Here is a 41,230-nt window from a genome sequence, read left to right on the forward strand (position 1 = left end):
AATCAACGACTTGGACAGTCTACCAACACCCAATCAAACGGGAATTCTAATTGTCGTTACCGGGAATTCTAATTGTCGCTGAACACCCATTTCAAGGCGAGGCGCCGGCGTGAGGCAGCACAGTCGCGCAGGTACAAGTTAATAAGGGTTTGATAAGGAACATTCATGTCACTGGCAAGTTTCTTGAAGTAGGCGATGGTCGTTTCATCCACGCGAATAGTGACCTGTTTCTTTATGCGTCTGGCGTATGGATTCTTGATCGCCTTGGAAAAATCGTATTCCTTTCTCATGATCTTATCCTCCGCACGTATTGAGATTCCTCTGATTTCGTTGCCTTCCATACGGAAATTATGCGTATCGTGTCCGATGCTTCTCGGTAGCAATGACACACGACAAGCATTCGAGCAATTGCACTCATGCCGAGTAACAGAAAGCGGTCTTCATCCTGTGAATGGTCTGGGTCGTGCATCAAGAGGGCGTTGTCGTCCGAGAATACCGTCTCGCCCTCCTCGAAGGAAACGCCATGTTTCCTCTTGTTTATCGTGTTTTTTCTTTCGTCCCATACGAAACGCAAGGTGTTCATACGTACAATGTAATGATATCGTAGTTACATGTCAAGTTTTTCTTTTTCAGGCCGTGTAGCGGATGCGCGTTAACTAAGCCAACCATACAGGAACTATGCAACTTGGAGCTTCAAGCTAATCCTGCGAATCTGTAACTTCTTATTTTTCAATGTGCGCCGTGGAGGAGTCGAACCTTCGACCTACTGATTAAGAGGTAGCTCCTTTCGGGCGCTCAAAGCTGCTACATCCTTCTAAATCCTACTATTTGGTGAGCGAAAACCGCGCCCGACCTACTATATCCTTCTATATCTTACTAAGTACGAAGTGCACAAAAAGAGCACAGTTGGCTTGACCGAGTTGAGCCAAACCAAGCACCGAGCGAGAATGCAGTGCTGTGACATTCCAGCCGTGTCATTTTAGGATGAGCATCTTCTTTACACTCACAAAGGGCTTATCTCCACTTGCGGCATCCGGCGCCACCGAGAACCGGTATGTATAGATTCCGCTCGGAAGATTGCCAGCGTCAAACTGCACAGATTTCACTCCAGCGCTTTCGATCCCATCGACAAGAGTTGCAACCTCATGGCCAAGAATGTCGAAAACTCTCAGCGTGACATGCTGTCTTGCGGGGAGCGCATAACTTATCACTGTGCTTCGCCCAAATGGATTGGGGCGGTTTTGGCAAATGATATTGTCTGAAGCTTCAATCTTTCGCACGGCGACGAAACCTGCCGTCGATTCCTGGCCGTTCAGGTCCACTGCGTCCAATCTGTAATCTACAAACGACTCGCTGCCGGGCCACCTATCATAGTACTGATATTCAGTGCCGTCCTTTTCAATCTTTGCCACAAACTTCCAACTGCTCTCGCCATACCTCCTTGAATACAATCTGAAAGCTGCCAACTTATCAACATAGTGAATACTCCAACTGATAACGGCGCGACCTTCGAGATATTCACCATGGAAGTCCACAACTGTCACCGGTGACGTACCGCCTACGATGGCGCACACATCCTGAGCATAGATGTCACAGTTTGCCCCGCTCCGGTAGTCCTCCCACGCTATGACGGCGCCCGTTGAACCATCGCTGACAATAGCCGGATTCGTCTGGGTGTTTGCTGCAGTGGAGATGGCGACGCCGTTTGCAGCCCACTGGACAACCCCGGATGCGTCGATGCGCTGAGCATAGATGTCGTAGTTTGTTCCGCTCCGGTAGTCTTCCCACGTGATAACAGCGCCTCCGGATCCATCGCAAATAATGGCCGGCACATCCTGTTCGTTTCCGGCTGTTGAAACAGGAGCACCGTCTGCCGTCCATTGCACAACGCCTGATGAATCAATGCGCTGGGCGTAGATGTCCGAGTAGACCGCCCCGGACCCGGCTCGAAGGTCTGCCCACGTGACGATTGCGCCTCCCGAACCATCACTGACGATAGCCTGGCCGGACTGGCTATTTTGTGCTGTTGAGACAGCGACGCCGTCGGTAGCCCACTTGGCACCGCCCGATCCACTGACGCGCTGCGCAAAGATATCCTCGTCTGTGTTCCGGGTGTCCCGCCATGTGATGATAGCGCCGTCCGAGCCATCCCTCACGATTACTGGGTCGTACTGGCCGCCCGCTGCTGTCGTGACGGCGACGCCGTTTGCAGTCCATTGGACTGCGCCCGATGCATCGATGCGCTGCGCATAGATATCCATGTTTCCGTTCCGGGAGTCCCGCCATGCGATGATTACTCCTCCTAAGCCGTCACTCACAGGTGCGGGATCGTACCGGTCGTTCGCCCCTGTCGTGATGGCAACTCCGTCGGCGGTCCACTGCACAGCGCCCAATGCGTCAATATGCTGAACATAGATTTGTGTGTTTGGCAGGCTGCGATAGTCATACCAAGTGATGATGGCGCCGCCCGCCCCATCGGCGGCAATGGCTGGCTTCCACTGGCTGTCTGCAGCAATGGAGATAGGGACGCCGTTTGCAGTCCATTGGACAACGCCTGACGAATTGATGCGCTGTGCATAAATATCCCAGCTTGCGTTCCGGAAATCCCGCCATGCGATGACGGCGCCTCCTGAGCCATCGTTCACGAGCACAGGATCGTACTGGTCGAATGCGGCTGTTGAGATGGCGACGCCGTTTGCAGTCCACAGGGCGACACCTGACTCATCAACACGCTGGGCATAAATATCGTAGTCCGCGCCGCTCCGGTAGTCACGCCACACAATGATGGCGCCCCCGGAACCATCGCTGACTATCGCTGGTTTGCGCTGCTCCTGGGTAGCCGTGCACACCGCAACATTCACGGCAGGGTCTCCAGGCCACTGAGCCAGAGATTCATGCGGCACAAGGAGAACGGAGAAAAGCAGAAATCCCGCTGAACGGCGATGGCCGAATGCGAGGCGAGGAACGATTCGTCTCATTGTTTGGCCTCCTTTGGATGAAGAGAAAAAACTACTTCGAGAACTCGTTACGATGAGAATGCGCAACCTCCACCATGCGAGAGGAGGAGCCAGCTAACAGCGTAGCACAGCAAAGTGTTATCTGAGAATCAATAGAATTGGCTGCTCAGTCTTCTTGACTTTCGGGCGGAAGGTTTGGCTCAGCGCGAGAAATCCAGAAAGGCTACCTTCAGCATACTCCTACCGATACAAGGTGCACAAAAAGTACACATTCTCGGGCAGCTTGGGGATTGGCGACTCCGTAACCACTTATTTTTCAAACTGCGCCGTGGAGGAGTCGAACCTCCGACCTACTGACTAGGAGGTAGCTCACACAAGTCCACAAAAAGAGCACAGTGGGAACGCTCCTCACCTGCAGTGCACAATTGACAATTGACTCTATTTGTGCTATGTTTTTCAAGCACTTAAGCCGCCATGGTTTCTAGCGCAGACCAGAGATGAGGGCAAGTCGCATTAGCCGCGGTTTCTTCTCGCCGTGCCTGCCTTAGGTCCACGACGATCTTTTCAGTCCAGAAAAGGCCATTCTTCACCAGTTGGAGAATTCTGTGAAAGGAGAAGGAGTCATGACACATTTCTCGTTTGCTTCCCAGATTCGCACCATCACCCTCTTCACATTTGCTGCAGCGTTCCTTGTGATTGGCACCGTGTCTCAATCCTATGGCGAATGGTCAGGTAGTCCAAACGTCAATACGCCGATCTGTACTGCTTCGGGCGGTCAGACCGACCCAAAAATCATTGGTGACGGCGCTGGCGGCGCCATCATCACGTGGTATGACAACCGCAGCGGAAGCTATGACATCTACGCCCAACGCATCAACGCTTCAGGCATTGTCCAGTGGACCGCAAACGGCGTCGTAATTTGTACAGCAGCGACCTACCAATTCAACCCGACCATCGCCAGCGACGGCTCAGGCGGAGCCATTATCACCTGATCGGACGGACGGAACGGAAACTACGACATCTACGCCCAACGCATCAACGCCTCTGGCACTGTCCAATGGACTGCCAACGGAGTCGCCATCTCAACCGCCGCAGGAGAACAATCGTACCCTATCGTCGTCAGCGACGGCTCTGGCGGCGCTATCATCACCTGGCAGGACTCCCGCAGCGGAACAAACTGGGACATCTACGCGCAGCGCATCAATGCATCAGGCACTGTCCAATGGACTGCCAACGGAGTGGCCATCTCAACCGCCGCAGGAAGCCAGTTGAACCCGATCATCGCCAGCGACGGCTCAGGGGGCGCCATCATCACCTGGTATGACGCGCGCAACGGAACAAACTGGGACATCTACGCGCAGCGCGTAAACTCATCCGGCACTGTCCAGTGGACTGCAAACGGAGTGGCCATCTCAACCGCCACAGGAAATCAACAGTACCCCACCATCGCGAGCGACGGTCAGGAAGGAGCAATCATTACCTGGTATGACTACCGCAACGGAAATGACGACATTTACGCACAGAGAGCGGACAAGTATGGGAACTTGAATCCCAACCCGCACATCTTATCCGTCAAAGATGTGACAAACGATCAGGGCGGGAAAGTAAGGCTGACATTTCAAAGAGGGGTTGACGACACATTGACATCCGCAAGACCGATCGTGTCGTATGGAGTGTGGAGAAAAATACCACCGGCGCTCGCGGCACAACGCGCAAAAACGGAATTCCGGGCGCCCGCGAATGACACGCTTGGAGTGTTATATGATTTCATCGTCAGTGTCCCGGCTGTGCAGTCTCCGAAATACAACGTGGTCGCTCCCACGTTTGAAGACTCAAGTTCATCCGGAATCCACAGACTCACATTCCTCGTTACGGCTCACACAGCCACTCCAAGCATATTCTACATATCCCCTGCCGAGAGCGGCTATTCGGTTGACAATTTGCCGCCGCTTCCACCTGCAAACCTTGCAGGAAGTCTCGCCTCTGGGAATTTCGTCCTCCATTGGAATCCCAACCCAGAAGATGACCTCGCAGGCTATGAAGTCTTTCGAAGCTTTGTGCCCGGGTTCAACCCTGACACTATGATTGCGCTTGGATCGACTCGGGACACTTCATTCACTGATGAGGACCTGGCAGAGGGTAAAATATACTACTACGCGCTCAGGGCCTCAGACATACACGGGAACATAAGTCTCAAGAGCAGCGAACTGCAGTTCATAGCGGGGTCCACGAGTGTTGACAAGATAAAGAAGTCTACACGGTTTGCCGTCTATCAGAACCATCCAAACCCGTCCAGCTCTGGGACAGTGATAAAGTACGAACTACCAGGGATCGAGCACGTGAGTGTCAGGGTGTACGATATGGCCGGGCGGCTCGTGGCGACTCTTGTGGATGAAGAGCAGGATGCCGGAGTCAAGCTGCTCGAGGTCAACACTGGCAATCTGCCGAGCGGCATCTACTCGTATCGCTTGATTGCGGGGCAAAACGTCAGCGTGAAGAAGATGGTGGTCCTACGATGAAGTATTAGCAGGTCAATCGCCATGGCTCGGTCCGGCCCGGCAAACAGTCACAAGCTGGCAACTGACACGTGAGGTCGTTCAAGGTGATATGGGCACCACCATGGTCCGGCATTATGTCCGTAGCAGGATCCGGAATACTTATGTTCACCCTCTCGCAGAAGGAGGCATGTGATGAAACTCAGTACCGCTCTTGTCGCCCTGGCCATTATTCTAGTGGCTTCGGTTTCGGCTGATGCCGGCACCTGGCGCATAAAGCCTGATGGAACCGGCGATGCTCCGACAATTCAGGCGGGGATTGACCTGGCGGCTCCGGGTGACATTGTCCTGCTCGCGGATGGAGTGTACGAGGGTGACGGCAACAGGAACATTGACTATCACGGCAAGCCGATCACTGTCCGCTCAGAGAGTGGAGATCCGTCGACCTGTGTTATTTCGGTGAATGGGGCCGGAACTGGATTCCTGTTCTATTCTGGAGAAGGTGCTGGATCGGTACTCAAGGAAGTAACGATCCAGGACGGACTCCTCACCTGGGGTGGAGGGATCCTCTGCCAGAACTCCTCGCCTTCCATAGTAGGCTGCGCGTTTTACCGGAACATGGCCAACGCGGGCGGAGCGATTTTCTGCATGGGATCGGCCCCAACTGTGACAGGTTGTACGTTTATCGGAAACTGGGCTCAGCTGGCTGGCGCGATATTTTTCGCGGGCCCGAGCCCTGCAGTCTCTACCGTGACGGGCTGTACGTTCTCAGAAAACCACAGTGACGCGGGGGGAGCAATACACTGCGAGGGTATCGCCCTGACACTTGAGAAGACGGTCATTGCGTTTGGCAGTGCGGAAGGCATCAGTTGCGGATCCGGCGGCAGCGCCGCGCTTACATGCTGCGACGTATTCGGAAATGCCGGAGGCGACTGGGTCGGCTGCATCGCGGATCAGAACAACATCAACGGCAACTTCTCGGCTGATCCCATGTTCTGCAGACGCACGTATGGCGACGTCTGCGTAAACTACGTTTCCCCCTGCGCACCCGGCTATCATCCCTACGGATATGACTGCGGCGTCATCGGCTCTCACGGAGTCGGCTGCGACCATCCCACAAATGCTTTCCCAAAAACCTGGGGAGCGATTAAAGCAATGTACAAGTAGTCGGCGATTCTACAAGGTAGAAGAGTCGAGCTTGGGCAGCAGTTCGAGGAGGCCTTTTCCCGAATCGCTGCCCTTTGTCTGATGTCAGGTTTGTTGTGATGCGCGGTATGTCTTTTGCGCCGTGGAGGAGTCGAACCCCCGACCTACTGATTGAGAGGTAGCTGCTTTGAAGTGCACAAAAGGAGCATAGCGGGGCTGACCGCGTACGGTCAGACCGGGCGGCGCATGCGATGTCCCTGGGCCGGCCGGGATTGCCTCTCCGGGACACCAGGCCCAGTTCAACCAGCCCGGTCAATTTCCACTACTTCGCGGCTACGCAGTAGCAGACCCGCCACGAAATAGTGGCCTCATGAACCCGGGTCGATGTGAGATCTGCTGTGGTTTCCCCCACAACTGTCGCTGTTCGATTCCCAAACATTCTAAGGAAACGTATCCTGAGAATTGATCTTGACAGTCCAACACGTGTCATGTAAACTGAATTTCTGAAATTCAATTATCCAGGAGGGTGAGTGATTAGAAGAACACTGGCAAGGAAACTTCGTGAAGCGTCTGCGCGATTTCCCGTGGTGTCGGTGACGGGACCGAGGCAATCAGGCAAAACAACGCTTGTAAGAGCCGAGTTCAAAAGTCATGCCTACGTTTCTCTTGAACTCCCAGACCAGAGAGCGTTCGCTCTCGAGGATCCAGAAGGTTTCCTGAAACGATTTGATGGCCCTGTTATTCTTGATGAAGTGCAAAGAGCTCCCGAATTGTTCTCCTACATCCAGGTAGTTGTGGATGAGCGAGATGCACCCGGCCAGTTTATTCTCACTGGCTCGCATAACTTCCTTCTGTTGCAGAGTATTTCTCAGTCGCTGGCGGGCAGGTGCGCGGTGCTCAACCTGCTGCCTTTCTCTCTTGCCGAACTTCAGGGGAGACCACCCATCGCGCTTACGAATTTCGGCCGGGGAGTACCAAAGAGGACGAAAATCCCCTCGCGCAGTCTTGTCGAGTACCTTTTCACCGGGTTCTATCCGAGAATACACGACAAGAATCTGCCGCCTCGTGACTGGCTGGGGAGCTATTATCAGACTTATCTTGAACGTGACGTTAGAAATGTGCTGAAAGTCGGAGACCTCGAGACGTTTGGGAGATTTATCCGGCTCTGTGCGGGCAGAAACGGACAGTTGGTCAATCTTACGGGTCTGGCTTCTGACTGCGGAATTACGCACACCACCGCAAGACGCTGGATTTCGGTCCTTGAGGCGAGTTTCATTATTCTTCTACTCAGACCGCATTTCAAGAACTTCGGCAAGAGGCTCATCAAGAGTCCAAAACTCTTCTTCTTGGACACAGGCCTGCTGTGTTTTCTGTTGCGGATTCAATCGGCAGAAGAACTGCACCACCATTCGGCCAGGGGAGCAGTATTTGAGAGCTTCGTGTTGTCTGAGCTCTATAAGAATTTTGTGCATCGCGGTGAGCAAGCCGCGCTCTATTTCTGGCGGGATGCAGGCGGTCACAAGGTTGACATGCTGATTGACGTTGGAAAGGACTTGATTCCGGTCGAAGTGAAGTCTGCCCAAACCGTTGCATCTGATTTCTTCCGAAGCCTCAAGTTCTGGCGTGAAATCAGCGGCTCGGTTGATAATCCCGCGGCACTTGTTTACGGGGGAGAACAGGCCTTCAAGCGCTCGGGCGTTGCAGTTTATCCATGGTCCATTCTGTAGCGGTGAGTAAAATTAATCAAGGCACTGAGTAATTTGTTGCCTCTGCAGATGAGCCTATCCGGCTGGTCTTGAATCGAGCGCTAACATTCATCTTCAAAGTGCGCCGTGGAGGAGTCGAACCTCCGACCTACTGATTAAGAGTCAGTTGCTCTACCAATTGAGCTAACGGCGCATATCGCTGCGGGGCAGCCGCGGGCTGACAGCAGAGCTGTTTGCCCGTCGATCTGCAGTCGCTAGTTATGCAAAAGCTACCGAGGTAACTTCTCTCGAAGCTTTTCTTGTAACCACAGATTTATCAACGTACCCGAAGAGACTCCACGCTTCCTCGCTAGGACCCTAAGTCGTTCCAGTAGAGAACTATCAATCGCGAAGTAGGTGGCCTCAGATTCAATCTCAACATCAAACCGCGCAGGGCTTGTCTTCGACCAAACCCGAGAGAGATCATGGTCATCCCAATACTCGGCAGTCTCACGATACGACGATGCCCTCGAGAGACTCACGCTATTTCTCTTCATATCGCTTCCTCTCACCACGCGTCATATCACGCGCGGACAGAATCAACGCCTGCCTGCCCCCTTTGTACACAAAGAAAACGATGAGATAGCGTCCAGGCCCAGTTCGTCCCAAAGCAGCGTACACATTCTCTCCCGGCCTGTGACCCTTCTCAACATACCTGAACCTCGGCGAACCATTCAGAACTTCCCTCACCTCTTCCTGTGTAACCTTGTGTCGCGCGAGCAGCTTCTCCGCTATGTCCCCAAGCCACACAACGGTTGAAATCTTCATTCCAGCCATTCCCCATCAGAATATATGTTACCACACACCTACGTGCGCTGCAGCTTCCATACCCAGCCCGAAAGACCCTCGGATGAGGTTTGGGTTGAATCGAAATCACCGACGGGAGTTATCTCAGCACGAGGGAGCGGCGCAATCAGAACGGAATGTCGTCGTCTCCCACTGCCTGCAGCTCTTCCACATTGTACTCCTCTGCAGGCGGACTCTCCTGCCGCGCTTCTCCCGCGCCGGCCATGTCCGGACGTCCGAGCATCTGCAGAGTAGTCGCAGTTATCTCAGTCGTATAGCGCTTGACGCCTTGACTATCCTGCCACGAACGCGTTTGAAGCCTTCCCTCGAGATAAACTTGCTTTCCCTTGCTCAGATACTGACTGCATATATCGGCGAGTTTTCCCCATGCGACTATTCTGTGCCATTCAGTCCGCTGCCCCTTCTCGCCGTTCTTCGAAGTCCAGGTCTCGTTAGTCGCAATCCTGAAACTTGCCACTGCAGTGCCTGCCGGAGTGCGTCTGAGCTCCGGGTCGCTTCCCAGATTCCCTACGAGAATCACTTTATTAACGCTCGCCACCGATCACCTCCGCGCAATAGATGTGAATCCCCACTTCTCGGCCTGTAATGTTCTCTTCCAGATTGGATTGTTGACTTCATTACAACGAGCTATTAACATAGACTAAAGTAGAGTCTTGTTTCAAGTCCAGAAATCTTTCTTTCGATGGACTTTTCCTCCGACGGGGCGTAGCGCAGCCCGGATAGCGCACCTGCCTTGGGCGCAGGGGGTCGGAGGTTCAAATCCTCTCGCCCCGACCAGTTAATTGAGAGTCATCACACGACAGTCGCTGGATGTGTGAAATTCCGGGTTGAATCGCGCGTCCTCATGAATGAGACTGTCAAACACGCGCCTGTAGCTCAGTCTGGATAGAGCAACGGATTTCTAATCCGTTGGTCCGGGGTTCGAATCCCTGCAGGCGCGCCAAGTACGAACATAGCGTAGGCGGTGGACGTAGCTCAATTGGTAGAGCACTGGACTGTGGCTCCAGGCGTCGCGGGTTCGACTCCCGTCGTCCACCCCAAATGTCTTTTCGCTGTCTGAGCATGCAGGGAGTTGAAGCCGACCCGAGCGCCTCCGGTGGAGGATGAAGCGAGGGCGGCCGGCTTCGGCGGAGAACTCGGCAGAGTTCGGGGGAGAAGAACTCCCGTCGTCCACCCCAGGTATTTTGTGAGAATGATGACCGTTATTTTGAGATCGGTGGAGGGTCACAATGAGGAAAGAGGCGAAGCGATGGCTGAGACAGGGCGAAGCAGACCTGAAAGCAGCCAGGGATAGCCTGAAGGACAAGAACTACGAATGGTGTTGTTTTCAGTCACAACAGAGCGCAGAGAAGTCTCTCAAGGCCTTCCTCTATGACCTGGGCTACACCTCTCTCACGACGCACTCCATAAAGATGCTTGTTAGAGAATGCGAAAAGAGACAAAAGGGATTCTCCGGACTGATGGAGGCTGCGAGAATTCTTGACACGTACTACATTCCTACGCGTTATCCCAATGGGCTTGATGAGGACATCGCGCCGGTAGATTACTATGATCACGAGGATGCCAGGAGATGCCTAGACTTCGCAACATTGATATTGAGAACGGTGAGAAAGTATTTGAAAAGCTAGATGTGTTCACCCGCAAGCTCAGGAAGAAATTCTCGATAAGGGCAGTCTATCTCTACGGCTCGCTTGCCAAGGGGGAAATGCACGAGGGGAGTGACATTGACCTCATGATTGTGGGAGATTTCAAAGGCAGGATTTTTCAGAGGATAACCGAAGTTCTGAAGCTCACGGATCTACCAATAGAACCTTTGGTTTACACAAACGAAGAGTTTCGACGGATGAAGAAGACAAATTCTTTCGTCAAAGAAGCACTAAGAACAGCTCAGGAACTTTGAGTCTGAGTGCCATGCCAGCCACGTCCTCGGCGCCTGAGCTACTTCTCCCCATGGCTTATTGAGTTCTCCTCACCGAAGCCAAGCTTCGCACCGCGGCGTCAAAAGAAGTATTGCAAACCGGTGGCATCGTTGTACAATTCACAACAATTGATGTAATTGAAACAACAATAGAGGCGAACGTTATGTCAGTTCTGCTCAATACGAAATTGAGAAGGAAGCTGCTTACCTATTCTTTCACCCACTGCGATGAGGAGTACTATGTGCGTGAACTCTCTAGTCTTATTGACGAAGATCCCGGGAACCTCTCGAGAGAACTCCGAAGACTTGAGACAGAGGGGCTCTATACATCGTTCACAAAGGGAAAATTGAGATTTTATTCTCTCAACAAGCGTTATCCTTTGTTCAAGGAACTCAAGGAGGTCATTTTCAAGACTGAAGGAGTAGAGGGAAGCCTCAGGGAATTGGTTCTGAAATACAAAGGCATTGCACTTGCTCTTATCTTCGGGTCATATGCAAAGAATCGGGAGAAAGCCACTTCTGATGTTGATTTGCTCATCGTGGGCGAATTGAACGAAAATCGTTTTACCAGAGACGTGCGCGATCTGGAATCGCGATTGAATCGGGAGATCAACTTCACCATCTACACCGAAGAAGAGTTCAACGAAAAGAAGAAGAAAGAGGGTTGTTTTCTCAATTTCGTCATCAAAGACAAAATCATAATACTGAAAGGGAAGCTCAGTGCTAGGCGTGTTACTCACAAAGTCTGAATCAGAAAAGGCTTTCATGAACGCTATCGGTCTAGTAAAAGGTGCATTGCTCGAGGCGAGATCACTGAATCCTCAGTTGGAAATCAAGTTCGATATCCGCGAAGGGTAGTCTTCCGGATAGTGGGGTTGTGACCATGAACTATGAACACATAGTCGAGCCGAAATCAGATAGATTTGGAACCTGGCTTGTAATGGGCCGCGAAAACCATTGGGACATCGCTTTCTCTCAACGGCGGCGAGGTTTAAACGATCTGTGAGTGTGATGCCGTTTCAGGTTCGTTCGCGAACCTTCATGCCAGGATTTAAGAAACTCTTCAGGAGGAAGCTCGGGGTGCTTTGATACGGGAAGTGTTAACCTGATGAGTTTTTCAATACCCTGAACATCGCGGTTCTGCTCGGGCGTGGCAAAAGAAATCGCATGTCCGCCAGACCCCGCCCGCGCAGTGCGGCCGATGCGGTGCACATAATTTCCTGCATCGTCCGGAAGATCATAGTTAAGCACCAGCTCGATTCCGATCACATCAATGCCCCTGGCAGCAATATCGGTAGCGACAAGCACCTTATACTTGCCGCACTTAAAACCCTCAAGCGCTTCGCGGCGCTGTCCCAGATTACGGTTAGAATGTATCTCTGCCGCGCTATATCCCATGCCCCGGATCGACGTCATAATCTTGTGCGCATTATGCTTTGTGCGGGAGAACAGAAGAACTGAGCCGTGATATTGCGCGAGTAGTTTACCGAGGAGCCGCGGCTTTGCTTCTTTCTTGACGATGAACAATTCCTGGGTTACGCGTTCCACCAAAGTCCCTGACGGGGCAATCTCAACTGAGACGGGGAGTTTCATGTACGCGGCGGCAATTTCCACAATTTCTTTGGGAATCGTCGCGGAAAAAAGCATGGTTTGCCTGTCTTTCGGTACGAAACGCAGGATCTTTTTGATCTGCGGGGCAAACCCCATATCCAGCATACGGTCGGCCTCATCAAGCACGAGCATCGTCGCGTTATTCAGCAGGAAATTCTTTTGGCCGAGATGGTCAAGGAGTCTGCCGGGAGTGGCGATGACAATGCGGGGATTCTTGCGCAGCGCCTGTATCTGAGCAGCTATTGGAGCGCCGCCGATAAGGCAGGCGGTCTTCATCCCAAATGGGCGGGCAATTATCTGCAATGCCTCGTCAATCTGGATGGCCAATTCGCGCACGGGCGCAAGGACCAAACCAATCCCATCTCTCTGCGCAAGGCGCTGCACCATGGGAATGGCAAAAGCCAGAGTCTTGCCGGTGCCGGTCTGCGCAACACCGATAACATCTTTACCTTCAATCGCAGGGGGAATCGCCTTGAACTGGATAGGAGTGGGAATCCTAAACTTTGTGTGCGCGAGGATATCGAGGATCTTCGGGGCTATGCCCAGCCCGAAGAAACCTCTTTCTGATTGACTATTCCCCTGCAAGGACCTGCTTACATTCGTCGTTTTGTGTATCATCGTGAGTCACGCCCCCTCTCGGCAAGCAACCACTTCTTGACCGCCTGGAACGCCTTTCCTCTGTGGCTTATTAAGTTTTTCTCATTGGGGTCTAGCTCGGCCATTGTCTTTCCCTTTTCTGGAATGAAGAAAACCGGATCATAACCGAAGCCGCCTATGCCTCTCGGGGCCTCCAGAATCTCCCCGTGGCAGGTCCCTTGAAACGTCAGTTCAACTCCGTTCGGAAGACAGAGCGCCAGAACGCACACGAATCTCGCTTTCCTATGATCGCGAGGAACATCTGACAGCATCGATAGGAGTTTCTTCGTGTTGTCTTCGTAGGAAACCCGTTCACCTGCAAATCTGGAAGACCTGACTCCCGGGCTGCCCTGAAGTGCATCGACCTCAAGTCCCGAATCATCGCCAAGCGCTGAAATTCCGGTCTGAGCCAGGACGCAGCGCGCTTTGATGAGAGCATTTTCCCGGAAACTCTCGCCAGTTTCTGGAGGAAGAACAATCTGCGGAAAAGCTTCGAGGGACCTGACATTCATGTCCATCCCCTCAAGCAGCAAAACTATTTCTTTCAGCTTGTCCTTGTTTCTTGAGGCAACGATAAGCTCGCCAATACTGGGATTCAACTTTTGTTTCCTATACGGAGAGGGCTTTCCCTTTACTCTGCCCGGGAAGTCCGAGACTCTTCTTCTGGGCCTTAATGAGTTTCTGAATTCCGGATGAACCAAGCTTCAACATTGCGTTCATTTCTTCCCACCGGAAAGGCAGTCCTTCAGCGGTGCCCTGCACTTCAACGAAGTGTCCGCTTCCAGTCATCACGACATTCATATCAACCTGGGCAGTACTGTCCTCGGCGTAGTTGAGGTCAAGCAGGAACTCCCCTTTGACTTTGCCGACACTGATGGCCGCAACAAAATCCCTCACCGGAATGTACTTGATCAGTTTCTTATTGACCATGAACTTGAAGGCCTCGTGGAGAGCCACAAAAGCACCTGTTATCGAAGCGGTCCTCGTTCCCCCATCCGCCTCCAGCACGTCACAGTCGAGCAGGATTGTCCTTTCACCGAGCGCATCGAGCTCGGTCACAGCCCTCAGGCTTCTTCCAATAAGGCGCTGGATTTCCTGTGTCCTACCGCTGACTTTTCCCTTCACAGATTCCCTTTGAATTCTCTCATGTGAACTCCTGGGCAGCATTCCATATTCTGCGGTGACCCATCCATGCCCTTTGGCCTTCAGAAAGTACGGGACCTTATTCTCCAGAGTGGCCGAGCACATCACACGCGTGTTTCCCATCTCGATAAGACAAGAGCCTTCGGCGTGCCGCAAAACCCCAACTTTAATCTTTATCTTTCTTAGATCGCCGGCTCTTCTTCCGTCTAACCTTCTTCCGGGAATTTTCAATTCTCCCTCCTTCTCGGAACCAAGTGCTTGAGGACTGGTCGACAAGATGAACTCTTCCAACCTCAGAACCAAGGAACCTTCTTGCGATGTCTCTGAATCTGGCCGGGATGTCGCTCACGCAGAAAAGATTCGCCGGGCGGGCGGTTCCTCTTCTTGAAAGACCCTCTTTACGAAGAATTTCTCTGACGACCTTCGCCGTCTCCTCACCGGAGTCAATCAGCACAATGTGATCACCCATGACTTCGGAAATAACTCCTGCGAGAAGAGGATAATGAGTGCAGCCGAGTATCAGCGTATCAATGCCTCTCGCGCGGAGCGGGGCCAGATACTCCTCTGCAACGGCTTTCGTCACTTCGTGGTCAGTCCACCCTTCTTCAGCAAGAGGCACAAAGAGCGGGCACGCCGCGGAGAAGATGCTCAATTCTCCGTTCTTCTTCCTGAGCATTTTCTCGTACGCTTTGCTCCCAATGGTGCCGAGTGTGCCAATCACACCTACTTTTCCGCTGATCGTAGCCTTCGAAGCGGCGAACACTCCCGGTTGAATAACGCCCACTACCGGAACCGGGACGGACTTGCGCAAGACCGGCAGTGCAAAGGCGGACGCGGTATTGCATGCCACCACGATCATCTTGACCCCGGCTCGAAGAAGAAATTTTGCATTCTCAACGGAGAACCTGGTGACTGCCTTCCTGGATTTCGAACCGTACGGGACTCTCGCGGTGTCACCGAAATAGACGATTCCCTCGCCCGGCAGAGAGCGCATGAGTTCTCTCACTACGGTGAGTCCGCCGACACCTGAATCAAAGACACCAATTCTGCTTTCGCTGGTTTTCATTTCATGCCACCCCGTCTTCCTGCTGAAAGGATATCATCCAGAGTGAGTCCCTCTGTCAAGTCAACATGGCCGGTAAGAGTGGCAGCAGGTTTCCCATCAACCAGGAATACTACTTTCTTCACGCGTTCCACATTCTCAAGGACGGTTCGCGCAATTGACGAGGCGAGAAGCCACTCGAACAGGATTCCTCCCTGGGATGTGACTCTGATCGAGCCGGAGAAGTCGATGAAAACCGTTCCCCTTTCGTCTATGAAGGTGTGGCGGAGCACCGCGTTGGCCGGCATGAGCCTCACCCCGGTCCTCCTGGGACCACCAGTAAGCTCTGAGATAAGAAGAGAAAGAGATCCCTCCCTGTTTTCAGTTACAAGCATCTCCCTCTCTTCAGTCAGAAGTTCCTTGCCGTCTTTCGATCCAAAATACAGCGAGACTGAGCGCGTGGCCTGTGCCAATTCTGCGCACCAGGACTGTGACGCCAGAAGGCCGGCGGCTATCGCCGCAAGGACAAGTGAGCGCAATTCATCCCCCTGCCTGCAGGTTTACAAATTCGATGACTCCTTTTCCTATCGCAATCCCGAGCTCTTTCCTTAAGTCCGGATCTTCCAGCAAGTCCTCGTCCACCGGGCTTGTGAGGAACCCGCAATCGATGACTACCCCCTTGGTGTCGGAGCTCTTTAGGAGTCTGATCGGGACGAACATCAGGCCGTTGTCTTGAGCGCCCACAACAGAAGAGAAAGAGTCGAGGATAATCCTTCCAAGAAGACGCAGTCTGAGATCGCCTCCGCCGTCAGGTACCACAACATAGATGCCTCTTGCCTCCTCAGAAGGATAACCCTCTGCATGCAGACTCAGCACCATGTCCGGCCGGACGTTCTTTAAGAACTCTATCCGTTCATCCTGTCTGACTGTCATGTCCTCGGTCCTTGTCAGAAGCACAGACAGGGAACTGTTACGTTCAAGAAACTCTTTCACACTCGCAGCAATGTCAAGCGTTATGTCCTTCTCTTTCGAGCCCCCTATTCCCTCAACTCCTGCGTCACTTCCGCCGTGCCCCGGATCAATCACTATTTTTCTGACTCGCTTCGCCTCACGCGCGAGAAGTTTCTCAAGAAAAGCGTTCCCGGCATTCGGATTTTTCGTAAATCTCAACTCGACTCCGTCCGGCTGCATGGAGACGAGATAGCTTTCTGCTTCACTCGTGAGTCTGATAGAAAGCGTCACGCCTCCACCTTCCCTGACAAAAGATAGTCTTTCGACCAGACCTAGTCCCTCATTCGGAAAAAGGTACCCCTTCCCGGGCTCGCACTTCGCGATTCTGAAGTCGAACTCTCTCCTTGATGGAAAAATCACCTCTCCGGAAATGGTTGAGTCGGCGAGAATTTTGAGCACGGTATCAGTGCTATCCTCGTAGAGATCCATTCCAAGCAGCTTCACAAGTGTCTCGACCGGCACGAGTCTCCGCTGCCTCCCGTCCCATGTGAATTTCTGTGCCAGAACTTTGTTGAGGACTTTCTCGACAAAGTCCAAAGGAATTGCGACCTGGCCATCCACGAAAACAGCCGGACCGCTCATCATGTACGAGTCTCCGCCAATCAAGACGAGCCTGCTTCCCACGACTGTCTTTATCGCCTTCCCGGGAATCTCCAGTGTCATCCTTCTTGTTTCGGGATACCAGAGCTTGGTGGCATGATGCATCCTCGCAATTTCACTCAGCGGAACGTAGGGAACCTCGAGACAAAATGCCTTCCCGCAGAATCCGCCGGGACTCAGGGCAGATTCGAAACCGGGAAGCATAATGACAAGATTCGTCTCGGGAAGGAAAAAAACTGCACTCAAGATTGCAAGGAGAGCGATTCCCTTTATCCTCACCTTTTTCCTCTATAGGTTCGTCTCATTTCTCGTTCCATATCCTTCTTTTTTATCTCTTCCCTCCTGTCGTAGAGTTTTTTCCCTCTTGCAAGGGCAAGCCCTATCTTTGCGTAGCCTTTCTTGAAATAGAGCGACATCGGAATCAGAGTAAGACCTTTTTCAGAAACCTTTCCGATGAGTCTTCTTATCTGCGACTTGTGAAGGAGCAGTTTTCTTCTCCGCGTAGGGTCAAGGTTGAACCGGTTTCCAAACTCGTAGGGATTGATGTGCAGATTGTAGAGGAAAACCTCTCCGTCCCGGATCGTTGCGTAGCTCTGCTTCAAATTCACCCTGCCCTGGCGGATTGACTTGACTTCAGTTCCGCTCAGGACAATTCCAGCTTCAAAGGTATCGATTACAAGAAAATCCTTCCTTGCGCGCCGGTTTGAAGAGATGATTTTGACTTCGCTCTCAGCCATCTTCATCGTCACTTTACTAAAGAAATTAGTGACAGTCACCTATTTTCCAGGAAATAGGTGACTGTCACTAATTAAACGGCCACCCCGGTAAGCCAGGGTGGCCGTTCTTTATGATGAGTTACTCGGTATTACCGATAGATTGCCTTAATCGTACCCCAAGTGCTGTTCTCGACAGCAGTAGGTCCACCGGCTATACAGCCATTGCCACTAACAAGAGTCTCGGCACCTTCTGCCCCAACTCTCTGGCGAGTGCCGGCACCGCTTGCGGGGACAACAAATCCCTGGGTGAGCGGGCCAACGTCATTGTTGTAGCATGACGCAACCACATCTGCATCCGGCCCATCCTGACAGGTCGCGGTTGTCTTCAGCACCGGCCAGTTGGAACCTGAACCGGAGCCCCAGTAAACCAGGTCAACATCACAGACGAGGTCCGAGATTTGATCCCAGTAGAACAGCCACACGAACTCTGCCGTATTGGTATATGAGCCATAAGTCGGATAAGGCGCAGGCTTGTTTCTGGCCACGTCCACCATCGGGATGGCGGTAGTAGGGCCACCAGCATTGAAGAACATGAAGTCAGCATCTACACCAGCGCAGCGCTTGAACCTGCCGCCGTCCACAGCTATTGTCTTGTAGGCGCCGGGCAGTATGATTGCGCCATTCGGGAACCGCATGGCAAAGTCTGACCCGGTCAGAAATATGTCTATGGTTCCCAGCACAGGCAGAGTGTAATACGTATTGACGTCTGACAAATAGTAATTGGACAGGTCAACGGGCTCCGAGGTCGGGTTGTAGATCTCAACGAACTCTGTCGAATCTGCGCACGTCGCGCTGTTGAGACCACGATAACCAATCTCGCTTAGAAGAAGATGGGCGCCAGCCAAAACAGGACCTGTGCTCGGTGTGGCGGGTGCTGCGGCCGCCCACTGAGCGCCCTTGTGATTCTCGGTCGTCTCATCGTGCCCGCCGATAATCTGCTGTGCCACTGCGGGTGCCGCGAGAGCAAACACCAGTCCTACAATCGCCAATGATGTCATAAGAAACTTATGCATTTTCAATTCCTCCCTCCGATGACAGAATCTAAGAAACTTCCAGCTACACTGCCTTAACGACAAACGCGCTGTTGTCATCACCTCCTGTCCACATTGAATAGAAATAGCGCCGCGCGTCCCTATGCCATACGCATGTTTCCCTAACTACCAGATACTACCATAGATAAGGGCCTTGTGTCAAGCGCTAGCTTGCTGGCGAGCTTGCAGTTTCCGGGGAGATACTGGCTTTGCTTGGGCAGAGTAAGTGTCCGCTCAGTCTGGCTGAATTGCCACAGGTACTCAACTTCTCTCAAGCCATTCCCCAGAAATGACGATTAAACTGTAAGAACCTCTTGCGAAGTCGGGTAGTCTGAGGCGTCAGGCTTCCCCTCACCTTGATCCTCTCCCCAGAGGGGAGAGGTTACATGAAGAATCATCAGTGACCCTCTCCCATGAAGGAGAGGTTACATGAAGAATCATCAGTGACCTTCTCCCATGAAGGAGAGGTTACGAGCAGCGCCGTCCGTGACCTCTTCCGTGGGGAGAGGATTGTGAGGGGCTCTTCGTCCCCATGAATGCGGCGGACACGAGCTATGCCCCAAACTCGGGTTGTAGCGCTTCTCGAATGATGCTACCCTAAGCCTCAGCAGGTTCGGACAGTAGATTCCGGACAGACTCTGGAGAGAATTCTCAAAAACAGGCATATGGCGCCAAATAACCAGAAAATCCTTGTCGCAGACGACGAAGCCTACATACGGGAGCTGGTCAGGGCAAAACTCGAAAATGTGGGCTACGATGTGGAAGAAGCTTCGACCGGAAGAGAAGCCATCGAGCTCGCAAAAAACTCTCCACCCGACCTAATCCTGCTCGACATAATGATGCCTGACTTTGATGGATTTGAAACCTGCCGGTACCTGAGGGAGGATGAGAGGACAAAAACAATACCTGTAATCTTTCTCTCCCAGAAAAGGCAGGAGCAGGACATCGTGCGGGGCCTTGAGCTTGGAGCGGTGGATTATCTCACGAAACCGTTCTCGCCACGGGAGCTCGCCGCCAGAGTCAGAATCTTCCTTTCGGGCAAGGGAGTTGGGGCACAGACTATTTCTCCGCAGGAGGTCAAGACCCCCGAAGGGGACCTCGCCTCTGTCCTCCAGATAAGCAAAGTTCTTCTGTCGCCGCTAAAGCTTCGCGACAAGCTTGCAGTGATCGTCAACATGGCTTCGCGGTTCCTGGGAGCAAACATACTTTCTTTGAGGACAACCGATCCCGAGACGGGCGAGTTCAAGCTTGGGGCATCACTGGGGTTAAGCGATGAGTATTTGAAAACCGAAGTGGAAGAAGTTGTGCGGGTCGTCGGGGGCAGAGCTCTCAACGAAAAAAAACCGGTAGCCATATCGAATGCGCAGGAGGATGCGGCCACAAGCAATTTCCAGAGTCTCAAGCTGGAGAGATTGAACTCCGTTCTGTGCCTTCCGGTTCTCGCCCCGGACAAGCTTCTCGGAATCTTCACTGTGTACGGGAAGACGGCTTACATATTCTCAGAGAGAGAAATCAAGCTCTTCTCTCTTCTTGCAGACCAGGCTGCCCTTGCCATCGAAACCGATTCCCTCCACGACTCTCTGATAAGTGCGAATAGAAAACTCTCAATGTTCCTCTCGAATGCACCATCGGCGATTCTGGTCGGTAACCTTCTTGGAATTGTCCAGTTTTCGAGCCTGATAGCGTCCAGGATTGTAGGCAAGGAGGAGAACGAACTAATAGGCATGAAGCTTGAGGATCTTGAGGTCATAAAAGAGATCTTCCCCGAAAAAGAGGTATTCTCGAAAGTCTTTGAAGAGGTGAAGGCGGGCGGCAGTTTCTCCCGAATCATGAGGATTGGAGGAAACGAATACGAACTTCTGTTGAAAGCTCTTCAGGAAAAAGGTGCATCGATCGGCTTCATTTGCATTCTTTTCAGCGTCTCGGACCAGAGAAGAAGAGAAAGAGCAGAAGAAGAGTTCATTTTCTCGATTGCCCACGAGATGCAGATTCCGATGACGGCGCTCAAGGGATTCAGCGAGATCCTGCTTGAAGAGAAGCTCGATGAGGCAAGCATCAAGAGATACCTTGACATCATAAATAAGGAAACGACCAGGCTGGCGAATCTGATAAACGACCTTTCACAGAGCACGAGGCTTTCGGCAGGAACCGAGCGCCTGCGCTTGAGCCCGACGGACCTCTCATCCGTCCTTCAGGACGTGATTGTCCTGCTCAAAGGGAGGCTCGGCACGATTAGGTTTGAAACCTCAATTCCTCCAAACCTTGCACGTCTGATAGCTGACAAGGAGAAGATGAAGGAGGTCTTCACGAACATTCTCGACAATGCGATCAAATACACTCTCCCGGGTGGAAGAATTCTTGTTTCGATGACGGAGCAGCCCGAGGAAATCCTCGTGACTTTTGAGGATTCCGGAGTCGGAATGACGGGAGAGGAACAGGCAAGAATCTTTGACAGATTCTACAGAGCTGAAAAGCCCGGTTTTCCCGAGACAAAAGGTACTGGGCTCGGCTTAACAATAGCGAAACAGCTCGTCGAACTGCACAAGGGAAGAATATGGGCTGAGAGTGAACCCGGAAAGGGTTCAAAGTTCTTCGTCGCGCTGCCGAAAGTCCACACCCACCAGGCCTGATATGTGGGTCGCCATAGTTGCAGCAAATCTCCTACTTTTCCTCATCGTCGTGTTCCTTGCCATTCTTCTCGGCGGCAGAACGTTTAGAGCCAAGCTGAGGCAGAGAGCCATAACACGCAGGGAAAAATTGTATTCAAAGCTGGTTGACGAGACCGTGGCCGGAACCCCTCTCAAGGAAATCAAGATTCCCAGGAAAAAGGCAATAGACAGGGAAGTTCTGGAGAAGATTCTCAAGGGGAAACTATTCTTCATAAAAGGAGAGGAAAGGGAAAGGGTAACAAGGATTCTTGATGAAAAGGGTTTCGTGGACGATTACATCCGGGAATTGAGCTCCCAAGACATGCGAGTCAGAGCGAGGGCGTGCGAAGTGCTGGGCGAGCTCAGACTCCTCAAGGCCGCCGACCCTCTGCGAGATCTCCTGAGCGACGAGAACGAGGAAGTCTCGGAGACCGCTTCGAGAGCGCTGGGAAAAATAATGGAAAGCTCAAGAGCCCTTGCAGAAACGCTCATTGAAAACCTCGTCAGGGAGCTCAAGTCACCAAACAGGTGGATGCTTCTTAACACTGCCCAGGTCATAAAAAGTCTCGGAGAAATGGCAGTCGATGAGCTCATTGTCCTTCTTCGCTCATCCGAGCCGCGGGAAAGATACCACACTGCGCTCATACTAGGAGAGCTGAAGAACTACCGGACGGTCGAGCCGCTGATGAGGGCGCTTGCGGACATCGAGCCAAAGGTAAGAAGCGCAGCAGCAGAAGCCCTGGGAAAGATAGGAGACCTGCGGGCAGTGGCCGAGATTGCGGGACTTCTTGAAGATGATCATCCGTCTGTCAGGGTCAGAGCAGCAGAAGCATTGGGGAGATTGGGCGACACAAGGGCGGTTGATGCGCTGAAAGAAGCTGCGAGGGGTGCGGAGACACAGGTCAAGTGGGAGGCGGTGAGGGCGCTCCATCTTCTGGATGGCACTGGGGGAATAAGAGCTCTCGAAGACCTTGCGCTTCTGGAAGAAGATTCCATACGGGAGCAGGTTGCTGAAGCATTTGAGATGAGCGGCCTGATGGACCAATACCTGAAACAGATAGGGTTATCTGAAACGGAAAAATCGGAGCGTGCCGAGAAGATCATTACGAAGCTTGCAGAGGCCGGAGTTCTGAGTCCGATCGAATCGGGTCTCGCCATCAGCGATCCAGGTACCAGGAAAAAGATAGCCGGGATTCTCGGGGACACCCTCGAGCTTCTTCTAAAGACATTTCAGAGTGGAAAGAGAGAGGAGGTCGTCAAGGCAGTTGAGATCCTCCTCAGAATGGCACACCTGGACCTTGTCACAAAACTCAACGAACTTCTCAGGGAATCAAAAGGTGAGTTCGCCCTTCTGGTTGCGGAAGCATGCCACACTCTCGTTCTCATCCTCGATTCACTCACGGAGCTCGCGGAAACTGAAACTGACGAAAACGTGGCAAGGAAGATGAATGAGACTGTCGCCGCCCTGAGGTCAAAACTTCTTGGAGGCCAGGGATGACCCGCGGTTCATGCGGATCCCGGTGATCCACTCTCATGTTTAGAGACTTCATAGTATTCACATCCGTACTCGTCCTTGTCTATTACCTGACACTGATGGCCATCTATCTCTACTGCCTGCTTATTTCGAGACGGGGACTCATCGCTTATTTCAAGAGCCGGTACTTCGGAGGGGAAAGGGAGATTTTCGAAAGCAACCTTACCCCTCTCATCTCAATCATTGTCCCCGCACACAATGAGGAGAAGTCAATAGTCGAATCGGTGAATTCGCTGAGAAAGCTCCAGTACGCCCACTCGGAAGTGATAGTCGTGAACGACGGCTCAGCGGACCGGACGCTTGAAGTTCTCATAAAGAGTTTTGGCCTGGTCAAGGTTGACAGAATGTTGAGAAGTCCAAGAGATGCCGAAGGAAAAGAGCTCATAACCACCATGCCGGTAAGGGGCATCTATGTATCAAGAGACAGTTCGGATGTGCACGATTTGATTGTTGTCGACAAGGTAAATGGCGGAAAGTCGGACGCTCTCAATGCCGGCATACTGGCGTCGCGGCATTCATTGATCTGCACTGTTGATGCTGATTCCATATTGGAGCGGAATGCCATCGTCAAGGCAGTCAAACCATTCTTAAAGGATCCGGAAGGCACCATAGGCGTGGGCGGCGTGATAAGACTCGCAAACGGATGTGTATTCTCCGGAGGAAAGGTCAGCGAGGTGAGACTCCCAGGCGACTTCCTCCCGGCTTTTCAAACCGTGGAATACTTGCGCTCTTTTCTCGGGTCCAGATTCGGCCTGAGCCAGCTCAACGGTCTTCTCATCGTGTCAGGCGTCTTCGCAATGCTGAGAAAGGATCTCGTCCTTGAAGTCGGCGGCTACAATGTGAATTCGCTCTCCGAGGACATGGAGATAATTGTCAGGGTTACTGAGCACGAGCTCAAGAAAGGGAAGAAACGAAGGGTCGTGTTTGTTCCGGATCCGATTGCGTGGACAGAAGCGCCAACTGATATGGCGACACTTTCCAGGCAGAGAAACAGATGGCAGAGAGGACTCATCCAGACTCTCTTCTCATTCAAACACATGCTCTTTAACCCGTCGTACGGATCCGTCGGCCTTCTTGCGATTCCTTTTCTGTACCTGGAAATGATAGGCCCGGTGGTTGAAATCTACGGTTTTGCGACGATCCCACTCTTCTACTTCACGGGGAGACTCGAAGAGAGCTTTTTTGTGCTTTTTCTCTTCTCTGCGGTGCTCTTCGGAATTCTTCTTTCAACGCTTGGAATTCTCTTGCAGGAGTTCAGCGAATATCCGTTCACGCGGTTCCGTGATGTCGCGGGACTTTTCTCGCTCGGCGTGCTTGAAAACTTCGGCTATCGTCACCTCACTCTTCTCTGGAGACTGCGGGCGTTCTACGATTACTTCAGAAGAAGAAAGGAGTGGGGAGTGATGGAGCGGACCGGTTTTGGTGAAACGCGGAAACCTGCCAAGAACATATGGAGGGGCTTTGTAACGCTGGCGATTCTTGCGCTTCTCGTTGCTTTCCTCCTTGCTGCCGCAACGAGGCTGATTCTTGCGCATGCTGCGGGGCTTATCGGGAGATGAAACTCCTGCCGCTTTTTGCATCGCTCTGTATCCTACTTTGGATGACTGTTTCTGCCGTCTCGCAGGAGAATGTTTCCACTTCCAGCGAGAGCTACGAAAGGGGCATCAAGCTTCTTGAAGAAAAGCGTTTTGCGGAAGCATCGGGTGTGCTCAAGGAAGCGCTAGCCAATGGCGCGGACTCAAGCAAAGTCGCGAGGCCGCTTGCAGAGGCGCTCAGGTATTCAGGAGACATCGACGGCGCTTTCCAGCTTTACGGCTTTCTCGCTGCACGGGACTCAACTGACATGGACTCCCGCTTTTGGGTTGCGACTTTCCTAAGATGGGAAAGCAAGTTTGACCTTTCGATTCCGGAATATGAGAAGCTCCTCAAAGCAATGCCCACCCACGGCGATGCTCTCTTTGGAGTGGCCCTTGCCCTTAACGCCACAGGGAGGAACGATGAGGCGATTCGAAGACTTGAAGAGCTGAAGCGTTCTGTTCCCAAGTACCTTGACGCAAGGATGGCCCTGGCGCGCTTCTACAGAGAAAAGGGCAGAGACGTCGATGCGATGAAGGAATACACGGAAATTCTGAGCATCTCCACAACCTATGCTCCCGCAAGAGACGAGCTTGGTCAGCTCAGGCGCGAATTATCCCCGGCATTTGAACAGAACCTACTTGTCTCGGAGTACCGCACAATCGAGGGCAGACAGGATCCCAGAAGCTACAAAATCAGGTACTTTCTTTCAGAAGCGCGAACAACAGGAACATATCCAATCAACAGCCGCACGAAGATCAGGGCGGAAACAAAAAGAGGAAGCCTGAGTCAGGAGAATCCTACATTTGGATTCACCTACTATGATTTGAGCAGCGCTGAAAACGTTCTTGGATTCGAGACAAAGGTTCGGAAACTTGGCTCGATCCAGGCAAAGGCATCTATCATCGAATACACGAACAGAGGAAGCGCTGCATCGCTCTCCGGAAAAAAGAGTTTTGGCACGTTCAACGTTGATTTGAGGTCGGACGGCGGCCGCTTTTCCGCCTCAGCAGAGGGAAAACCGATTCTGGTCCGGGGGGCCAGGAACGATGCCTACTGGGGAATCTACAGAATCAGAACTTTCAAAGCATCAACCATGACCCCGTATCCAAAAGGCAGGTTTGATCTCTCAGGCATGTTCTCGAAATACTCGGACAAGAACCAGATCGGAAGCGGATCAATCTCCGCCGAGCTCGGCCAGAAGAATTACTGGATCAGGGGTCTGATTTCCAGATGGCCTCTCGAACTCAGAGGGCTCCAGGACAAGAGAATGCGATTTGGATACGTGACAACAACTGAGGCGAGGTCAAGGTACGGATTCGCCAGGGGTGTGAATCTGTGGACGACTCTTTGGCTGAACAGTTATTGTGACGCAAACAGGGAGGCAGGCGCATTCATCGAATTGAACCGCGAGTTTTTCTCGAGTGCCCTGGTCGTGAAAGCAAGATTCAAGAAGACTTCCTACACGAAAATCGCTTCAGACTATATGGCAATTGGCGAAACGACCGGCTCTCTTTCCGTCGAATCGAGGGGAAAATTGCATTCGATTGTCGCTTACTATGTCGAGGTCGAAGAATTCCTGAGGAAGGACGTGATAACCTCCTCTTCAAGGGGAGAGAATGTGTACTTTGAGTTCAAACCTGTCGGCAAGTCGCGATTAGACTTTCGCCTTGGCGGTACGGGTTCTTCAAACACGATTGGAGAGAGAGGCGGCCGGGTCGAAGGGTTTGTGGGAATAGTTTTCTGATGCAGGTCCGTTATGGAAATGTGCAGTCTCTCCTCTCCCCTCTGGGGAGAGGGAGGGGTGAGGGGGAAAGGCACCGAATGAAACGTTTGAACTGGCAAGTTGTCCTGGGGATATGCCTGGTCGGGCTCTCGGCAATTTTCTACATTCTTCAGATCGCAATATTCGAGAGGCCGAGCGACACGCTCTTCTATTTCTTCCAGGATCTCGCCTTCTGATCCATGAATGGCTGGCCTACATGAAGCACCTGAAGAGCAGCTATCCATACCTCTTCTCCCTTGCCGTGAGAATCAATCCATTCGATCCCAATGCATCGGCGGAGATGAAATAGGAGGCTTGGGGCTGATGGCGGCTTTATCCTCCCCAATCTCTCCGTGCCACCAAATAGTCACTGTTTCTGGTTGTCCCTGTGTCAAGCGGCTGCAGGAGAAATCTCTACCGGCTCCAGGCACATGGATCTCTTATGTCCCTAACTGCAGTAATTTCAAGTTGTTGTAGGTTGAATATGTGCAATTTCTTTTTCGAGCTAACTTTCCAGAAAGAGAAACTCTGGTCAACAAGGAAACTTTTCTTCTTGACACTATTTTTCTCCTTTGAGAAAATAGTTCCAGTCGAAATCAAACAAGGCGAGACGCAATAGGAACATAGTCCATGACTGAACAAGAGATCGTCCGGAAACTCAGACAAGGGATACCCTTTCAGGGGTTGAGCGACATTCAACTGGTCGAAGCACGACCAGACAAGGCGCCGACCACTGTACAGGATAACCGGCGCCGACCTGACATCGTTCTGACACTCAATGTCGGAGAGACTCAGGTGACGGTCTACTGCGAAATCAGATCACAGGTAACCCCCAAACTTCTGGAACAAATCGCCCCGTGGTTGACAAGGATCAAGGCCGTTAGGCCTGAAGGCACGTGTGCACTGGTGTGTCCTTTCCTATCGCCAGCAAGCCAGAAGTACTGCCAACTGAACGGAATTGATTTCATAGACCTGTGTGGAAATGTGTTGCTTCGAATCCCGGGCAAGATATTCATTGAGCGGGTGGGGCGGCCAAACATCTATCGAGAAAGGCAGACGCTCCGCAATCCGTTTCGCGGTGCGTCATCGCGTGTTCTCAGAGTCCTGCTACAATCTCCCAAGCGAGTATGGACCGTCACGACCATTGCGAAGGAGCTAGAGCAGGAATCTGAGAGACAAAATCGAAAGAAGGCCTTCGTACTCAGTGTATCCTCTATCTCAAAGACCATCCAGACATTGGAGCAAGAACTTCTGGTTCGGCGCGACGAGCAGCGAATTGTCGTCCCTGAACCCCGGCAATTGCTCTTTCGTTGGGTGGACAAGTACAAGGAGCAGTACAAGAGGATACAGCAAAGTGGTCGTACATGCAGGAATCCGTTTGGGTTCAATATTGAATCTTCGGTGACTGGTTTACTGTCTCGTTTCAAAGATATGGATATTGTGGTCACAGGCTCCGCAGCCGCAGGCACGATCGCTCCCGTCGTCAATGTAGATAGAATAGACGTGTTCGTCTTGCGCGACATGCCAGACGATATTCTATCTGCTCTTGATCGCGGACAAAGTGTTGGACCAGATTTCTTGTTCATTTATCCATACGATGCTGGAGTTTTCATGTATTCCCGCAATGTGGACGGACTGCCGGTTGTTTCAGACATTCAAACTTGGTTGGACTGTTACGCACGTGGCGGGCGTGATGTAAACCAAGCGTCTTATCTTCTCTCAAGCGTAATCGAGAAACGATGGAACAAACCGTAATTCGGGAACCACAGCTACCCTATTTACTGGAGCTTCTTACGGAGCTCGGCGACGCTGCCAATGATTTCATCCTGGCGGGCGCTCAAGCGATGCGCCTCGCTATTGGTGAAACGCGGGATACGCGAGATTTTGACTTTGTCCTGGACGTGGTCTCACTCCGAGAAGCCACCCAGTCGATAGGAGATACTCTGACAAAACTGGGTTACGAGGTCGATCCAAAGGCTATGAGACTTCAATTCACCAAGGACATCCCCAACAGTCGGGAAACTATGCGCATTGAATTTCTTGCCCCCGAAAGGGAGAAACGACAAAATCCAAAAGAAATTCGAGTCGATGTTCAACCGGGCCTTCACGCGCGAGCGTGTAAGGGGCAGAAATCCTGTTGAAGGAATCCGACCGCGTGATGATCATAGGGAAGCTCCCCAGCGGAGACCTTGCCCGGGCTTCACTTCGCGTCGCACGTCCGCACGCGCTGGCAATGCCAAAACTGTTCGCGACCGACGACAGGTACAGAAACATTAGGGGGCCGGAAGAAGCAGAGCACGACAGGAACAAGGCCAGGATCCATGGAGCAGACTTTGTGTTCATCGTCCGCGCCAATATTGAGAGGCCAGACTTCCGAGTGTCATTTCGCTCTCAGTTTGGTGACGATCTTGATTTGAGAGATGAAGCTCTCGGTATTATTTCGACATATTTCGCGAATTCGGTTGCACCTGGCATCCTGCTTTATGCCGAGTTCTGCCAGATGCAAGGTCTGGGCAACGACAGGACCGCAGAAGAACGTGCCCTGCGGGAAATCAGGCTGTTACTATCTGAACCTGTGGATTCGCAGTCGGGTTCACGGGAACAGACGTGACCTAGTTCTGCAGTTTCTTCTGAACCGCCTCACTCGTCAACTCTCGAATTGCGTCTGAGGCAATCCATTTTGCGCTTCTTGAGTCGAGCTTCTGAATTTCTTTCGCAATCTTGATTGCAGCTTTGTTCAGCGCGCGATTCTCCTCAGGTCAGGGACTGATACGCCGTATGTCTTCTCTGAACTGATCCCGAACCTGGCCATCCCGGCAACCGCCTCTGGATCTGAAAGTGACTTCAGTCTTCTCATGACTTCGGCATATTCCACTCTGTGACCGCCGCTCCTCTTTTTCATTGATGGTCTCCTGTTTCTATTAGTTTGGTTGTTTCACGATTGGCACTTTGGTTGTGACACCGGACAGAGGTCTACTCGATGTCGTCTGACACTTAACGCGTGAAGCCGAACTTAATCGAGCCGTGGGTGCAGGCCTTAAGGCATTCACCGCAGGAAGTACAATCGGGGAGACGAAACGCACTTACACCATCGCGCAGCGGTTTGATAGTTGGGCAGGGGCTTTTCGAGATACAGTCGTCGCACTTCTCACATTTGGAACGGTTGACAGAAATTTTCCCGGGTGCAATCTTCTCCAGGAGCCAGCTCAGCGCCCCGACCGGGCAGATGGCATAGCAGAAGGGGCGGTACAGCATCAAGCTCAAAATCACCAGAGCCGCCATCATGATCCACCACAGCGTGTCGATGTTCCAGTGCAAGAGCTCAAAGAAGTTAACCGGCTCATAGACGCTGTACGCGGAATAAGCCCTCCAGATTCCCTGCGAGATGTCGCCTCCAACCTCATGACCGAGCCCCGCAATCTGACTCTTCACTCTGAAGAAAGTGAGCACAAACATGATCAAGAGTGCAAAACGGATTGCATTGAAAATGGCAAAATTGAACTGTTTCCAGCGCGGCTTGAAGGGAATCTTATTGACCAATTCCTGCAGCGCTCCAAGTGGACATACCCATCCGCAAAAGAGCTTCCGGCCCACAATGCTCGGGATGAAGATGGCAAGGAAAATCACAAGAAAACCTGCAAGAAACCTACCGGTAGTGAACTTGAACATGAAGAGTTTGGTGACCCCGCACACTGGGCTGGGATGGAGCGGGAAGACATAGTCGAGGCCGAACAAAACGAAGACCAGGGCGAGGACCCCGATGCGGATCCAGCGATTGATTGCTTTTAGGAAGAGAAGCACGATGCCCAGCGCTATGATGGCAAAGGATGTAAGATACTTGGGGATCAGCAGGGAATTGAGGAGGGTCGGCGGCTTCATCGGCTCTTCACCTTTCGCCTCGCCTTTTTCGCCGCCTGCAGCCGCGGCAGTTCCTGCTGACTTGAGGCTCTCCGCAGCCGCATCCCCGTGGAGGTGACGGCTGGAGTCGCCTTGAGCCATCCCCGTCCCAGCTCCTCGCGGCGATTCTGCACACGCAGGATTGTGGCCGACCCACGGCAGGAAAAGGAATGCGACAGCGCATGATACCGTTAGAGCAGTGAGAAAAGAGGCGTGTCTCGCAAGTGGTTGCACGATGGCAGTATGCACGTCTGTGGGCTCTCTGTCAATGTCTGCGAGGCTCGAACAGGTAGGCTTGGAGATGTCCCCTCACCTGAATCCTCTCCCCATGGGGGAGAGGTTGGTGAGGGGTCAGATTTCGCTTCTTGACTCAGACATAAAAGATTGGTAGAATCATGTCAGGATTATACAAAATAGGGAGCCATGGTAGCTCCCGGGAGAGACCAATGACAAAAGCCAACTTGCTTGACAACGGGAACTTACGAACTCTTCCGAGTTTCAGGCTCCCGCTTCTGGGCCTGATCGCAATTGCTGTTTCCCTGATTTTTCAGCTCACTCCAGCTGCACAGATTCCATGTCTTGCCGCGCAAGTGAACCCCTCTGCTCCAGTCGTTCAAGTCCAGACTGGAAATATTGGTCAGTCATTTGTCTGGTCAGCCCTTCCTTCCGTTTCACCAGACGCGAGAAATCTCCACACGCTCACTTTCGCAGACGGGATTTCAAAAGCGATAGTTTTTGGCGGCTGGGACGGGAACGCTCTTTTGGATGATGTCTGGAGCCTTGATCCTGTAACCGGCGCATGGAAAAGGTTGTATCCAGGAGGGGAAATAGTGCCCGGACGAAGAGGGCACGCAGCGGCATACGACCCTGACACCAACAGAGTCATTGTTTTTGGTGGATTCCGCGGGGCTTTCCTCAATGATGTGTGGGCGCTTAGTCTCAATCCCTTGTCGTGGCAGGAGCTTCGTCCCTCGGGAACCCCTCCTCCCGGACGGAACGGTCATGCTGTCGTCTATGATACGAAGAACAGAAGGCTCCTGGTATTGGGAGGAATTGGTGAAACTACTCTGGGAGATGTGTGGGCGCTTGACTTCGGTACACTTAAGTGGAGGGAGCTTAAGACCGCCGGGGATGTCCCTTTGCCGCTCATTGACTGCTCGGCAGTCTGGGATCCGCTCAAAGGGAGAGTCGTTGTCTTTGGCGGAAACGACGGAAGCTCGCCGAAAAATGATCTCTGGATCCTCGATGCAGGGACTCTCAGATGGCAGAAGGTTACCGCTCGCGGGGCTCTGCCTGAAGCAAGGTCTGCCCACTGTGCAATATTCGACGTACCTCACGGAAAGATGCTGGTGTTTGGCGGAATCGGAACCAAGTACTTGAATGATCTCTGGAGTTTCGATGTTGAGACGCTCACTTGGACCGAGATTTCCCTGTCCACTGTTCCTGCTTGTTCCAACGGAACACTGGTCTATGACTCCTTGCGGGAACAGGCGCTTCTTTTTGGCGGCTGGAATGGAGCGTTTCTGAATGATACCCGGAAGCTTGATCTCAATAGTTTCGCCTGGACTCAAGTCATTCCTTCTGCTTCGGCTCCGACGATGAGAAGAGGTGCGTCGTTTGTTCGCGATGAAAGGGGAAGCCAGATTTTCATGTTTGGCGGTTTCGATGGAGCAAAGTGCGTTGATGAAGTCTGGAGACTTGATCTGGCTAGCCTTTCCTGGGAACTACTCGCGACTTCCGGAACATCGCCCTCAGGAAGAGAGCGTCACGCTGCCCTACTGGATCCGAAGAGAAATCGCATGATCGTCTATGGAGGCACGAGCGGAGCAGCTTACTATGATGACATGTGGACACTCGACGTTTCAACCCTTGCATGGCAGAAACTCACGCAGACTGCCCGTCCCGCGGGGAGAGCGAGCCTTACTCTTGTATATGACAGCATGACGGGCAACCTTGTCCTATTTGGTGGAGAAGGCAGTTCGGGCGTCGTTGGAGACCTTTGGGTCGGTCGGCCTGTAGAAAACGCCATAACCTGGGAGAAGAAGCCCCAAACGCTTCCACGCCCGCAAGCGAGAACCGGGCAATGCGGGACCTATATCACTTCCGCAAATTCGCTCGTCGTCTTTGGCGGTTCGGATGGTGTCAACCTCCTCAATGACTTGTGGTCACTCAACATGACCAATTTCACCTGGCAGCGGATTGCGGCTTCAGGACCGGTGCCGCCAGAGAGGTCGGGGCACGTCGGAGCCCTTACAGAATCAGGGAGCGACTTTCTCGTCTTTGGGGGATGGACAGGCAGCTATGCAAATGACCTCTGGCTTTTCAATATGCGGAACAAGACATGGAAAAAACTCGAAGCCTCTGGAGATATCCCGGGCGGCGTCCAGTTCGCATCTTTTGCGTACGACACTTTGACAGAAAGAGGTTACCTTTTCGGCGGATTCAACGGCTCAGTTACTGGCAGCGTGTACACGATCTACTCATTCTCTCCTCCGCCAAAAGCTCTCCGTTCGACGAGCGGTTCGAGTGTTAAAGAACCCAGTCCCGCGAGCCGTCGCACCAGGGCAGTCGCAAGCTGGCCGGTTCCCCGTCGATAAGAGACGTGGGTGACGGTGGACCCGGAGCATCATAACGCCCGCTGGTTCTTGACCAGAACGTGAGGTATTGATAGAGTTAGAATGAAACTAGTGAATCCGAGGAGCTCACACCGGCTCTCAGAAGAGCCCCAAAGAATGTTTGGCAACTTGTCCATGCACGGGAAGCTGCAGGGTCTTCCGAGATTGAGACTCCCCTCCCTGAATCTCGTCGCAGTCTCCATTCTTCTTGCTTTCCAGCTCATCGCGCCTGGATTCGCCCTATCTTCCGAGAGTCAGGACGAACTTCCTGCCCTGACCCCTGAGGAGGTGAGCGGGAAGACTGTCGAATCTTTCGTCTGGTCGGCCCTTCCCTTCGCTTCGCCTGATGCCAGGAATCTCCACACTCTTACCTTCGCTCAAGGGATGTCGAAGGCAATACTTTTCGGCGGCTGGAATGGAAGCACTCTGCTGGACGATGTCTGGAGCCTCGATCCCGTCAGTGGAGCGTGGAAGAGGCTATTCTGCGGAGGAGCAATCCCCGGCAGGAGAAGCCATGGCACCATATACGACCCCGATAGTAATCGAGTGATTGTGTTCGGCGGGTTCCGGGGCACTTACCTGAACGATGTGTGGGCGCTCGATTTGAATTCACAATCGTGGCGCGAGCTCCTCCCTTCAGGCACCCTCCCTCCTGCCCGAAGTAATCATGCCGTTGTTTACGACACCGAAAGAAAGCGTCTCATAACGTTTGGAGGTTTCGGCGGGACGATTCTCGGGAATGTGTGGGCGCTCGATCTCGGCTCTCTCACGTGGAAAAAGCTTGTTGCGACCGGGGATGCTCCCCCGCCTCTCTTTGGCTGTTCGGCAGTCTGGGACCCATTGGAAGGAAGAGTCCTTGTCTTCGGCGGAGATGACGGAACTTCTCCCGGAAACGACATCTGGTCACTCGATACAGAGACACTGAGCTGGCACCGGATCATCGCTCGCGGGACTCTGCCCGAGGCCAGGTCCACCCACACTGCGATATTTGACCTGGTTCACGGTAAGATGCTGGTTGCCGGCGGATTCGGATCGTGGTACCTGAACGATGTCTGGAGCTTCGATGTAAAGAGACTTACCTGGCAAGAGATTTCTCCATCTCCTCTTCCCATGTGCGCAGATGCAGCGTTTGTCTATGATCCTCTGAGGGAACAGGCGCTTCTCTTCGGCGGCTGGAATGGAGCATTCCTGGACGATACGTGGAAGCTTGATCTCAACAATCTCACGTGGTCTCAGGTTTTTCCCTCTGCTTCGTTTCCGACAGCAAGGAGAGGTGCCTCATTTGTCCGCAATGAAGAAGGAAAAAGAATCTTCATGTTCGGTGGATTCGATGGAACGACCTATTTCGATGAACTCTGGAAGTTCAATCTCGAAGATCTCTCGTGGGAGCTTCTCATTCCGTCCGGGACACCGCCCTCCGGAAGGGAACGCCATGCTGTGCTCTTGGACCGGAACAGAAATCGCATGGTTGTTCAGGGTGGTTATGACGGCGCGACCTACCTTGACGATATTTGGATTCTGGATCTTTCGACTTATGCATGGAGGGAGCTTGCACAGACAGCCCGTCCATCGGGGAGAGCCGGTCATACCCTTGTGTATGACAATCTCACCGGAAGCTTTGTGCTCTTTGGAGGAGAAGACGGCGCGGGGTTCCTGGGAGACCTCTCGGTCGGGTGGCCTTCAGAATACGAGATAACGTGGGAATCCAAGACTCAGACGCTTCCCTATCCCGGTGCGAGAACCGGACAATTCGGAACTTATGTTCCGTCAACGAATTCTGTTCTTATCTTCGGCGGCAGGGACGGCATGCGGCTTTTCAATGATCTCTGGTCGCTCAATATGGCCAATTTCACCTGGCACCAAATCACGTCTTCAGGATCTGTGCCGCCGAAGAGGTCGGGGCATGCCGGCGCTCTCACCGAGTCGGAAAATGAGCTTCTTGTTTTTGGCGGATGGGCAGGCGCTCACGTGAATGACCTCTGGAGCTTCGACATCCAGAATGAGACATGGAGTGAAGTCGGGGCTTCAGGAGATATCCCGCCGGGTTCGGAGTTTGTGTCCTTCGTCTCCGACACCTCGGCAAGAAGATGCTACCTTTTTGGCGGATTCAACGGATGGTTTCTCGGAGACGGATACATGCTTTATCAGTTTTCTCCTTCTCCCACTCCGCTTTACCCTGCGGATGGCTCGAAGATAGGCAGCAGGGCTCCATCTCTCACGGTTCTCAACTCGCCTTCTGACGGAAAAACCCTGGCCTATTTCTTCGAACTGGATGCGGTTTCTGAGTTCGATTCGCCTCAGGTTCTCAAGTCACCCGGAATCTACCAGGGACTTTTCGGGAGAACCTCATGGACTGTTTCGTCGCCTCTGTCTTACAACGCCACGTACTACTTCAGAGTAAGAAGCTATGACGGTGCGAGTTTCTCGGGATGGACTGCGCCTATCCGGTTTTCTGTTGTTACATCCGATACCACTCTCTCCCCGACCACGCCCAGGCCGGCAGGTCCGACCGAGCTTTCAATCGTGTATCAGACTTTTCCTGATTTGAGGGTCCTTAACTCAAGAGACTCGGAAGACAGTATCATTTCCTACTTCTTTGAGCTGGATGCAACCGATGAGTTCTCGACTCCGCTTCTGCAGGTGTCGCCCGGCATGGCCCAGGGACTGCTGCAGACTTCCTGGAAAGTGGAAAAGAGACTCACAAGGAATGGCTGGTACTACTGGCGCGCGCGCGCATTCGACGGTGAGTACTTCAGCGATTGGATGGACCCAACGAGATTTCTCGTCTTCTGGGGAGCTACTCCCGCTCCCGACGTTTCCTTCTTCAGCAACAGAAATAGGAATGGCATCGAGCTTTCCTGGGATCCAAAATCATTCCCGCAAGGAACAAGCTTTGACGTTTACAGATCTGAGTCTGAAGCAGGAGAATTCACTAAGCTGAGCTCAGTTTCTGTGCGCGGGAGCTCAACCGGCGAACGCTTGAGTTTCCTTGACGGCGCCCCGCTGTCATCACAGAGCTTCTATCTTCTTCTCGTGAAGAATCCATCCGGCGAATTGTCGCTCTACGGCCCTGTCGCAGAGTCACCTGTCCGGTATGTTGACTCTCTTGAGCTTTCACCGAGCCCGTTCAGCGAGACTGTGACGATTACGTTTGCAGTTTCGAAGGAGACCCGCGCCTCGGTCCGTATCTACGACGTTCGGGGAAGGCTGGTAAAAACAGTTCTTGACGAGAAACTCTCTCCTTCGTCAAAGTCTGTCACCTGGGACGGAAGAGATGCTTCGGGAGTGAGAGTTGGTTCCGGCATCTACATTTGTTCTCTCAAGACGGACAACGTTTCGCTATCCCGCAAGCTCGTCTTCGTCAGATAGCAGGTTCCTGACAGACACTTTCCACCGGTAACACACTGGACCATTGGCGTCTGGACAAATCTATCCGAGTCTGCGAGTAAGAAGAAAAGAAGGAAGATGGTTCAGGCTCTTCCCGCTTTTTTTTGCAGCGTTTCTTCTTCTTTCCACCCTTGTCTTCTACCATGTTTTATGGGTCAAGCTGCCCTGGCTTCCCATGAACATTCTCATAGTCGATAAGACCGTCCCGCTGAAAAACTTCAACGAGCACAACGCCATCGTCTGGATTCTCAAGCACTACAAGGCAGGGCCAAGGGAAGGGAAATTTCTCTCGAACAATGACTTCCTTGGGTACCACCCAAATGAAAGAAGGTGTGAGACTCTGCTTTCCACTGATATCTCCCGCTATGATCTCATCTACCTTGCCGACACGTACGGAACATACGACTACAAAATGGGCTTCAAGGAATACGAAGCGAATCTCCCGCGAAAGAATCTGGACGTTTCTCTGGTCTGCGGCGGATTGGACAGAAAAGAAGCGCAGATGCTTCTCACAAGCACCAAGCAGGCCGCGACAATAATTGGCGAGTTCAACATCCTTGGCTTTCCCACATCTCTAGACCCCGAAGCTCTTCAGACTCTGGAGAAAGTCTTCAAGATCAAATGGACCGGATGGTACGGAAAGCACTACGACAATCTTTCCTCGACTCCCAAATGGGTCAAGGACCTGTATGAAGCCGTCTATGGCGAAGATTGGGGCTTCGCCGGGCCCGGGACTGTCATGGTCAAGAAAAGCGAGATGGTTGGAATTGAACCCGACGTGATGATTTTCAAAGATCCTCGCGGGTACATTCGCCCCTTCGCCATTTTTGTCAAAAAGACTCCGCTGACCGAGGGCATTGACTCACCGCTGACCTACGACGGATGGTTTGAGGTTGTGAAACCGGAGAAGGGAACTGAAACGATTGCCTATTATCACATGGCGGAAACTCCCGCTCATCTTGCAGAGCTCCGCGAGCGCGGCCTCAAGCCCATCTTCCCTGCAATCGTCGTCAACAGGACGAGAGCGAAAGCAATCTACTTTGCCGGAGATTTCGCCGATAACAAATTTCTCGCTTTGTCCCCCACCTTCTTCGGGACAGAGTATGCGATGAAGGCGCTTTCGCGCGCGAACCGGACGGACAATTTCTTCTGGAGGTTCTACGTCCCGCTCATGAGAAATGTGCTATATTGGTAGCGGCCTTGAGCGCGGCTCGGGTGCAGATTTGTGATGCCGACTGAGCCGCGAGCTGGCTTTCGCGGGAGGGATGGGAACCCATCTTGGCGAGCAAGGTGGGGATACCCAGCCCTTTAGAGGCTGGGAGGGGCAGGGATTCCCCGCCTAGCGAGCCGGTAGATGGGTCATCCCGAAGCGGAGCCACCAACGGCTCAGTCGCCATCACGCATCATCGGCGCACGAGTAGGGTCCGGCCCGGTTCGACTCCGAGAAGGCCGCGTCATCGTTCCTGGCCAGAAGCAGGCGAAGGACAAGTCGTGACCAACCAAGAGTACAGACTCCCATCGGGTGTGTCGGCAGTCGTCGTGCTCTTACTTCTCGCGGGCTTTGTCGCCTACCTGGCCTATCACTTTGAGCTTTTCGGTCTGATGCGGGATTTCGTAGGAGCGCTGAGAGGGCAATAGAAAACTCGCGGACTTTCTGGAGAGCAACGTGCATCTGATTTCTCTCCTGGTAACCTCAGCCGTAATCTTCCTGTCGTTCCTTCCTTATTGTGCCAGAATCTTTCCACTGTGGTCAGAGCGAATCATGTCCAGTGCAGCTCTTGCCACCATCGATGTCATCGTCGTCGAAACCATTCTCGGCATCTCTGGCAATCTGACGAGACCTCTCACAGTCGGCGGTTCGGTCCTTCTTTCTCTTGTTTTCCTTTCCTTTTCACTTCTCAGGATAAGAAAGCAGCCTCCGCCTCCCCCAAGAAGCGCAAAGAAGAATGGGGGCTTCGCCCCCGGGCTTGTCCTTTGCTTCGTGTCGCTTGGATTTGCGTACCTCCTCATTCTGCTGCTCGCTGCTATCACGCCGCCATACTCCTGGGATTCTCTCACCTATCACCTCACGGCAGTCTTTGCCTGGATTTCTGAAAGAAGGCTCATGGTTCCTCATTTTCCGGGCGCACCGATGTGGTATCCGATGAACGGTGAGCTCCTCACGCTCTGGACGTTTGTCGCAGGCGGTGCAAAGGCAGTAAACTTTTCTCAGCTTCCCTTCTCTTTCCTTGGCGGGCTTGCATGCTACAGTATCTCGAGGAAATTCAGCGCCGGCAGCTACTCCTTCTACTCATTCATTCTTTTCTCTGCAACGCCGGTCATCATGATTCAGTCACTCACCCAATACAACGATGTGGTCTATGCCTGCTTCTTTCTCCTTTCACTCGCCTTCCTTGTCGGATTTCTCAAGGCCGGTGCCAGGCAGTACTTGTTCTTCTCTGCGATCTCATTCGGGCTCTTCCTCGGAACGAAGGCAACGGCGCTTTACTCATGGATTCCACTTGCCCTGATTCTCATTGCCGGTGTTGCAGGAAGAAAGGAACTTGCGCGCGTCTTCATAAGAACACTGCCATTCCTTCTAATCATTGTGATCATATGCGGAGGGTTTTTCTATCTGAGGAACCTGGTCCTCACCGGGAATATTGTTTTTCCGGTAACGGTGAAGTTTCTGGGAAAGACTGTCATGCCGGGGCTCGTCGAGAACATATCAGGCGAGCTCCAGGAATCGTGGTTCGTCAAGAGGTCATTCGACTGGATTCTCTATCCGCTTTTTGAGACTTTTCACGGGAAGCGCGTTTACGGCGTAGAGAATGGATTCGGCATCCAGTTCCTGCTTGGTCTTATCTCTCTTCCGTTCGCTCTCTTTGTATCGCTCAAGAAAAAAGACATCGTTCTCTCCACACTCTTTGTCACCGCAATTCCAGTAGCAGTACTGGTGTGGCTTACCATCCATCCATACAGAGAGCCAAGATATTTAATCAGCCTTTGCGGGATTTCCGCAATCTCTATTGTCTATCTCGCTTCGGCAATGACCGGCTGGGCAGGAAAAGTTGTCACGGTGCTCATGGTGTTTGCCACTCTTGCCTCGACTCTTCTTACTCTTCCGCAGCTTGTCCCGCGGCAAACCGAAGTTCTTTCACAATTGACAAGGTCGGGGGTCCTTGCGGTCTATGACTACTATAAAGCCGAATATGGAGACCTTGGCGAAGGATGGAAGTGGATCGATGAGCACACAAAAGATGGAGACCTTATTGCCGTGACCTATAGCGAGCTGACGTCGCCGCTCTTCGGCGAATCCGGGATGAGGCGGGTGAAGTATTTCCCGACTGAAAGAACTGCTTTTCCGAACCTCGAGTCCAGTACTTCGCCTGACAGATGGCCGGCACTCCTGTTCGAAAAAGGAGTGAAGTATCTCTTTTTGTGGGAGCCATCCTTCTCTGGCGGTTCGCGAATGGAGAGAACGATTGCCGATAAGAATCCCAGCGTTCTCAGAAAAGAAATCTCGTGGGAGAAGACTGCCTTCGGCGATCTGACGATTTTCTCGGTCGGAAAGCCCGAACCTCCCGAATCAAGGACAGAGGAAATCCACACGGTGGGAACGGAGGGCATCTGGTATCCGGTTCCAACTGAGCATGGGACAATCTCAATAAATCGTGAGCCGCTCCCGGAGACCTGCGAAGTGCGCTACAGGTTCGCAAGACAGACTCCGGGAGACTATGTCGAGATGGAGAGAATGCTCACAGAGACCGATATGTCTCCATTCAAGACGCTCTCCTTCGAGATTGACAGAGGCGATTCGCGGGATCTCCTCCAGGTCTATCTGAAGGGCAGCGATCCAAGACAGCAACAGCGGCACAACATAAATCTTTTTCAACTCGGACCGGCATGGAACGAAGTGAGTCTGGATCTGAGGCAGCCGAGCTTCGAGACAAAGAAGTTTGCGCTTGAGAACGTAAGGTCGCTGAGCTTTGTCTTCGTCCAGTCCACAGTCACCGGGCCCCAGGAAAGGCGGATCCGCATCAAAAACCTGCACTTCAGGTGATAATTGGGACACCCATAACCATGGGTGTCAAGGGTCCTTGCAGCATGACGTCACATCACTTAACTATGTGAGCAGGCTGGGATAGGATCTCTGCCATTCACAAGGTGTTCTCGCACGGAATCCTGCACTTCAAAAACCAGGTGACGTGTTGGAGAATTCTGAACGGCGGAATTCGTTGACGGACGAGCCCTATTTCAGTATGTTTCGTGAGAACCACATCTATGACCAGGTTGGGTTTTATCTTTCACCATCAACTCCTAGCCAAGGAGGTCAGGCACATGAGATCGTCACGGTCCTTAAGTCTGAGAGCGATATCCGGCTTCGCGCTTCTCCTTTTCTTCGTCATTGTTGCAGCCTCAGCGTACTCCCAGGAGAAAAGCCTAGTGTAGTGCGTCATTAATATCTTGACATATAGACGTGCCTGCTGTATGCTGATGATCGTGAGCAGAACAGCAGCACCTATACTGTTGTCTCCTGAAGAGCGTGCCACCTTGGATGGTTGGGCACGTGGAAGAAGCCTTCCTCTGCGACTGGTTGAGCGGGCGAAGATTATAGGGATGGCGGCAGAGGGCATGCAGAGTCAGGACATTGCGCACGAGCTGGGGGTTTCCCGGCCTACGGTACAGCTGTGGCGGCAGCGCTTTCTTGCTCTTCGGCTGGAGGGTCTTAGGAAAGATGCACCGCGTCCCGGACGAATACCCCGGATTTCTCGAAAGAAAGTTCAGGCAGTTATTGAGGCCACACTGCACACGAAACCATCCAATGCCACGCACTGGAGTACGCGCACGATGGCGAGAGCCCAGGGGCTCAGCGAGGCCACCATACGGCGCATATGGAGGAGCCATAACC

At 52.6% G+C, this 41,230-nt stretch carries 37 protein-coding genes and 4 tRNA genes; 24 read left to right on the forward strand and 17 right to left on the reverse strand.

What is annotated here, in order from left to right:
- Nucleotides 1-68: 68 nt before the first annotated feature.
- From QME66_04370 to QME66_04380, 3 genes are all read right to left on the reverse strand, one after another.
- On the reverse strand, nucleotides 69-290 hold the full coding sequence (locus QME66_04370) for a BrnA antitoxin family protein (GenBank protein ID MDI6808205.1): 222 nt from the start codon (nucleotides 288-290) through the stop codon (nucleotides 69-71).
- Nucleotides 287-583, reverse strand: coding sequence for a BrnT family toxin (locus tag QME66_04375; protein ID MDI6808206.1), 297 nt, complete (start codon nucleotides 581-583; stop codon nucleotides 287-289). Before QME66_04375 ends, QME66_04370 begins: the two co-directional genes overlap by 4 nt.
- Before the next feature lie 391 nt (nucleotides 584-974).
- Nucleotides 975-2,978, reverse strand: coding sequence for a T9SS type A sorting domain-containing protein (locus tag QME66_04380; GenBank protein ID MDI6808207.1), 2,004 nt, complete (start codon nucleotides 2,976-2,978; stop codon nucleotides 975-977).
- Nucleotides 2,979-3,562: 584 nt separating this feature from the next.
- On the opposite strand from QME66_04380, the gene QME66_04385 reads away from it, so the two are divergent.
- From QME66_04385 to QME66_04400, 4 genes are all read left to right on the forward strand, one after another.
- Nucleotides 3,563-3,949 (forward strand): hypothetical protein, encoded by a 387-nt coding sequence (locus tag QME66_04385; protein MDI6808208.1) that lies wholly within the window; start codon nucleotides 3,563-3,565, stop codon nucleotides 3,947-3,949.
- Nucleotides 3,950-4,225: 276 nt separating this feature from the next.
- Nucleotides 4,226-5,476, forward strand: a complete 1,251-nt coding sequence (locus QME66_04390) for a T9SS type A sorting domain-containing protein (protein ID MDI6808209.1) — start codon at nucleotides 4,226-4,228, stop codon at nucleotides 5,474-5,476.
- A 171-nt stretch (nucleotides 5,477-5,647) separates the two neighbouring features.
- Nucleotides 5,648-6,619 (forward strand): right-handed parallel beta-helix repeat-containing protein, encoded by a 972-nt coding sequence (locus QME66_04395; GenBank protein MDI6808210.1) that lies wholly within the window; start codon nucleotides 5,648-5,650, stop codon nucleotides 6,617-6,619.
- Between the two features lie 509 nt (nucleotides 6,620-7,128).
- Nucleotides 7,129-8,325 carry an ATP-binding protein gene (locus QME66_04400; protein MDI6808211.1) on the forward strand — a complete coding sequence of 399 codons (1,197 nt, stop codon included), beginning with the start codon at nucleotides 7,129-7,131 and terminating at the stop codon, nucleotides 8,323-8,325.
- A gap of 99 nt (nucleotides 8,326-8,424) precedes the next feature.
- Here the strand turns inward: QME66_04400 and QME66_04405 are convergent.
- The 4 genes from QME66_04405 to QME66_04420 all read right to left on the reverse strand — a co-directional run bounded on the left by QME66_04405 (nucleotide 8,425) and on the right by QME66_04420 (nucleotide 9,688).
- Nucleotides 8,425-8,497 (reverse strand) — tRNA-Lys (locus tag QME66_04405).
- Between the two features lie 76 nt (nucleotides 8,498-8,573).
- On the reverse strand, nucleotides 8,574-8,840 hold the full coding sequence (locus QME66_04410; protein ID MDI6808212.1) for a CopG family antitoxin: 267 nt from the start codon (nucleotides 8,838-8,840) through the stop codon (nucleotides 8,574-8,576).
- Nucleotides 8,827-9,111 (reverse strand): BrnT family toxin, encoded by a 285-nt coding sequence (locus QME66_04415; GenBank protein ID MDI6808213.1) that lies wholly within the window; start codon nucleotides 9,109-9,111, stop codon nucleotides 8,827-8,829. The genes QME66_04410 and QME66_04415 overlap by 14 nt, the downstream gene beginning before the upstream one ends.
- 145 nt (nucleotides 9,112-9,256) lie before the next feature.
- Nucleotides 9,257-9,688 carry a single-stranded DNA-binding protein gene (locus tag QME66_04420; protein ID MDI6808214.1) on the reverse strand — a complete coding sequence of 144 codons (432 nt, stop codon included), beginning with the start codon at nucleotides 9,686-9,688 and terminating at the stop codon, nucleotides 9,257-9,259.
- Between the two features lie 161 nt (nucleotides 9,689-9,849).
- On the opposite strand from QME66_04420, the gene QME66_04425 reads away from it, so the two are divergent.
- From QME66_04425 to QME66_04450, 6 genes are all read left to right on the forward strand, one after another.
- Nucleotides 9,850-9,927, forward strand: a tRNA-Pro gene (locus QME66_04425).
- 88 nt (nucleotides 9,928-10,015) lie between these two features.
- Nucleotides 10,016-10,093: transfer RNA gene (locus QME66_04430), tRNA-Arg, on the forward strand.
- A gap of 21 nt (nucleotides 10,094-10,114) precedes the next feature.
- Nucleotides 10,115-10,190 (forward strand) — tRNA-His (locus QME66_04435).
- Nucleotides 10,191-10,379: 189 nt separating this feature from the next.
- On the forward strand, nucleotides 10,380-10,778 hold the full coding sequence (locus tag QME66_04440) for a HEPN domain-containing protein (protein MDI6808215.1): 399 nt from the start codon (nucleotides 10,380-10,382) through the stop codon (nucleotides 10,776-10,778).
- Nucleotides 10,721-11,050 carry a nucleotidyltransferase domain-containing protein gene (locus QME66_04445; GenBank protein ID MDI6808216.1) on the forward strand — a complete coding sequence of 110 codons (330 nt, stop codon included), beginning with the start codon at nucleotides 10,721-10,723 and terminating at the stop codon, nucleotides 11,048-11,050. The genes QME66_04440 and QME66_04445 overlap by 58 nt, the downstream gene beginning before the upstream one ends.
- Before the next feature lie 182 nt (nucleotides 11,051-11,232).
- The gene (locus tag QME66_04450; GenBank protein MDI6808217.1) at nucleotides 11,233-11,817 is read left to right on the forward strand and encodes a nucleotidyltransferase domain-containing protein; all 585 of its coding nucleotides are present in this window, start codon (nucleotides 11,233-11,235) and stop codon (nucleotides 11,815-11,817) included.
- A gap of 226 nt (nucleotides 11,818-12,043) precedes the next feature.
- On the opposite strand, the gene QME66_04455 is transcribed toward QME66_04450, so the two are convergent.
- From QME66_04455 to QME66_04490, 8 genes are all read right to left on the reverse strand, one after another.
- On the reverse strand, nucleotides 12,044-13,297 hold the full coding sequence (locus QME66_04455) for a DEAD/DEAH box helicase (GenBank protein MDI6808218.1): 1,254 nt from the start codon (nucleotides 13,295-13,297) through the stop codon (nucleotides 12,044-12,046).
- On the reverse strand, nucleotides 13,294-13,902 hold the full coding sequence (locus QME66_04460) for an XTP/dITP diphosphatase (GenBank protein MDI6808219.1): 609 nt from the start codon (nucleotides 13,900-13,902) through the stop codon (nucleotides 13,294-13,296). Before QME66_04460 ends, QME66_04455 begins: the two co-directional genes overlap by 4 nt.
- Before the next feature lie 22 nt (nucleotides 13,903-13,924).
- Nucleotides 13,925-14,689: a ribonuclease PH gene (rph, locus tag QME66_04465; protein MDI6808220.1), complete on the reverse strand. Its 765-nt coding sequence runs from the start codon at nucleotides 14,687-14,689 to the stop codon at nucleotides 13,925-13,927.
- Nucleotides 14,625-15,524 (reverse strand): glutamate racemase, encoded by a 900-nt coding sequence (gene murI / locus QME66_04470; protein ID MDI6808221.1) that lies wholly within the window; start codon nucleotides 15,522-15,524, stop codon nucleotides 14,625-14,627. The genes rph and murI overlap by 65 nt, the downstream gene beginning before the upstream one ends.
- Entirely contained in the window at nucleotides 15,521-16,039 is a 519-nt protein-coding gene (locus tag QME66_04475; GenBank protein MDI6808222.1) for a GerMN domain-containing protein, read from the reverse strand. Before QME66_04475 ends, murI begins: the two co-directional genes overlap by 4 nt.
- A gap of 1 nt (nucleotide 16,040) precedes the next feature.
- On the reverse strand, nucleotides 16,041-17,390 hold the full coding sequence (locus QME66_04480) for an N-acetylmuramoyl-L-alanine amidase (GenBank protein MDI6808223.1): 1,350 nt from the start codon (nucleotides 17,388-17,390) through the stop codon (nucleotides 16,041-16,043).
- Nucleotides 17,387-17,848 carry an SsrA-binding protein SmpB gene (gene smpB, locus QME66_04485; GenBank protein MDI6808224.1) on the reverse strand — a complete coding sequence of 154 codons (462 nt, stop codon included), beginning with the start codon at nucleotides 17,846-17,848 and terminating at the stop codon, nucleotides 17,387-17,389. Before smpB ends, QME66_04480 begins: the two co-directional genes overlap by 4 nt.
- A 128-nt stretch (nucleotides 17,849-17,976) precedes the next feature.
- Entirely contained in the window at nucleotides 17,977-18,900 is a 924-nt protein-coding gene (locus QME66_04490; GenBank protein MDI6808225.1) for a lamin tail domain-containing protein, read from the reverse strand.
- Nucleotides 18,901-19,583: 683 nt separating this feature from the next.
- On the opposite strand from QME66_04490, the gene QME66_04495 reads away from it, so the two are divergent.
- The 8 genes from QME66_04495 (at nucleotide 19,584) to QME66_04530 (ending at nucleotide 29,051) form a co-directional block, all read left to right on the forward strand.
- The gene (locus QME66_04495; GenBank protein MDI6808226.1) at nucleotides 19,584-21,548 is read left to right on the forward strand and encodes a response regulator; all 1,965 of its coding nucleotides are present in this window, start codon (nucleotides 19,584-19,586) and stop codon (nucleotides 21,546-21,548) included.
- A gap of 1 nt (nucleotide 21,549) precedes the next feature.
- A complete protein-coding gene (locus QME66_04500; protein MDI6808227.1) occupies nucleotides 21,550-23,064 on the forward strand; it encodes a HEAT repeat domain-containing protein in 1,515 nt (504 codons plus the stop codon).
- Between the two features lie 35 nt (nucleotides 23,065-23,099).
- Nucleotides 23,100-24,659, forward strand: coding sequence for a glycosyltransferase (locus QME66_04505; GenBank protein MDI6808228.1), 1,560 nt, complete (start codon nucleotides 23,100-23,102; stop codon nucleotides 24,657-24,659).
- Complete coding sequence (locus QME66_04510) at nucleotides 24,656-26,422, forward strand: hypothetical protein (GenBank protein MDI6808229.1); 1,767 nt, start codon at nucleotides 24,656-24,658, stop codon at nucleotides 26,420-26,422. Before QME66_04505 ends, QME66_04510 begins: the two co-directional genes overlap by 4 nt.
- Nucleotides 26,423-26,499: 77 nt before the next feature.
- Nucleotides 26,500-26,637 carry a hypothetical protein gene (locus tag QME66_04515; GenBank protein MDI6808230.1) on the forward strand — a complete coding sequence of 46 codons (138 nt, stop codon included), beginning with the start codon at nucleotides 26,500-26,502 and terminating at the stop codon, nucleotides 26,635-26,637.
- A 433-nt stretch (nucleotides 26,638-27,070) separates the two neighbouring features.
- The gene (locus QME66_04520; GenBank protein MDI6808231.1) at nucleotides 27,071-28,195 is read left to right on the forward strand and encodes a hypothetical protein; all 1,125 of its coding nucleotides are present in this window, start codon (nucleotides 27,071-27,073) and stop codon (nucleotides 28,193-28,195) included.
- Nucleotides 28,180-28,581 (forward strand): hypothetical protein, encoded by a 402-nt coding sequence (locus QME66_04525; GenBank protein MDI6808232.1) that lies wholly within the window; start codon nucleotides 28,180-28,182, stop codon nucleotides 28,579-28,581. The genes QME66_04520 and QME66_04525 overlap by 16 nt, the downstream gene beginning before the upstream one ends.
- Complete coding sequence (locus QME66_04530) at nucleotides 28,578-29,051, forward strand: hypothetical protein (GenBank protein MDI6808233.1); 474 nt, start codon at nucleotides 28,578-28,580, stop codon at nucleotides 29,049-29,051. Before QME66_04525 ends, QME66_04530 begins: the two co-directional genes overlap by 4 nt.
- A gap of 126 nt (nucleotides 29,052-29,177) precedes the next feature.
- Here QME66_04530 and QME66_04535 read toward each other — a convergent pair whose 3' ends face one another.
- Together QME66_04535 and QME66_04540 are read right to left on the reverse strand one after the other, a co-directional pair.
- On the reverse strand, nucleotides 29,178-29,342 hold the full coding sequence (locus QME66_04535) for a DNA alkylation repair protein (GenBank protein MDI6808234.1): 165 nt from the start codon (nucleotides 29,340-29,342) through the stop codon (nucleotides 29,178-29,180).
- A 92-nt stretch (nucleotides 29,343-29,434) separates the two neighbouring features.
- Complete coding sequence (locus QME66_04540) at nucleotides 29,435-30,439, reverse strand: 4Fe-4S binding protein (GenBank protein ID MDI6808235.1); 1,005 nt, start codon at nucleotides 30,437-30,439, stop codon at nucleotides 29,435-29,437.
- A 344-nt stretch (nucleotides 30,440-30,783) separates the two neighbouring features.
- Between QME66_04540 and QME66_04545 the strand changes: the two genes are divergently transcribed.
- From QME66_04545 to QME66_04570, 6 genes are all read left to right on the forward strand, one after another.
- Nucleotides 30,784-32,934 (forward strand): kelch repeat-containing protein, encoded by a 2,151-nt coding sequence (locus QME66_04545; GenBank protein MDI6808236.1) that lies wholly within the window; start codon nucleotides 30,784-30,786, stop codon nucleotides 32,932-32,934.
- A gap of 135 nt (nucleotides 32,935-33,069) precedes the next feature.
- Nucleotides 33,070-36,321 (forward strand): kelch repeat-containing protein, encoded by a 3,252-nt coding sequence (locus tag QME66_04550; protein ID MDI6808237.1) that lies wholly within the window; start codon nucleotides 33,070-33,072, stop codon nucleotides 36,319-36,321.
- 43 nt (nucleotides 36,322-36,364) lie between these two features.
- Nucleotides 36,365-37,534, forward strand: coding sequence for a hypothetical protein (locus QME66_04555; GenBank protein MDI6808238.1), 1,170 nt, complete (start codon nucleotides 36,365-36,367; stop codon nucleotides 37,532-37,534).
- A 296-nt stretch (nucleotides 37,535-37,830) separates the two neighbouring features.
- Entirely contained in the window at nucleotides 37,831-37,977 is a 147-nt protein-coding gene (locus QME66_04560) for a hypothetical protein (GenBank protein MDI6808239.1), read from the forward strand.
- A gap of 28 nt (nucleotides 37,978-38,005) precedes the next feature.
- On the forward strand, nucleotides 38,006-40,381 hold the full coding sequence (locus tag QME66_04565) for a glycosyltransferase family 39 protein (protein MDI6808240.1): 2,376 nt from the start codon (nucleotides 38,006-38,008) through the stop codon (nucleotides 40,379-40,381).
- Between the two features lie 434 nt (nucleotides 40,382-40,815).
- A partial coding sequence (locus QME66_04570; protein ID MDI6808241.1) for a helix-turn-helix domain-containing protein occupies nucleotides 40,816-41,230 on the forward strand: 415 nt, incomplete at its 3' end.

It is taken from the genome of Candidatus Eisenbacteria bacterium, assembly GCA_030017955.1.
GTDB lineage: Bacteria > Eisenbacteria > RBG-16-71-46 > JASEGR01 > JASEGR01 > JASEGR01.

Bases quoted from the DNA above. Each gene is read 5' to 3' on its own strand.
- QME66_04540 (MDI6808235.1), bottom strand. From the start codon at position 30,439: ATGGCTCAAGGCGACTCCAGCCGTCACCTCCACGGGGATGCGGCTGCG.
- smpB (MDI6808224.1), bottom strand. From the start codon at position 17,848: ATGGCTGAGAGCGAAGTCAAAATCATCTCTTCAAACCGGCGCGCAAGG.
- QME66_04375 (MDI6808206.1), bottom strand. From the start codon at position 583: ATGAACACCTTGCGTTTCGTATGGGACGAAAGAAAAAACACGATAAAC.
- QME66_04410 (MDI6808212.1), bottom strand. From the start codon at position 8,840: ATGAAGAGAAATAGCGTGAGTCTCTCGAGGGCATCGTCGTATCGTGAG.
- QME66_04500 (MDI6808227.1), top strand. From the start codon at position 21,550: ATGTGGGTCGCCATAGTTGCAGCAAATCTCCTACTTTTCCTCATCGTC.
- QME66_04380 (MDI6808207.1), bottom strand. From the start codon at position 2,978: ATGAGACGAATCGTTCCTCGCCTCGCATTCGGCCATCGCCGTTCAGCG.
- murI (MDI6808221.1), bottom strand. From the start codon at position 15,524: ATGAAAACCAGCGAAAGCAGAATTGGTGTCTTTGATTCAGGTGTCGGC.
- QME66_04490 (MDI6808225.1), bottom strand. From the start codon at position 18,900: ATGCATAAGTTTCTTATGACATCATTGGCGATTGTAGGACTGGTGTTT.
- QME66_04545 (MDI6808236.1), top strand. From the start codon at position 30,784: ATGACAAAAGCCAACTTGCTTGACAACGGGAACTTACGAACTCTTCCG.
- QME66_04495 (MDI6808226.1), top strand. From the start codon at position 19,584: ATGGCGCCAAATAACCAGAAAATCCTTGTCGCAGACGACGAAGCCTAC.
- QME66_04515 (MDI6808230.1), top strand. From the start codon at position 26,500: ATGAAACGTTTGAACTGGCAAGTTGTCCTGGGGATATGCCTGGTCGGG.
- QME66_04445 (MDI6808216.1), top strand. From the start codon at position 10,721: ATGCCTAGACTTCGCAACATTGATATTGAGAACGGTGAGAAAGTATTT.
- QME66_04525 (MDI6808232.1), top strand. From the start codon at position 28,180: ATGGAACAAACCGTAATTCGGGAACCACAGCTACCCTATTTACTGGAG.
- QME66_04395 (MDI6808210.1), top strand. From the start codon at position 5,648: ATGAAACTCAGTACCGCTCTTGTCGCCCTGGCCATTATTCTAGTGGCT.
- QME66_04505 (MDI6808228.1), top strand. From the start codon at position 23,100: ATGTTTAGAGACTTCATAGTATTCACATCCGTACTCGTCCTTGTCTAT.
- QME66_04415 (MDI6808213.1), bottom strand. From the start codon at position 9,111: ATGAAGATTTCAACCGTTGTGTGGCTTGGGGACATAGCGGAGAAGCTG.
- QME66_04450 (MDI6808217.1), top strand. From the start codon at position 11,233: ATGTCAGTTCTGCTCAATACGAAATTGAGAAGGAAGCTGCTTACCTAT.
- QME66_04440 (MDI6808215.1), top strand. From the start codon at position 10,380: ATGAGGAAAGAGGCGAAGCGATGGCTGAGACAGGGCGAAGCAGACCTG.
- QME66_04535 (MDI6808234.1), bottom strand. From the start codon at position 29,342: ATGAAAAAGAGGAGCGGCGGTCACAGAGTGGAATATGCCGAAGTCATG.
- QME66_04370 (MDI6808205.1), bottom strand. From the start codon at position 290: ATGAGAAAGGAATACGATTTTTCCAAGGCGATCAAGAATCCATACGCC.
- QME66_04510 (MDI6808229.1), top strand. From the start codon at position 24,656: ATGAAACTCCTGCCGCTTTTTGCATCGCTCTGTATCCTACTTTGGATG.
- QME66_04455 (MDI6808218.1), bottom strand. From the start codon at position 13,297: ATGATACACAAAACGACGAATGTAAGCAGGTCCTTGCAGGGGAATAGT.
- QME66_04550 (MDI6808237.1), top strand. From the start codon at position 33,070: ATGTTTGGCAACTTGTCCATGCACGGGAAGCTGCAGGGTCTTCCGAGA.
- QME66_04520 (MDI6808231.1), top strand. From the start codon at position 27,071: ATGACTGAACAAGAGATCGTCCGGAAACTCAGACAAGGGATACCCTTT.